The organism is Coprococcus sp. RTP21204st1_G4_RTP21204_210225 (genome assembly GCF_040915385.1).
In the GTDB taxonomy this organism is placed as follows: domain Bacteria; phylum Bacillota; class Clostridia; order Lachnospirales; family Lachnospiraceae; genus Allocoprococcus; species Allocoprococcus comes.
Genome location: NZ_JBCPDP010000006.1, coordinates 170,469 through 225,496, shown reverse-complemented (window position 1 = coordinate 225,496; position 55,028 = coordinate 170,469). Strand labels below are relative to the sequence as shown.

General features: G+C 42.6%; 50 protein-coding genes and 1 other annotated feature (1 of these 51 only partly in view). Of the genes, 5 read left to right on the top strand and 45 right to left on the bottom strand.

Annotated elements, in window-relative coordinates; genetic code table 11:
- Positions 1–592: 592 nt before the first annotated feature.
- The 6 genes from AB5213_RS08235 to AB5213_RS08210 form a co-directional block, all read right to left on the bottom strand.
- Complete coding sequence (locus tag AB5213_RS08235; RefSeq protein WP_215634703.1) at positions 593–1,585, bottom strand: glycosyltransferase; 993 nt, start codon at positions 1,583–1,585, stop codon at positions 593–595.
- A 19-nt stretch (positions 1,586–1,604) separates the two neighbouring features.
- The gene (locus AB5213_RS08230) at positions 1,605–2,210 is read right to left on the bottom strand and encodes a TVP38/TMEM64 family protein (RefSeq protein WP_008373028.1); all 606 of its coding nucleotides are present in this window, start codon (positions 2,208–2,210) and stop codon (positions 1,605–1,607) included.
- Positions 2,194–3,366: a glycosyltransferase family 4 protein gene (locus tag AB5213_RS08225; protein ID WP_215634702.1), complete on the bottom strand. Its 1,173-nt coding sequence runs from the start codon at positions 3,364–3,366 to the stop codon at positions 2,194–2,196. Before AB5213_RS08225 ends, AB5213_RS08230 begins: the two co-directional genes overlap by 17 nt.
- Before the next feature lie 174 nt (positions 3,367–3,540).
- The gene (locus tag AB5213_RS08220) at positions 3,541–4,680 is read right to left on the bottom strand and encodes a M20 family metallopeptidase (protein ID WP_368276586.1); all 1,140 of its coding nucleotides are present in this window, start codon (positions 4,678–4,680) and stop codon (positions 3,541–3,543) included.
- Positions 4,681–4,712: 32 nt separating this feature from the next.
- Entirely contained in the window at positions 4,713–5,204 is a 492-nt protein-coding gene (locus AB5213_RS08215) for a hypothetical protein (protein WP_022220956.1), read from the bottom strand.
- 1 nt (position 5,205) lies between these two features.
- Complete coding sequence (locus tag AB5213_RS08210) at positions 5,206–6,051, bottom strand: DUF3100 domain-containing protein (RefSeq protein ID WP_055248966.1); 846 nt, start codon at positions 6,049–6,051, stop codon at positions 5,206–5,208.
- 266 nt (positions 6,052–6,317) lie between these two features.
- Here AB5213_RS08210 and AB5213_RS08205 point away from each other — a divergent pair, with 266 nt between their 5' ends.
- Positions 6,318–7,259 carry a DUF1177 domain-containing protein gene (locus AB5213_RS08205; RefSeq protein ID WP_008373020.1) on the top strand — a complete coding sequence of 314 codons (942 nt, stop codon included), beginning with the start codon at positions 6,318–6,320 and terminating at the stop codon, positions 7,257–7,259.
- Positions 7,260–7,306: 47 nt separating this feature from the next.
- Here the strand turns inward: AB5213_RS08205 and AB5213_RS08200 are convergent, their stop codons facing one another.
- Positions 7,307–8,530: a PucR family transcriptional regulator ligand-binding domain-containing protein gene (locus AB5213_RS08200; RefSeq protein ID WP_215634700.1), complete on the bottom strand. Its 1,224-nt coding sequence runs from the start codon at positions 8,528–8,530 to the stop codon at positions 7,307–7,309.
- A gap of 204 nt (positions 8,531–8,734) precedes the next feature.
- Between AB5213_RS08200 and AB5213_RS08195 the strand changes: the two genes are divergently transcribed.
- Together AB5213_RS08195 and AB5213_RS08190 are read left to right on the top strand one after the other, a co-directional pair.
- Positions 8,735–11,275, top strand: coding sequence for a YhgE/Pip family protein (locus tag AB5213_RS08195; RefSeq protein ID WP_368276585.1), 2,541 nt, complete (start codon positions 8,735–8,737; stop codon positions 11,273–11,275).
- Positions 11,272–13,452 (top strand): YhgE/Pip domain-containing protein, encoded by a 2,181-nt coding sequence (locus tag AB5213_RS08190; RefSeq protein ID WP_215634698.1) that lies wholly within the window; start codon positions 11,272–11,274, stop codon positions 13,450–13,452. Before AB5213_RS08195 ends, AB5213_RS08190 begins: the two co-directional genes overlap by 4 nt.
- Before the next feature lie 129 nt (positions 13,453–13,581).
- Here the strand turns inward: AB5213_RS08190 and AB5213_RS08185 are convergent, their stop codons facing one another.
- From AB5213_RS08185 to AB5213_RS08155, 7 genes are all read right to left on the bottom strand, one after another.
- Complete coding sequence (locus AB5213_RS08185) at positions 13,582–14,241, bottom strand: hypothetical protein (protein WP_368276584.1); 660 nt, start codon at positions 14,239–14,241, stop codon at positions 13,582–13,584.
- Between the two features lie 124 nt (positions 14,242–14,365).
- Positions 14,366–15,586, bottom strand: coding sequence for a DUF401 family protein (locus tag AB5213_RS08180; RefSeq protein ID WP_195502495.1), 1,221 nt, complete (start codon positions 15,584–15,586; stop codon positions 14,366–14,368).
- A gap of 4 nt (positions 15,587–15,590) precedes the next feature.
- The gene (locus AB5213_RS08175; protein WP_117557805.1) at positions 15,591–16,265 is read right to left on the bottom strand and encodes an ABC transporter ATP-binding protein; all 675 of its coding nucleotides are present in this window, start codon (positions 16,263–16,265) and stop codon (positions 15,591–15,593) included.
- Positions 16,262–17,476: an ABC transporter permease gene (locus AB5213_RS08170; RefSeq protein WP_368276583.1), complete on the bottom strand. Its 1,215-nt coding sequence runs from the start codon at positions 17,474–17,476 to the stop codon at positions 16,262–16,264. The genes AB5213_RS08175 and AB5213_RS08170 overlap by 4 nt, the downstream gene beginning before the upstream one ends.
- A gap of 301 nt (positions 17,477–17,777) precedes the next feature.
- Complete coding sequence (locus AB5213_RS08165) at positions 17,778–18,878, bottom strand: ABC transporter substrate-binding protein (protein ID WP_243000011.1); 1,101 nt, start codon at positions 18,876–18,878, stop codon at positions 17,778–17,780.
- A gap of 66 nt (positions 18,879–18,944) precedes the next feature.
- Positions 18,945–19,733, bottom strand: coding sequence for an ABC transporter ATP-binding protein (locus AB5213_RS08160; RefSeq protein ID WP_117823543.1), 789 nt, complete (start codon positions 19,731–19,733; stop codon positions 18,945–18,947).
- 1 nt (position 19,734) lies between these two features.
- A complete protein-coding gene (locus AB5213_RS08155; protein ID WP_022220966.1) occupies positions 19,735–20,751 on the bottom strand; it encodes an ABC transporter permease in 1,017 nt (338 codons plus the stop codon).
- 207 nt (positions 20,752–20,958) lie between these two features.
- Between AB5213_RS08155 and AB5213_RS08150 the strand changes: the two genes are divergently transcribed.
- Entirely contained in the window at positions 20,959–21,378 is a 420-nt protein-coding gene (locus tag AB5213_RS08150; RefSeq protein WP_055261133.1) for a DUF4418 family protein, read from the top strand.
- A 171-nt stretch (positions 21,379–21,549) separates the two neighbouring features.
- Here the strand turns inward: AB5213_RS08150 and AB5213_RS08145 are convergent, their stop codons facing one another.
- The 11 genes from AB5213_RS08145 to AB5213_RS08095 form a co-directional block, all read right to left on the bottom strand.
- On the bottom strand, positions 21,550–22,317 hold the full coding sequence (locus tag AB5213_RS08145; protein WP_215633759.1) for a pseudouridine-5'-phosphate glycosidase: 768 nt from the start codon (positions 22,315–22,317) through the stop codon (positions 21,550–21,552).
- Between the two features lie 264 nt (positions 22,318–22,581).
- Positions 22,582–23,982, bottom strand: coding sequence for a zinc ribbon domain-containing protein (locus AB5213_RS08140; RefSeq protein ID WP_215633760.1), 1,401 nt, complete (start codon positions 23,980–23,982; stop codon positions 22,582–22,584).
- Between the two features lie 104 nt (positions 23,983–24,086).
- Complete coding sequence (locus AB5213_RS08135) at positions 24,087–25,619, bottom strand: sigma-70 family RNA polymerase sigma factor (RefSeq protein ID WP_215633761.1); 1,533 nt, start codon at positions 25,617–25,619, stop codon at positions 24,087–24,089.
- A 171-nt stretch (positions 25,620–25,790) separates the two neighbouring features.
- Entirely contained in the window at positions 25,791–26,279 is a 489-nt protein-coding gene (locus AB5213_RS08130) for a zinc ribbon domain-containing protein (protein ID WP_215633762.1), read from the bottom strand.
- Between the two features lie 98 nt (positions 26,280–26,377).
- Positions 26,378–27,352: an alpha/beta fold hydrolase gene (locus AB5213_RS08125; RefSeq protein ID WP_055248986.1), complete on the bottom strand. Its 975-nt coding sequence runs from the start codon at positions 27,350–27,352 to the stop codon at positions 26,378–26,380.
- A gap of 120 nt (positions 27,353–27,472) precedes the next feature.
- The gene (locus AB5213_RS08120; protein WP_082424237.1) at positions 27,473–27,577 is read right to left on the bottom strand and encodes a dockerin type I domain-containing protein; all 105 of its coding nucleotides are present in this window, start codon (positions 27,575–27,577) and stop codon (positions 27,473–27,475) included.
- A gap of 130 nt (positions 27,578–27,707) precedes the next feature.
- Entirely contained in the window at positions 27,708–28,664 is a 957-nt protein-coding gene (locus AB5213_RS08115) for a carbohydrate kinase (protein WP_215633763.1), read from the bottom strand.
- Positions 28,665–28,682: 18 nt separating this feature from the next.
- Positions 28,683–30,149 carry a glycoside hydrolase family 32 protein gene (locus tag AB5213_RS08110; protein WP_055156383.1) on the bottom strand — a complete coding sequence of 489 codons (1,467 nt, stop codon included), beginning with the start codon at positions 30,147–30,149 and terminating at the stop codon, positions 28,683–28,685.
- A 13-nt stretch (positions 30,150–30,162) separates the two neighbouring features.
- The gene (locus AB5213_RS08105) at positions 30,163–31,845 is read right to left on the bottom strand and encodes an ABC transporter substrate-binding protein (protein WP_349096132.1); all 1,683 of its coding nucleotides are present in this window, start codon (positions 31,843–31,845) and stop codon (positions 30,163–30,165) included.
- A 21-nt stretch (positions 31,846–31,866) separates the two neighbouring features.
- Positions 31,867–32,763 (bottom strand): carbohydrate ABC transporter permease, encoded by an 897-nt coding sequence (locus AB5213_RS08100; protein WP_215633766.1) that lies wholly within the window; start codon positions 32,761–32,763, stop codon positions 31,867–31,869.
- Positions 32,764–32,775: 12 nt separating this feature from the next.
- Positions 32,776–33,714 (bottom strand): sugar ABC transporter permease, encoded by a 939-nt coding sequence (locus AB5213_RS08095; RefSeq protein WP_008372969.1) that lies wholly within the window; start codon positions 33,712–33,714, stop codon positions 32,776–32,778.
- A gap of 213 nt (positions 33,715–33,927) precedes the next feature.
- Between AB5213_RS08095 and AB5213_RS08090 the strand changes: the two genes are divergently transcribed.
- Positions 33,928–34,953 (top strand): LacI family DNA-binding transcriptional regulator, encoded by a 1,026-nt coding sequence (locus AB5213_RS08090; RefSeq protein WP_368276582.1) that lies wholly within the window; start codon positions 33,928–33,930, stop codon positions 34,951–34,953.
- Between the two features lie 84 nt (positions 34,954–35,037).
- Here AB5213_RS08090 and AB5213_RS08085 read toward each other — a convergent pair whose 3' ends face one another.
- The 20 genes from AB5213_RS08085 to AB5213_RS07990 all read right to left on the bottom strand — a co-directional run.
- A complete protein-coding gene (locus AB5213_RS08085; RefSeq protein WP_055297488.1) occupies positions 35,038–36,672 on the bottom strand; it encodes a Na/Pi cotransporter family protein in 1,635 nt (544 codons plus the stop codon).
- Positions 36,673–36,820: 148 nt separating this feature from the next.
- Complete coding sequence (locus AB5213_RS08080) at positions 36,821–37,177, bottom strand: SpoVA/SpoVAEb family sporulation membrane protein (RefSeq protein WP_022220978.1); 357 nt, start codon at positions 37,175–37,177, stop codon at positions 36,821–36,823.
- A gap of 13 nt (positions 37,178–37,190) precedes the next feature.
- Positions 37,191–38,201, bottom strand: coding sequence for a stage V sporulation protein AD (gene spoVAD / locus AB5213_RS08075; RefSeq protein ID WP_022220979.1), 1,011 nt, complete (start codon positions 38,199–38,201; stop codon positions 37,191–37,193).
- Between the two features lie 16 nt (positions 38,202–38,217).
- Positions 38,218–38,676 (bottom strand): SpoVA/SpoVAEb family sporulation membrane protein, encoded by a 459-nt coding sequence (locus tag AB5213_RS08070; RefSeq protein WP_368276581.1) that lies wholly within the window; start codon positions 38,674–38,676, stop codon positions 38,218–38,220.
- A gap of 12 nt (positions 38,677–38,688) precedes the next feature.
- Entirely contained in the window at positions 38,689–39,105 is a 417-nt protein-coding gene (locus tag AB5213_RS08065; protein ID WP_022220980.1) for a stage V sporulation protein AB, read from the bottom strand.
- Positions 39,095–39,730 carry a stage V sporulation protein AA gene (locus AB5213_RS08060; protein ID WP_175305347.1) on the bottom strand — a complete coding sequence of 212 codons (636 nt, stop codon included), beginning with the start codon at positions 39,728–39,730 and terminating at the stop codon, positions 39,095–39,097. Before AB5213_RS08060 ends, AB5213_RS08065 begins: the two co-directional genes overlap by 11 nt.
- The gene (locus AB5213_RS08055) at positions 39,714–39,896 is read right to left on the bottom strand and encodes a hypothetical protein (protein WP_044999057.1); all 183 of its coding nucleotides are present in this window, start codon (positions 39,894–39,896) and stop codon (positions 39,714–39,716) included. Before AB5213_RS08055 ends, AB5213_RS08060 begins: the two co-directional genes overlap by 17 nt.
- Before the next feature lie 74 nt (positions 39,897–39,970).
- Positions 39,971–40,690 (bottom strand): RNA polymerase sporulation sigma factor SigF, encoded by a 720-nt coding sequence (gene sigF, locus AB5213_RS08050; RefSeq protein WP_008372953.1) that lies wholly within the window; start codon positions 40,688–40,690, stop codon positions 39,971–39,973.
- Positions 40,669–41,139 carry an anti-sigma F factor gene (gene spoIIAB, locus AB5213_RS08045; RefSeq protein WP_117557783.1) on the bottom strand — a complete coding sequence of 157 codons (471 nt, stop codon included), beginning with the start codon at positions 41,137–41,139 and terminating at the stop codon, positions 40,669–40,671. Before spoIIAB ends, sigF begins: the two co-directional genes overlap by 22 nt.
- Positions 41,139–41,453, bottom strand: coding sequence for an anti-sigma factor antagonist (locus tag AB5213_RS08040; protein WP_008372950.1), 315 nt, complete (start codon positions 41,451–41,453; stop codon positions 41,139–41,141). Before AB5213_RS08040 ends, spoIIAB begins: the two co-directional genes overlap by 1 nt.
- A gap of 193 nt (positions 41,454–41,646) precedes the next feature.
- Entirely contained in the window at positions 41,647–43,017 is a 1,371-nt protein-coding gene (locus AB5213_RS08035; protein WP_368276580.1) for a tetratricopeptide repeat protein, read from the bottom strand.
- Between the two features lie 11 nt (positions 43,018–43,028).
- The gene (locus AB5213_RS08030) at positions 43,029–43,163 is read right to left on the bottom strand and encodes a hypothetical protein (protein WP_022220983.1); all 135 of its coding nucleotides are present in this window, start codon (positions 43,161–43,163) and stop codon (positions 43,029–43,031) included.
- On the bottom strand, positions 43,156–44,463 hold the full coding sequence (locus tag AB5213_RS08025; RefSeq protein WP_118217691.1) for a folylpolyglutamate synthase/dihydrofolate synthase family protein: 1,308 nt from the start codon (positions 44,461–44,463) through the stop codon (positions 43,156–43,158). Before AB5213_RS08025 ends, AB5213_RS08030 begins: the two co-directional genes overlap by 8 nt.
- A gap of 29 nt (positions 44,464–44,492) precedes the next feature.
- The gene (locus AB5213_RS08020) at positions 44,493–46,700 is read right to left on the bottom strand and encodes an LTA synthase family protein (protein ID WP_368276587.1); all 2,208 of its coding nucleotides are present in this window, start codon (positions 46,698–46,700) and stop codon (positions 44,493–44,495) included.
- Positions 46,701–46,882: 182 nt separating this feature from the next.
- The gene (locus AB5213_RS08015; protein WP_055156372.1) at positions 46,883–49,537 is read right to left on the bottom strand and encodes a valine--tRNA ligase; all 2,655 of its coding nucleotides are present in this window, start codon (positions 49,535–49,537) and stop codon (positions 46,883–46,885) included.
- A gap of 74 nt (positions 49,538–49,611) precedes the next feature.
- Positions 49,612–49,843: a binding site (T-box leader), on the bottom strand.
- A 144-nt stretch (positions 49,844–49,987) separates the two neighbouring features.
- The gene (gene purD, locus AB5213_RS08010) at positions 49,988–51,259 is read right to left on the bottom strand and encodes a phosphoribosylamine--glycine ligase (RefSeq protein ID WP_022220987.1); all 1,272 of its coding nucleotides are present in this window, start codon (positions 51,257–51,259) and stop codon (positions 49,988–49,990) included.
- A gap of 16 nt (positions 51,260–51,275) precedes the next feature.
- Positions 51,276–51,902, bottom strand: coding sequence for a phosphoribosylglycinamide formyltransferase (gene purN, locus AB5213_RS08005; protein WP_022220988.1), 627 nt, complete (start codon positions 51,900–51,902; stop codon positions 51,276–51,278).
- Positions 51,896–52,921 (bottom strand): phosphoribosylformylglycinamidine cyclo-ligase, encoded by a 1,026-nt coding sequence (purM, locus tag AB5213_RS08000; RefSeq protein ID WP_055156423.1) that lies wholly within the window; start codon positions 52,919–52,921, stop codon positions 51,896–51,898. Before purM ends, purN begins: the two co-directional genes overlap by 7 nt.
- A gap of 43 nt (positions 52,922–52,964) precedes the next feature.
- Positions 52,965–53,477, bottom strand: a complete 513-nt coding sequence (gene purE, locus AB5213_RS07995; protein WP_008372927.1) for a 5-(carboxyamino)imidazole ribonucleotide mutase — start codon at positions 53,475–53,477, stop codon at positions 52,965–52,967.
- A gap of 153 nt (positions 53,478–53,630) precedes the next feature.
- Positions 53,631–55,028: the 3' portion of an aminopeptidase gene (locus AB5213_RS07990; RefSeq protein WP_368276579.1), read on the bottom strand. 639 nt of this gene lie beyond the right edge of the window; only the last 1,398 of its 2,037 coding nucleotides appear in the window; its start codon lies beyond the right edge, outside the window — the gene reads right to left on this strand; it ends in the stop codon at positions 53,631–53,633.

The window sequence follows — 55,028 nt, the reverse complement described above, 5'->3', positions numbered from 1 at the left end:
AGAATCGCTTGGCAATTCTGTTCCTGTTTACTGTTCTGGTTCGACATCTTTCGATGTCCGTTCTTGAAAAATCTCTTGTAAGAATTTTCAGGGTTTGTTGTCTATTGTTCAGTTATCAATGTTCTTTTTGTTGTTGCTGTTTCATGCGACAGCTTTTATATTATATCAAAGTGTTTCATGTTTGTCAACAACTTTTTTATTTCTTTTTTGCTGTTGTGAAGCAATCCCTCACGCGACAGCTTATTTAGAATAGCATATTCATCAAGGCTTGTCAACAGCTTTTTTATTTTTCATCCGCTCTGCCTCTGCATGCCACTCCTTAGTCTCTGTCTCGACCAGCGAACATATGGTATCTTACCACGCCTTTCCGGAATTGTCAATGTTGTTTTTATATTTTGCGCAATTCAGAATATTCTGACATCAGTTCAGCCATCCGTATAGTCAGACGGATTTCATGCTCGCATGAAAGGACGGCTGATTATACAATTATACATATACGGATGAGATGAGCGCCACTCTATGAGCAAAATAGCTGCGCAGCAGCGACAAGTGCCGCAGGCACGCTTTTGCGAATGGCGCGGCTGAACGTCCCTTATTCCATTTCAAAATATAGCCTCAGCAATCGTTCTCCAACTTTTCCAAGACTTTTATTACAAGCAATTTTCCGTTCTTCCTTTTTCATCAAACGAACATCCCGACTGAAAATCGCAGTTATCTTTTCCTGAAACTCTTTTATTGTCTCTGCTTTATATACCTGTTTTTCATCTTCAAGCCATCCTTCATACACAGGAATGTTTCTTACTATTGTCGGAATTTCACAGGCAAGAGCTTCTAAAACAACGATTCCTTCCGTTTCCTCATAACTCATAAACGAAAATACATCTGCCCCACAATATGCATCACGCAGTTCATCAGACTTTACGAATCCTGCAAACAATACATTATCCGGTTTCTTTGATATCGCCTCTTTGATTTCTGCTGTCACCAGGCTTTCATTACCGCCTCCAAACCAGATAAACTGTACTTTCGGCATCATTCTGGCCAGTTCAAGAAAATCCAGAATTCCTTTTCTTCCAATCAAATGTCCCACAGATATCACAACCTTCTGCTCTTCCGTTAGCTGATATTTTGCGCGGAAGCGTATTCTCCCCTCTGGATCAGGTTTGAAAAATTCTGTATCCACACCATTAGTAATCGAATAAATTTTTCGTTTCAATCCATACCCTTCCAACAATTTTCTGGAATACTCGGTTGGCGTCACAACAACATCCCCCAAATTATAACAAAAGCAGATCCATTTTTTAAAAATCGGCGCTGCAAGATTAGAACCAATAAAGGAATTTTTAAAATCTTCCATTGTAGAATGCCCATAATAAATCACTTTTTTCTTCTGCATTTTTGCTATAAAGGCCGCAATCACAGAATCTGGAAAAACTGTATTCATATGAACCACGGTTGCTTCTTTCCACCTGGCTGCACGCGGTGCCTGTACTGCATTCAGCATTTTCTCCTGATGCTCGATCGCTTTTCCGACACCACTTTTTTCTACAATCGGAAACCCACCTCTGTATATATATGTTTTCATAATCTTTACCCTATTCCTTTTATAATGAAAATAACATCTTAAATGCTGTCGTAAGCCCCAGACTGTAAAGTGCAATAGAAAATGGTTTTCCAAGTACAATCACTGCTGTAAACTGTTTCCACGTCATTTTTGTAGTTCCCGCAAGATAGCACAAGAAATCATCCGGTGCCACCGGGAAAAAGATTGCCAGCGCAAATAATTTCAAAAACTTACCGTCCTTCTGGGTCCATCCATCATATTTTTCTATCATTTTTTCAGAAAACATTTTGTATAAAACCGGCCTTCCTATTGTCTTTGAAATTCCAAACACTGCAATTGATCCTATACAGATACCAATATAATTATAAAGAAATCCTAGCCACGGCCCAAAAAAGATCACACCCCCCAGGCAACTGACTCCACCCGGTAGGATTGGAATAATAACCTGCACAACCTGGATCAGAATAAAAACGAGCATTCCAGTATAACCGAATTTCCAGATAAATGTCTGCAAAGAATCTACCGAATTTAAAATGCCGTTCTTATATGCCAAGATTGCAAGAAGCGCACATCCGGCCAGTCCGGCTATCGAAAGCAGATTGAAAAATCCAGTCAGATTTCTCTGTTTCTTAGGCTGCATTTTCATATCGGTATTTTCGTATTTGCTGTTCATAGATTTTTTCCACTCTTTCGGCAAAATTTCCAGAAGAAAATTTTTCTGCTGAAATAGCAGCCTTGTTTTGCATCCTACCTCTTGCATTTTCACCCATCCCCTTCCATTCTTGGATTCTCATAAGATAATCTTCTTTTTCATCATACTGCCATCCATTTTCCCCATCTGTCACAACTTGTTCCAGACATCCGTCTCTTCTGCAAAGGAGCGGAATACCACCTGCAAGCGCTTCTGCATAAGTCATTCCCTGTGTCTCGCTGGTAGAAGCACTGACAAAGAGATCTCCTGCCTGATAATAGCGTCCCACTTCTTCCGGTATGATCATTCCCGTAAAAATCACATTTTTAGCAAGCTTTAGCTCTTCGACCTTTTTTTTCAGCTCCGGAAGATATGGCCCATCCCCTACAAGGACTAAAATCACCCCGGATTTTCCTGCATCTTGCTGATATTCCAGAAGCTCTTCAATGTTTTTTTCCTTTGCCATTCTGCCTACATATACCAACACCAGTGCATCCTGTGATATACCAAGCTGCATACGGATTTTTTTACGCCAGTCTTCTTTTTTACATAGCTGATATTTTTCCAGATGGATTCCAGATGGAATAACTTCCACCGGACAAGACACCTGGTATCCTTCCAATATCTTACGGATCTTATCACTGGGTGCAATTAGGGTTTCTACCACATTTGCAAGTTTCTTTGTCATCAACTGCACAATATTTCTTCCCCATACTTTCTGCGGTGAAAAATAATGGGTATAGTCCTCGTAAACTGTATGGTACGTATGTACAATCGGAACGTGAAGTTCAGATGCGATCCTTTTCGCTAAGAAAAATGTGGAAAATTCACACTGTGAATGCACAATATCCGGTTTCCACTCAAGCAACATTTCCATATAGTCACCTGCTGCCTTTGGAATTTTTAATCTTGCCTGCGGATAAATGCATCCAAGTCCAATTGATCCTGCATAAACCACATCGCCTTCTATATAAGAATGAAATGTTCTTGATAATGTAAGAATTTTTACTTCATGTCCTCTTTCTCTTAGCTGTCTGGAAAGATTCATAACTGAAGTAACAACACCGTTTATAACCGGTTCGTACCAATCTGTTGTAATCAATACTCTCATTTATTAATTCCTCCCGTTATCTTTTTATGAGCATAGTTTAACAGGAGATTGTTAAGATATGGAAAAGACATTTCTAAAGAATTTTTAAACAAATGCGAAATATTCAGTCAAGACAATATTTCAAAAAAAGTGTATCACTTTTTAGAACTCTCTAAAAAATGATACACTTTCTATTTACTCACTTAATACATCCAATGCACTCATTGCCAAGAGCTGAACAGAAGCATGCAGATTTCTTTTTCCTTCTTCTCCGCCTGCTGCTACTGCAAACTCTTTTGTATGTGTCCCTACATGCTCTTTCAATTTCACATAAAACTGAATTGCCGGTATTTCATGGGTTACATTTCCAACATCAGTCGAACCGATTCCCTGAGTCAGGTCACGCTCTATATACTCTTCACCAATAAAGTCCATGTTCTTACGAACATACTGAACCAGTTTCTTATCATTACGCACATCTTTGACAACTTCATCCACTTGTCTTTCTTCAACTTCTGTCCTGGTTGCAATTGCCGCTCCTTTCGCACAATCACGAATAGCATCAACCATTTCCATCATATAATCATATTCCAGTGAACGAATATTAAATACTGCTTTCGCTTCATCTGTTATAGTATTATGAGCTACTCCGCCTTCTGTAATAATTCCGTGTACTCTGCTGTAATCTTTAAAATGTAAACGCATCATATCAACCGCATGGAACATTAACTGAACTCCACTCAGTGCATTTGCTCCCTTCCATGGGCAAGCTGCCGCATGGGCCGGTTTTCCTTTAAAGGTGAATTCCAATGTAATTGCTGCAAAAGAAATATCATCTGGCATAGATTCATCACACGGATGCATCAGAAGTGCAGCATCAATTCCTTCAAATACTCCATGGCGAACCATAATCGCTTTGCCACTGCCCTTTTCTTCGGCCAGAGTACCTAATACTTTTAACACGCCACCTATCTCATGCTTTTCCATAACTTCCTTTAATACAATTCCTGCACCGGCTGCTGATGTTCCGATCAGATTATGTCCACAACCATGTCCGATTTCTGGAAGACAATCATATTCTCCCATAAGTGCTACTGTTTTCCCTGGTTTTCCAGAATCAAAAACTGCTTCAAAAGACGTCGGCATTTCTGCAATTCCTCGTTTAACAATAAAGCCATGGCTTTCCAACAGTTTGCAAAGTGCTTCCTGTGATTTATATTCTTTAAATGCCAGTTCAGGGTTTGCAAAAATATAATCACTTACTTTTTCAAATTCTTCCTTTTTCTCTTTTGCAAGATTACTGATTTCCTGTTTCATTAATTCTAAATTATCCATATTCTTCACCTCTTAATTTTATCTGTATGGTTTTAGATCATTCCTTTTAAAGATAAGATAATATTTGAAATTGCTGCTGATCCAAAATAAGTAGATGCCATAACCACAAAGGATACAATTACGATTTTCCAGCTGAGTTTTTTGAAAACCTCAAGCTGGTCTCCTACAGCAATTCCAGCAAAAGCAAGTAGCGGAAGTCCTACAAGTCCAAAACTATATGCACTCATTGCATTTACGATAAAATCTGAAATCGGAGATATCGGCAATGTCAAAACAAAGGATACCAGTGTAGCCCACGCAAATCCTGGAAGATTAGGTTTTTTCACAACATTTTTCAAGGTAATCGCAATCACTACCATTACAAAGCTTACCACTGTCGACTTTGCTAAATCCGGGAGTTTGCTTCCAATAGAAACCATATGTATAATTATGACAATTCCATAAATCACCAATACTATTTTAATTTGTTCTAAAATATTACTTAATGTCGATTTTTCTTGTGGAGTTTGTTTTGTATTTTCCATCTTATGCCTCCTCAGATGCTTTTTTAAATAATTTAGCCCTTAATTTTTCAATACCTGGATTAACACGATTATAATACCAGTTCGCTAATGGCAATGCCAAAAACATTTCCACATACACACCTGTTACTGCAGTTAAAAGTCCACTGGTTGCAGAATATGCAAGAATTTGTTCTGCATACATAGGTGCCGCTGCATTTGTCAACGCTGCAGTAGCCGCATTCATCATAGATGCACTTCCCATACCTGATGCCATCGCAAGTGCATAAGGATGAAATCCGATTGCTAACCCGACCGGTGCCAGGAAAGAATAGAAGAGAGTACCAAATACACTTCCGCTAATATAAGTTCCAAGTGTTCCCATTCCTTCTCTGGATTCCAGACCATATTCATCTCCGATAATACCAAGTGCCGTATCTCTGCAAAGAGAGAACGTTCCACCCACAGCACTTCTTCCTAATCCAAGGAGTAAGCCAAGTGGTAATGCAATCAGCATCGTCATCATATTTCCCGCTTCCTGAAACAGTAAAGCAGGACCTGCCTGTAAAACAATTCCAACCTTTGGACCTGCATTGATACCAAACATAATTCCAAGCGGATATAATGTAAGCGACAACAAAAACGGTGCCCGTTTAATTTCTGCTTTACTAATAAATTTCTTCAGTGGGGGAATCACTTTTCCTAATAATGTTGGAGATAAAAGAATTCCCATGATGATAACCCAAATCATCGTCAATATCTTCACGTCAATCCCCATCACCTTAAATTGAAGTGGACCAATCAGCTCCGCAATAATGCAAATAATAATAGTTGCGATCATGCAATTTACAGTCCCTGTTCTTTCTTTCACATTTTATTCCTCCGTTTCTTCCGAATTCTTATTTGACTACAGTATAACATTGACTTCCTAAAGTGTCGACGCTCTCCATGCACCATAATGTCCCTGTTTTTTATGCACTTTGCACATTTATTATTCTTCCAAAAATATAGCATGTGCATTTCGCCCAACTATTTTCTTTCTTTTTAGGCACGCACAATATCGACTTTCCTATTTAGTAATGCTAAACTTTGCTTGTCAATTAAAAAACTATTTTAGTTAGAAAGAGAGGATTTAAGATGTTATTCAAACAATTAATAGAAGCTTTCGACATTATAGACAGTAAGAACGTAAACGGCAACTCTGTCGCATCTTATTTAAAATCCATAAAACAAGATGCGGATATTCAGGTTTATCCTTTAGTTGGACCAAAAGGTTCTACAGATATGTTAAAAATTCGCATCCCGGGTCTTCACGGAAAGACTTCCGGAGGCGATGCTCCGACAATTGGACTTCTTGGGAGATTAGGCGGACTTGGTGCTCGTCCTGAGCGAATCGGGTATGTATCTGACGGTGATGGTGCCCTCGTTGCAATTGCTCTTGCTGCCAAATTATTAGATATGCAGAATAAAGGGGATTTTTTGGAAGGTGACGTATTCATTTCTACACATATTTGTCCGGATGCACCGACCGCGCCACATGTTCCGGTTCCATTTATGGGATCACCTGTAGAAATGGCACAGGTAAATGCCGAAGAGCTCACACCGGAACTTGACGCAGTTCTCTCTGTAGATACTACTAAAGGAAATCGCGTGATCAATCACAATGGATTTGCAATCTCACCTACAGTAAAAGAAGGCTACATCCTTCGTACTTCCGAAGATCTTCTTGATTTAATGCAGATTACTACGGGAAAACTTCCAAAAGTATTTCCATTAACACAGCAGGATATCACTCCTTATGGCAATGATCTTCATCATCTAAACAGTATTCTGCAACCGGCAACTGCTACTAATGCACCTGTAGTCGGGATTGCCATCACAACAGAAACAACTGTTCCCGGTTGTGCAACCGGAGCCAGTCATATGACGGATCTTGATGAAGCTGCACGCTTTATGTTAGAAGTTGCCAAATCCTTTGGCCGTCGTTCTCTTAAATTATACGACGAAGAAGAATTCGAAAAATTACAAAGTTTATACGGTTCAATGAATCATTTTCAAAAACTGAATCCTTTCTCGTAATAGATACATACTATTTTGAAATAAAAGATGCCCTAAAAAGGCATCTTTTATTTCAAAAATTTCTTTATTCGAAGCGCAAGCGCTATCTCAAGAATACTATTCGGATCTGACAAATCATATCCTGTCTGGTTTTCAATTTTTTTAATTCTGTATATCAAAGTATTTCGATGCAAATGAAGTGCATTTGCTGTTACATTTCTTGCCCCTAAATTATTCACGAGAACTTCCAGCGTTTCTAAAAGTTCACTTTCATTTTCTTGATCATATTCAATAAATGCATTCAACTTGTCCTCCATAAACTCCTGACACATCTCATGCTTACTGATTTCTTTCATGATTCTCCAAAAGCCTGCATCTTCTATACAAAGTACTTTTGAATTGAATTCCTGGCACACTGCAATTTCTACTGCATCCCTTGCATCCTGATAAGCCTTTCCGAAACGTTGGTAGGAATTTTCTACTCTCGAAACACCTATCTCTGCAGTATATCCTGTCTTTTCCGAAATATTTTTCTGAATCTTCTCGAAATACTCTTTCGTTATAGTTTTCTCTTTTGTCCGTTTTAATATGCATTGAAAATTATCATTATTCGACAAAACAATTACTTTTTCCTCGCCAAAAGATTCTTTTATCATATTTTCGATTTTCTCAATTTTTTCATGAACAATCTCTTCCTGTAGTTCATGTAATTTTTGTTTAATTCCATCAATTTCAATATAAACGATCTGGTACGGAGGTGATGGCCATTTTTGTTCTTCGATCCGATAGTTTCCTTCTTCATTACATGTGATATTTCCTGTCAAAAGATCAATAAACAATCTTTTATCCATTTCCCGACGGTTATATTTTTCAATTCGAGAATAAATGGTATCCATCAAATTGTTCTGTGATTTTATCAATGCCTCCATCACAAGATAATTCATTTCTATGAAAGGCAAATCTTCCGGCCACAAAATGATTGGGAACTGTAATTCATTAGCCAGTTTGATCGCATCATCCAAAAAACAACCAATATATCTATATTTTGTCGCGAGCGCAGCTGCCTTTGCTTCATACAAATTTCTTATCAGATTCATTATTTCTTCCTTTGTGTCACTATATGCATATCCAGTTGTAATATACAAAACATTTGGGCGCATCCATGCTTTCATATCTGGTATTTCCATACAATCCACAAAGCGAACAATCCTATCCATTCCACCTTCTCCGGCTGCTAATGTACATCCTTTCGACTGTGCCAGCTCTAATACCTCTTTTACTTTTATTGACACTTTCTATTCCACCCTTTTTTATTTGTATTATAGATAAATATAGAATATCATAAAACACTGTTTTTTCAAATATCATCTTACGCTTAACTTTATCCAGATTGTGTTTCTGACCGAACGTCATTTTTTCTCATGGATTTTTTCCACACTTTTTGCTATACTATGCTCAATACTGGCACTATTAACGACATTACACAGGAGGTTCACATGAAGAAAGTGCTTCAAATATTTCAGAGAGATTTAAAGAGATTCTTACGTAGCCCTGCTGCTGCTCTCGTCATGGTGGGAGTCTGCATTCTCCCTTCTCTCTATGCATGGTTCAACATTGCCGCCAACATGGATCCCTACGGCAATACAAAAAATGTAAAAGTGGCGATTGCCAACTGTGACACCGGTGGTCATACAGACTCCATGGATCTGAATGCCGGAGACACCATCGTACAGAATCTGAAAAAAAATCACCAGCTTGGCTGGACCTTTGTTGATGAAAAGAAAGCCAAAAGCGGTGTCCGTTCCGGCAAATACTACGCTGCCATTGTAATCCCAGAGGATTTCAGCGAGTCTCTCCTCAGCATCCTTTCCGGGGATTTAAAACAGCCGCAGCTCGACTATTATATTAATGAAAAGAAAAACGCGATTGCTCCGAAGATCACCGCCACCGGCGCAAGCACGATCCAGCAGCAGATCAATGACACCTTTTCGTCCGTTGCCGCTGACTCCATTGCGAAGATCGTGCAGAAATCGGCCGGTACACTGACCGGCAAGCTTGACGGAACAAATTCTACGCTGATGCAGGCGCTTACCGATACCCGTAAGAATCTTGCTGACTATCAGAACGCCCTGAAGGATTTCCAGGCTACGGTAAAAGATTCCGGTTCTTTGATCGATGACACTCTGAAAACACTGGACTCTGTAAATGCTGTTGCCTCTTCCGGTTCTGCTGCCCTTGCAGATTCATCAGATCTGCTTGCCACCAGCCGGACAGCAATCGGAACCTTTTCCACAGAATTTTCTACCAGCCTGTCAGATGGCGAAACACTTTTAAATAATGTCTATACTTCCGCAGCCTTAAAGCTCGGAACTTTTGAGACAAAAGCCACACAGGTCAACACTGCGATCGGAGACAGTATTTCTTCTGCCAGCTCTTTAAATAAGAAAAATGCAGAAATTCTGGAAAAGCTTGCCGCCCTTCAGCAGCAGATTGGAAGTGATTCTTCCCTGTCCGGTATCGTCAGCGAAAAAATTGCAGAACTCCAGGCACAGAATGATTCTCTTCAGGAACTCATTGATTCTCTTGGGAACAGCAATTCCAGCATAGGAAATGCACTGACTACAGCAAGTAATACCAGAAGTTCTCTTGAGACACTCACTGCCCAGAACCGACAGTCTCTGCAGAATTACAGAAGCAGTCTGAACCAGTCGCTTCTGCCACAGCTGAACCAGTCACTTGACGGGCTTGCCACATTAAGCGGAAACCTTTCTTCTACTTTAACCGGGGTAAATCCGACGATCACACAGTTAAAGGTGATCCTTACCCAATTAAAGAGCAGTTTAAACGAAAGTGCAGACGCACTTGGTCAGACCGGAGGAACTCTTGAAAGCGTAGATACTGCTCTGGAAAATATTACCGCTGACCTAAAAGCTCTGCAGAGCTCCGAAACCTACCAGCATCTGATCTCACTGGAAGGCATCGACTCAGATTCCATTTCTGATTTTATGTCCTCACCGGTTTCGATCAATTCAAAGGTACTTTATGATGTGGAAAATTACGGTTCCGGAATGACTCCGTTCTACACTAATCTGGCACTCTGGGTTGGCGGACTGATCCTGGTATCCATCCTGAAACAGGAAGTAGACAAAGACGAAACCATTTCCCGTTTTACTCCGACAACTGCTTATTTCGGACGTTGGATGCTCTTTGTCGTGGTCGGACTGATCCAGGGATTTATTGTGTGCATAGGAGATCTGCTGCTTCTGAAAGTACAGTGTGTCCACCCGGTTGCATTTGTGTGCGCTGGTATGCTCTGCTCCTTTGTGTATGTCAATCTGATCTATGCAATGGCGCTGACCTTCAAGCACATTGGAAAAGCACTTGCCGTTGTCCTGGTCATCCTGCAGATCCCTGGTTCTTCCGGAACCTATCCGATCGAGATGACACCGGTCTTTTTCCAGAGACTGCATCCGCTTCTGCCGTTCTCTTACGGAATTGGCGCTATGCGTGAGTGTATTGCCGGATTTTACAAAAATAACTACGCAAAGGATCTGCTGACCCTGCTGCTTTTCCTTCTCCTTGCATTCTTCATCGGACTGCTACTGAGACCACTTCTGATGAATCTGAACCATCTGTTCGACAAACGTCTTGCCGAGACAGATCTGATGCTGGGAGAGACTGCAACCGGTGAGCTCTCCCGCCCACAGCTTACACTGATGATGAAAACCATGATGCAGGATGAAGACGGACGGGCTGATTTTATCCGACGTGCCAACCGCTTCGAAAAACGGTATCCAAAGCTGATCCGTACCGGTTTTATCCTGATCCTTGTAATTCCACTGATCTTTCTTCTTCTGATGTTCAGTCTGGAATCCAAGATCATATACCTGACACTGTGGATCATTTCCCTGATCGTACTCGCCGTCTATCTGATCTGTGTAGAATATATTCACGACAAGACCTCCAGACAGCTTTCCTATATCCATCTGTCTGAAGAAGAATTTCTTAAAAAAGTAAAGGAGGGAAAAGACGAATGAGAAATATATGGACCATCTTCACAAGAGATATCCGGAAAATAAGAACAAATGTCATTGCGCTGATCGTCGTTCTCGGCGTCACAGTGGTTCCCTGCCTTTATGCATGGTTCAACATTGCGGCAAGCTGGGATCCCTATGGGAATACGGGGAATCTGAAGGTTGCCGTGGCAAGCGTAGATGAAGGCTATACCGGAAACCTGATCCCGCTCCAGCTGAATCTTGGCGATCAGGTATTGTCTGCTCTTCGGGAGAATACACAGCTCAACTGGGTATTTACGACCAAAAGCAAAGCAATGAAGGGTGTAAAATCCGGAGAATATTACGCAGCAATCGTAATCCCGGAAGATTTCAGTACGAACCTGATGAGTGTATTTTCCAGTGATATTAAGAAACCAGAAATTACCTATTACTCCAATGCAAAAGAAAATGCCATTGCGCCGAAGGTAACAGACAAAGGAGCAACCGCAGTCCAGACACAGGTCAACGAAGTATTTATCGAAACCATTTCCGATACGGTGCTGACCGCGCTCCAGACTGTTGCAAATACCGCAGACTCCAGGGATTCGGATGAGCTTGCAGGCACACTAATCACAAATCTGAATAAAATCGGTTCTGATCTGTCTGCCTCTTCGACTACCCTGCATTCCTTCTCACAGATGACCGATTCTGCGCAGCAGCTTCTGGACACAACTGCCGAATTCTTAAAAGCAACGAAAGAACAGGCTTCTGCAAATGCAGATACGCTTTCCGGTACACAGCAGTCCTTCTCCGGGATTCAGGAAACTCTGGACGGAGCTACAGACGGAATCAATGCTGCACTGACCTCTACCAAAAGCTTTTACGAACAGATGTCACAGACGATCGATCAGGCATTCCAGTCGCAGTCACAGGATGCTTCTTCTGTTGCCAGCACCCTTGATCTTCTTGGAAACCGCGTCAATGCGATCGTACAGTCTTACCAGGGAATCCGTGACAGCATTGCACAGATTGCAGATGCACACCCGGAGCTGTCTGATCTTACCGCACCGATTCTTGCTAAATTAGACGATTCCATTGCTGTTCAGGAAGAACTTCGTGATAAACTCACGAACGCCGCTTCCTCTCTGCGGGATACAGCAGGCAATGTAACAACCTCTAAAAAAGAGCTGGATGATCTGATCAGCTCCAGTATTTCCGGAATTGCAGCTGTCAAATCCGACTATGAAACCAATGTATCTGCTTCTTTAAAACAGCTGTCCGTCTCTCTTGGTTCCACCAAAAAAGATCTGTCCGGACTGCTCTCCCAGCTCGGTGTAAGTGCAGATGGAATCTATACCCTTGCTTCTTCAGCTGGCTCTGATCTGTCGCAGATTCAGAAGGCTCTGGAAACCTCTTCTGAGCTTTTGAAAACGGCTGCCTCAAAGATCACAGATACCATCTCCAGACTTGGTCAAATGGAAGCAACCGGCGATTTCTCCGAACTGGAAGATCTGATTTCCGGCGATAAGGACAGTATCAGTTCTTTCCTCGCCGCACCGGTAGAGCTGAAAACCAACAAAGTGTACCCGATTGAAAATTACGGTTCTTCCATGGCCCCATTCTACTCTACACTTTCCATCTGGATCGGCGGAATTGTCCTGGTTGCCATGCTCAAGGTCACTGTATCCGAAAACGGCACCACCGGACTTAAACATCTGAAGCTCCATCAGATTTATCTTGGAAGATACCTTATCTTCCTGATCCTGGGGCTTTTGCAGAGCACCCTGATCTGCCTCGGTGATCTGTTCTATCTTGGCATCCAGTGCAAGCACCCGTTCCTCTTCCTCCTTGCCGGATGGGTATCCAGCATCGTATATGTCAACATCATTTACACGCTGACTGTCTCCTTCGGAGATATCGGAAAAGCGGTCAGTGTCGTACTTCTGGTTATGCAGGTAGCCGGAACCGGCGGAACTTTCCCGATCGAGGTTGCCCCGGGATTCTTCAAAGCGGTATATCCGCTACTGCCGTTTACCCACAGTATGGCAACCCTGCGTGAAGCTGTCGGTGGTCTTTACAGTATGGATTACTGGATCGATCTTGGAAAGCTTTGTATCTTCCTTATGGTGTCCCTGATCGTGGGACTGGTGCTTAGGAAGCCGATCATTAAGGTGAATGAAGCGTTCTCTGAGAAGCTGGAAGAGACGAAGATTATGTAATTTTCAATATTTTTTACCAGAATACGTTGGATTCTAATTTACGTTCAAAGCCCCCAATAAAAGGAGCCCGTCAGCACGATTTTCAAATCTGCCGACGGGCTTCTTGCAATTATACGCTTCTCTCTTTTGCTACCTGAACATATCCAGTTTTACCGGCGTTCCATCATCATAAAATTCATACAACTTTTCTCCGTCCTTTACCCGAAATCCCTTTCTGTCCGTTCCGTCCGAACAAGGCTGCCATAGTTCCTCCGGAATATCTACATAAATAATCGTTCCTTCTGCCTTTGTACACGAAACATCATCAATTGTAAGCTGAAATTTTGTTCCGTCCGATTTATTCTGCCCCCAACCCAATGTACCTGTTCCTTTTTCAAATACATTATCTCTGGACTCCATATCATCATTTACAATATCAAATACCATGCAGAAATCCTTTTTCTGGTGTACCTTATAGATTCCAAGATGATACAGATCTCCTTCTGACTGATATTCATTATATTCTAAATGTTCTTCTCTAATGCTGAAAAATTCCTTCCAGTTCTCTTTCGTAAACTTCTCTTTCTTTATGTATGAACGGAATTTATCGCCTGATAATTCATAAAATTCTGTATTTACAATTTCATTCTCCTGTATCGTTACCGGTTCATTGTCATCATCATATACTTCTATCTCCTTTATACGATCTTTTTCAGACGCCGTATCCTTTCCACCACAGGCAATGGTTCCTGCTACGATCAAAATAATTCCCAAAAATATAGCATATTTTCTCTTTTTTATCTCATCCACCTCCCGTTTTGAATAGTCTGCCTTTTTCTTTTATTCTATCATATATTCAGTCATTTTATCCACCCAAAGAAAAATGATGCCGATAGAATTTTTCTATTTCTATCAGCATCATATAACATATTTTCTATATTCCAAATCCACTCAGCAATACATAATATCCTGTCAAGATCACTACAAACACCACAATAACCGGGATTGTCTTCTTCATCAGCTGCCCCCAGGATACCCGGAAATATTCCGTAATGATCGCAAGGCAGATGTGCGTCGGCGAAATCTGCATTGCCGCATAAGAAAGTGCCATCAGGTACACCAGAAGTCCGGCTCCTGCATGCGGTATGCTTGCAAATGCCAGCGGAATCAATAGCACAATCATAGAATTTGCTCCACTGATAATCGTTCCAAGAAACATAATGATTCCAAATGCCGCAAACTGTGGAATTGCAGATCCTGCAAACAAATCCGGAAGTTTTCCGATTGCCCCTGTATAGGTAAGAATGTTCTTGAACATCATCAGAATGATCGTATTGAAGATGATTCTCCACTCTACCGATGTCTTTGCAAAATCCAGCACTTCCTTCAGACTTAACCGATATACAATAATCGAAAGCACAATAATAAACGGCAGTACCTTGATCACAGAAAGATTCAGTGCGATCACAAGCACAATACAAAGCACCAGTGGCCAGAAACAGTACAGAAGTTGTTTGAATTCTTCTTTTTTGTTAATGTTTTCATCCGCGCCTGTTTCATATCCTTTCGACAGCTTCCGCAGATAAAATACATATCCCAGTACCAGAAGCACCACAACCATCGGCGCCATAAAAAGTACAAATTGCCCGGTTGATACCGCTGTAATGGAAAGTGCCAGCAGAATTGCATTATAAGTCGGCGAAAAGCTTTCTGAAATATGGCGGTAGTAACTGGTCACAAACGTCTTTTCTTCCACATCCAGATCTTTTCCTGTCGCCTTATCTACGATCGCCCCACAGATATTGACAGCTCCTGCAGACGGAAGAAATCCAATGATCACCGGCGCAATTACACACACCATACGCCTGTCTCCGCTGAGCCTCTGCAGTGCCATCTCCGCTCTTTCCAGAAGTTTCCGATTCTCCATGATCCGCTGCAAAAAGGTTACAAGAATAAAGCTTCCGACCACCAGCAGCGTATCCTTTTCATAAACCGACTGTATCATCAATTTTGCTGCATCCCCAAGCGGAATTCCAAACAGGATCACAGTCAGCAAAATAGCAGCGATCATCGCATCACGCAGTTTTAATTTTGCCAGGACCATCACCATAATGACAATAAAAATCACTGCAAGCTTTATAAATTCGGTCTGCATCTCTTTACTCCAATTCTCTTTTTTCTAATTTCCCTTTTTTCATCCACAGACACCGGTCCGCATAATTTGCAAATTCTCTGTCGTGGGTACTGACCAGGATTGTCGTTCCTTCTTTTGCCATTTTTTGAAAATATTTCATAATGATCTCTGAATTTTCCATATCCAGACTGCTTGTCGGTTCATCTGCGACTACCAGTTTCGGGTTCTGCGCAAATGTCCTTGCGATCGACACACGCCTTTGCTCTCCGCCGGACAGATTTGCCGGATATTCGGAAAGCATATTCTGGATTCCAAGAAGCTCCGTCAGATACGTGATCCTTTCTTTATCCGGTTTCCGGTTTTTCCCCAGCGAAAGTGGCAGCAGGATATTTTCCATGACCGTCAGATTCTGGAGAAGATTTTGTCCCTGCATGATATAACCAAGGTCGCCTCCCCGCAGAACCGATAACTGTCTGTCATTCATTTTTTCAATCTCATGATCCAGTACTGTGATCTTTCCTTCTGTCGGTTTCAAGATCCCGGTCAGCATATGGAAGAGGGTGGATTTTCCACTTCCTGACTGTCCCATGATCGCAACCAGCTCTTTTTCTTCCACTTCCAGATTCACGTGGTCTACTGCGTAAAACTGATTCTTTCCACGTACAAATTCCCGACTCAGATTTTCTGTCTTTACAATCATGATTCCACCTCCTGGATCAGTTTATATAGTTCCATACGATTCGCTCTGACTGCCGCATATAAGGTGGCAAGAAGGCTGACACCAACCGCAAGCCCCAGGCTCTGCAATGCAAGAATCACATATTGGGAAACATTTACATTCAGATATGGCATATTCATACTTTCCATGATCACGTCTTTAAATAACAGGATTCCGCCTCCGGAGAACACCATTCCAAGAAATCCTCCAAGCACACCGATCATTCCTGCTTCCAGAAGAAGCATCTGGAAAATCTGGCTTTTTCGTGCACCAACAGAAAGTAGTACCCCAAACTCCTTCAAACGTTCATTCACAGTAATGTTAAAAATGCAGATCAGTGCCAGGACTGCCATTAAAAACAACAGTCCGATCAGAAGCGCGCTGTAAGACTGCATCTGTTCCAGTGTATCTGAAACTTTTCCGGACATTGCTTTTGCCGTATAAGCTTTCAGTCCGGAACCTCTCATCTTTGTGTTGATCGTGTTCGCCACTTCTTTCGGATCTGCTCCGTCTTTCGTCCGGATCGTCAGAAGGGAAACATATTTCTGCGGTTCTGTAAGATCCGTCACATACTTGATCTGAAAACTGTCAAATAATGTATATGCCGTCTCAAAATTCATGAATGCGCAGTTATCATAACTGGTTCCTGTTTCTTCGAGTTTTCCTGCAACCTCGTATTCCTGTCCAAAGAAAGAAATTTTATCTCCTGCTTTTGCCGTAATCTTGCTTCCAACAACAGTCTGACCCTTTTTCAATTCACTCACATTGCTTCCAGACATCCACGGCTGTACAATAAAATCACTTTCCGGTTCAAAAGCAACAATCTGTACCGGAACTGAACAGCATGCCGCATCCAGTGATGCAATGTAGAGCTGCGGAGAAATTTTGTCAATTCCATCCGTCTTTTTCACCTGATCCATCAAAGACTTTTCAAAATAGAAACTACACAACCCTCCCGAAAACAGAGAATCGCTTAAATCTGATTCATATTCTCCCGGTGCTACGATCACATCCGCCCCAATCCGATCTACTGTCTTATCAATACAAGTTTTCATACTTTCTGTCAATACTCTACTGGTAAACAGCGCTGCCGATAAAATCAGCACCAGTGCTGCCAGAAACATCGTCCTGACTCTTCGATGCCGCAGATTTCTGACTGCAAGTCCAGGTACAGTCAACATTTTCTGTTCCATTTTTCTTTCCTTCCTTTTTTAACATTTTGTCCGGAAAACCCCCGTAATTTTCCAATTATAAGAAAGAATGTGCCACGGCACATTCTCGCGCCGAGCGCAGTCGCTTGCGACATTCTTCATCTTCGTGCGAGTGCGCAACTCCGGCACGCAGTGCCTTTTGTTTCATAGGAAGTTCCTTCGGAATTTCCTATGAAACAATAAAGAATGTGCCTTGGCACTTTTCTAATATATAAGACAAAAGAGGAGCTTCCACTCATCCCAGAGTTCAAAGCTCCTCCACCTCATTCATTTATGTGTCTGATTATTTTGTGCTTACTTTTTCAGCAAGTGGATGCCATGCTGTCTCTACGACTTTATCTACAGTCCAGTCAGAGGTAATGATTCCTGCCTCAATGTAGTCCTTTGCAACAGCTTTAATTGTTTCCTTTGTATCTGCATTGGATACTGCCCAGTTCTGCTGATCAAGCATGTATTTTGTAAGCTCGATGTCACCAGATACCATACCCTCATCAAGCATGATCTGTGCAGCTTCGTCTTTGTTTTCTGCAATGTACATATATGCATCCATTACACATTTTGTAAGTACCTGAGAGATTACCGGATTTTCTTTTACGAATTTTCCGCTCATAGCCATTACGCAGCATGTTTCATCTTTGAAATCATCATCCCATGTGATAGAACGAAGAACTTTTAATGTTCCGTCATCTACGAATTTCTTTGCAAAACGGTCACTCAGAAGGCAAGCTTTGATGTCACCTGACTGAAGAGACTGGATTGCTGCACTTGATTCAACCTGTACACATGTTGCTGCATCCTGTTTCAATCCATCTGCAAGGAAGAAACGGATGATCATGTTGTGTGAAGATCCACCGATCGGGCTATCCATACCAACAGTTGTGCCTTCCAGGTCTTTTGTTGATTCGATTCCTGAATCAGCAAGTACATATAATGATTTGCATCCTGTCTGCGCACTTCCTGTAAATACGATGTCCATTCCATTTGTGATCGGAACTAACATATGTGCAATATGATGTACTCCAAACTGTGCTTTTCCGGTTCCAAGTGCTTCTGTGATTTCAGTACCAGCTGCGATCTGAACATCTAATCCCCAATTATCATAGTATCCAAGTGCTTTTGCCATGCTAGGTCCTGATGTACAGTCACCGCCATCATATTCGGCTGTGATGGTTGTTCCCCATGCCGGCTCTTTTTTCATTGCTTCTTTAATTTCATCATCTGACATTTTTGTGATATCAGTCACTTCTTTCTCTGTAGAAGCTTCCTGTTTTTTGGAATCACTTGTGTCTTCCTTCTTTTCTGATGAGCTTGATGAACCGCCACATGCAACCAGTGATACGGTCATTGCGCATGCAAGTAACGTTGCAAACAATCTTTTTTTCATAATTCTTTTCTCCTCTTCGTGTTTTTACTTTGTTGCTTTTATATTTATCTTTCAATAAATATCCATTTAATGATCTGTATGATGCTTCAGATCAAGCATCTTCAGAATCCTGTTCCGATATGCCTGGAACTCTTCGCTGTCTCTCTGCTTTGGTTCAGCCAGTTCAATCGGTATATCTGCCTTTACACGTCCCGGTCTTGGCTCCATAACCAACACTCTTGTTCCCATATAAATTGCTTCTTCTACATCATGTGTAACCATGACGACCGTCTGTTTCTGTTCTCTCCAGATATTCAGGATCTCATCCTGCATATTCATTCTGGTAAATGCGTCCAGCGCGCCAAGAGGCTCGTCCAGAAGCAGAATATCCGGATGATTGATCAGCGATCTTACCAGCGCCACTCTCTGCGCCATACCTCCGGAGAGCTGATGTGGATAGTCTTTTCGGAAATCTTCAAGTCCTACCATTTTCAGCATATGCTCTACCAGTTCTTTATCCTGCTTTTTCTGCATACGCAAGCTGAAGGATACATTCTTCTCTACCGTAAGCCACGGAAACAATGTTGCTTTCTGGAATACCATTCCACGATCCGGTCCGGCTCCAACAATCGGTTTTCCGCCAAGTCTGATCTCACCGGTAGTCGGTCTGATCAGTCCTGCGATCAATCGCAAAATCGTTGATTTTCCACATCCACTTGTTCCAACAATACTGACAAACTCACCCGGCTGGATCGTCAGATTCACCTCTGCCAGCGCATGTGTGATCTCGTTACTGTCTGTCTTTGCAAAACTCTTTGTTACTTTGTCAAACTCCAGGACACGCCCGTGTCCCTGCTTCTCATCCACTGATGCCATCTTATTTCACAACTCCTTCCTGCCAGCGAAGCACTATTCTCTTGATCACATTCAGTATAAAGGTAACTGCTGTGAAAATAAGACAAATTAAAACGATAGCTGCATACATTTTAGAATAGATCGCCCATGATTTCTGCCACTGGATATACCATCCAAGACCTGCCTCGGCTCCCATCATCTCAGCAACCAGAAGTGCTGTACAGGCAGAACTCATTCCCTGTGTCATCCCCTGAAGAATGTTTGGCATTGCATGTGGGATTGCCACCCGGAATACCAGCTGGTGACCTTTGGCACCTAATGTTCTGGCCGCTTCCAGATATGCCTTGTCTACATTCTGGATACCGGTTGACGATGCGATCGTAAGTGCAAACCATACACCAAGAGCGATGATAAATACACTTCCTTTAAACAGTGAGGATACCAGAACCATGATGATCGGGATCCATGTTGTGGAAGGGATCGGTCCAAGCATCTTAATGATCGGTGAAACCCAGTAGTTAATCCTTTTGCTGTATCCACAGGCAACACCTGTGATCAGTCCAAGGATTGCTCCAATAAAATATCCCGTGAATAATAATCGCAGTGAGTACAATGTACTTTTCAATAACAGTGCCCGGTCATCAATGATCGCACACAAAATCGTATTCACACATGGGAAGAACGGCTGTTTTAAAATACCTGTCTTAACCGTCAGAAAATCATACAACATAATTACCAGTATGATCACAGAGTAAAGCGGTGCTTTATGACGTACTTTTGCAAAATAGCTTTTATTCAGTAATCCTCTCACTACCATGATCAGATATAATGCCAAAAAAAAGCAGACGACAATAGTAAACACATGCGGATTAAAATTCTGAACGGCATCCGGCATCAGATAATATACTAAAAACATAATTATCGCTGCAAAATACGGACAAAAACAAATTACCACATCCAACATATGTTGCATCTTCGTCTTCGGAGCACTTTCCATTTCTAGCAACTCTTCTCTCGTAAGCTGTCTTTTACTCTCCATTTTTCATTTGACTCCTTTGTAAATTTTTACCATTTCCTTTAAATGCTTTTTAACTATATCAGCATTTTGCACAAATGTAAAATTGTTATTTCTTATATGCAATTTGATTTATTACAATTTTCTATAGTTTTTATCTGGTAAAAGTAAACTTATTAACCATAAGTATGTTATACTAAATACAATAAATTTTTAAAGGAGATATGAATTATGAATTCACAAAAATTATCCGGAGCAGTTTCCTGTCTTGCAGCAATTCTTATTCTTGCAGCAGATAAGATCTTTGCCCCAGTATGCAAAGGAACCATGGAACTTGCAAACGGAGGAGAATGCATGATGCGGTGTCATTATTATGGAATTGCACTGTTTCTTTTCGGTCTGCTCCTGCTTGCAGAATCCGTTCTTCTTTTCTTCGGAACACACGATTTTAAATTACCGGTTGTCATCATTATCACTGCTGTTCTGATCCTGCTTCTTAGCAATACTTCAATTGGCATTGGTATTTGTGCCAAGGCAGGTATGATGTGCCACAAAACTGCCCTTTGGGGAAGAATTGGTGCTGTTCTGGCAATCATCGGTGCCGGAATCAGTCTCTTTGTACATAAATCACAGATGCCACAGGCGAATTAGGATTCACGCAACAACATTTCAAACAGAATATCTGATTACCTTTCCTGTAATCTATAATCAGGAGTCAAAACTTTCTGTGTACGCAAAGAAGCCGGAGTCTGACCGATAACACAACTGCCTATATCCAGGCTTTTCTGTTATCAGTCAGATCCCAGCTTCTTTTTTCGCTCTTTAAAGTGTTTCTGCCACTTTCATATTTGCAATCAGTCCCCGCAGCTGAATCAATGAAGAGTATCCATCAGTACAATCATCAATCTTTCCATTTGCCGCAGGATGGAAATAGCGTCCTTCCTTCTCCGCTCTCTTTCCCTCGGCAATTGCTTCTCTCAAAATCTCCCTGTCTTCTATCCGCCTTTCTTCCGGGATTTCATTGATGATGAGCATTGGTGGCTTTACCGTTTCTGTACCGTTTTCTGCCTTTCCCTGCAGTTCAACTTTTTCTCCACAAAATACATAGCCGGTACAGTAATTTCTTTCTGTTCCGATCACCTTCACTCCGTGCGATATCAGCCAATCGATCGTTGCTTTCCGGTCCAGCATATCTTTTGGTCCTGCCGAGATCAGGACCACCGGAATCTGCTGAAGAGCCGGAAGATCCGGGCAGAGTTCTTCTCCTTTGATGTCCCCGATTCCACCCATTCCACAGGTAATTGCAACCGGAATTCCCATTTTCACACAGACTGCCATTGTCCCGGAAGCGGTAAGTGCGCCTGATTGCTTTTCCACTAATGCCTTTTCCAGCAGATCACAGTCAATTCTTGGATAAGCGGCTGCCCGGCTTCTAAATTCAAGAAACTCATCGATATCCCCGATCCTGATTTCCCCATGATCAATCCAGGTGATCTTTTTTCCCGGATCTTGCCATTCTTTTTTTATTGTTTCATTTGATACCGATTTTAATCCATGTGTCAATAATGCTGATTCTACTAAATATTCCATCTGTTGTTATTCCACCTTTCTCCTTCTGGATATCAATCCCGTACTTTTTCTCATCATATCATACTTTTCCAGCTCAAATTAAAAAACCGGATAAAAATTTGCATTTCTACCCGGTTCCTGTATTATTTCAACAATTGCATCAGCTCTTCAAAAAAGCTTTTTGAGGTTTCTTCTGAAATCGTATAATCTGACGTTATCTCTTTAATGATCTTTTTCAGCCATTCATCCCATTTCATAGTCCACCTTCTTTTCCGCCAAAGGCTTCTATTTTGTATTGTCTACCGCATCCTCCACCAAAGAGTAATCGGCATTATCGCCCACAACATCTGCGTACAGATCATCCAGTGTCGGGTATCCATAATATTTCCATACCATGCTGGAAATACCGTCTGTCTTTGCATCAGTCTTGATCTTAAAGAAATTGCCAGGTGTTCCATAGTCAGACAGATCAATATCTGTATTTCCTTCCCCGTCTGTAAGAATTGTTCCATAATGCATATACCAGTAAACATCATTCACCTTGTCATAAGATCCATCATCATTACTGTACTGATCCCGTACTTTTACATGATAAATAAGATACAGTTCATTTCCATTGCCCACAACAGGCTCCAGCAGATAATCTCCCATATAAGTAAGGCTCTCCAGAGATTCGGAATCTACCCAGCTGCTCTCCACATGATCATTGTATTCCTGTTCCGCCCGGTCCTTCATTTGCTGCATTGTATCATCATCGATGTCACTGGCTGATGTGACATAATACCACAGTCCTTTTACGGTATATTCTTTTTCCCATTTTTCCGGCAGCTTTCCTATGTTGGCGGCATAGCTGTCTGCCATAGATTTATCCAGATATACTTTAATCTTGTCTCCGTTTGCCAATGTTCCATTTGATGCATCTGTCTGAAAATCGGCAGATGTAAGATCAGATCCTGTATAATCAAATGAAACGGCTCCTCCCGGGCTTATTCCGTTAAATGATACCTCCAGGTCTTTGAATGCATCAAATGTCTTAACCTCTTCCAGCCCTTTGACTTTATAGGTTTTATTTTTATATTTCAGGTTGCATTTCACATATTTTGCATAATCTTTATTGACATTCCAGTTGTATTTGACTTTATCTTTGTTGGAAAGATCACTGTCTGAATTCATTTCCACACTGACATAGGACTGCAGTACCGCTACCGGTGATATGGAATCTGTATTTTTTCCATACTGTTCTTCAAATTCTTTTGTAAACTTCAGTCTGGAATCATATTTTTTCTGAATCTTCTCCCAGTCGATCTGCGGATATACATTTCCATATCCGTTATATCCTGTTGTTTCAAAGGTGACATACTTGTTCAGATCGATTGTTCTTCTTGCACGCGATATCAAAAGCCCTGCTGCGATCACTACAACGACAACCGCACATGCCAGACCGATCAGGAACTTGTTCAGTCCTCTTGATTTTTTATGTGTGAGTGATTTTGTTTCTGCTGTACTTGTTAGCATCTCTTCTGTATTCTGGGCGACCTCTTCTTTCTGCTCTTCTGCATTCTGGACAGCCTCTTCTTTCTGTTCTGCTACATTTTTAGCAGGTTCTTCCTGTTCCAGTGGTTTTCCGCATGTTGCACAGAATCTTGAACCATCTGGATTCTCAGTTCCACAATTTTTGCACCTCATATCTCTTTTACATCCTTTCTGTATGCTATATTTTTCTCGTTTATATTATTAAGACGAGTCAAAATCTAGTTTGGTTTTAAAAACAAGAAAAAATTTTTATTTTTTTAATAATGACTGATCTGGTTGATGATCTCATGGTATGAAACAGCTTCATTGCCCAGTGCTTCCGGCTTTCTGTTTCCAAACAATTTCTTTAATTTCTTTTCATATTTCTTATTTGTGACTTCTTTTCCATCCCATTTATACCGGAAAACATAGTCTCCGTTTTCATCATACTCCGGATTCATATTATCTTCCATTCCATATTCGCCATCACCGATCTGTACCCATTTCCCATCTTTGATTTCAAAAACACGGTCATAAAAAACACCCATATTTCCGTCATTGTTGTCCAGTACATTGCCGCCCGGAATATACCACATCCCGATCCGGTAGATCTCTTCTTCCCGGATTCCATCCGGTGTACAGGTCGCTACGGTCGCACCATCCGCCATGCAGGATCCAACCCGCACGATCTCGGGTACATCATCTCCATTCATGTCAAAGAGTTCAAACCTTGTATCATCACTCCACTTTCCAACCCAGTCTTTGTAAGCCGCCTGCCATTCTTCTTTGGTAACCTTCTGCTCTTTTGCCTGGTGGATATGATATCCCGCAACAGCACCTCCGCCAATCACTGCCGCTCCTACAACTCCGGCAACAGCCTTTGTACCAATGATTTTCCCTGCTGCCTTTCCTGCCGCACTCTTTACAATCTTTCGTCCGGCTGCCTGCCCGTTCTTTACCGGATCTGTCTTCCTGATTCCACTTTTACCCGAACCGGTATTTCCGCTTGTGGGTGCACTTCCGCTTTTTACGATGCCGGCACCCTGTCTCACCAGTTCTTTCCCAAATGAACCAGGCACCGATATCGTCTGCTCGCCCTCTCTGAGCATCCAGAGTATAAACGGAAGCGGCGCTACGCTGTATAATTTTGTTCCTTTTCTTTCCAGTTCTTCTACATCATTTCTGATCTTTTTCCGGGCATAATTCAATCTGCTCTTTACTGTTCCGGTCGAACATCCAAGTGCATCTGCAATGTCTGAAACCGACAATTCCTCATAATAATACATCAGCACACACAACTTCTGATCTTCTGGCAGACCGTCCAGAATTTCTTTCATCAATCGCTTTGTCTCTGCATAATCCACGGACTCTTCCGGTGAAAATGTCAGATTCTCATCTGCAATTGTATCTTCAAATTCCCGGTCATCATCCCCTGTCGGTATATCAGAAAATAGCTGCGGCTTCTTCTTTTTCAGCCAGTCTTTACATTTGTTTGCCACAATGCAGTTGAACCAGCTTTTCAACCGCTTTGGATCCTCAATCTGCTTCAGATTACGGAATGCAGAAATATAGGCATCCTGCATGATATCCATTGCATCCTGCTCATTTTTCACCATCTGAAGTGCGATTGCAAACCCTTGCACATAAGTCAGATTGTAAATTTTCTCCAGAGCGTTCTCTTCTCCGGCGGCAGCTTTTTCTATCATCTCTTTCAGATCATTTTTTTCTTGATAATTGACATTCTTCGCTCCACAGTTTCCGCAGAATTTCTGATCACTCCTGATTTCTTTCCCACATCTGGTGCAATACATGTTTTCTGTCCTCCAACACATCAACCGGTCGTTCCTGTGTAAGCACAAATCTGTAACCGGCTCATCATATACCTAAAAGACCGGATAGAATAACTCCTATCCGGCTTTTTGCATATACTCTTTCATTTTTTTACATTCTGACCTGCGTTTCATCATTCGATGCTTTGCCTTCTAGTTTTCCTCAGTTGTCTTATCGTCTTCTATCTTTGTTCCACAGTTTGTACAGAATACAGCCCCCTCTTCCAGTGGCTTTCCACAGGCCTTGCACACTTTCACTTCTGCCTTTTCCTCCGGTTGTTCTGCCGGTGCTTCCAGTGCCGCTCCACAGTAAATACAGAATTTACTTCCAGGGTTCACTTTCTTTCCACACTGCGGGCAGATCTCTTCTGTCGATAATTTTTCAATCATCTCTTTGTTGACCGCGATCTCATCCTGCAGGGATTTGATCTGTACGGCAAGCTCCGGCATCTTTTCCATGCATTCGTCCCTGTAATTGGCATAATATGTACTGCCTATCTGATAAATAACTTTTTCAATTTCTTTTTCTTTCGTCTTATTTAAATTTGTCAGGCGGAAAATCTCTGTCGTATCCTTTGCCTTCTGTGATAAATCCTGACCGGTTTCTGCCAGGCTACTTTTCAGATTATCAAAAAATCCCATTTGTCTCATTCCTTTCTGTAAATTTTATCTTACCACTTTTCTTGCATTTATCAATAAGCAATTTGTATAATTTACAGCCTCTTTACAATCTTTAAAAATCATGATTCAAAAAAATCAAACACTTTCTTCCAATATTCTTCCGCAATCGTATTTTCCGCATTGAATATCTCATGCTTGGACTCTGGGAACTTCACAAGCTCGGCACTTTCCGGTCTGTTCTTGTTTAGTTTTCGCACAAAACGTTCCTGCGCTGCATTCGACACCAGATTATCCTTGCCTGCCGAAAAGAGCATGACAGGTGCTTCGATCTTCTTCCATCCGGTCTTTTCCAGATACCGGTTCAGACGCATTGCATTTCCGAGCCATCCATAAGACGGTGCGTTCAGATGATAATGGGCTTCCTTCGTCCTTTTTTCTTCATAATACTCAAATCTCGGACGGGAAAGGGAGCAGCTCTCTTCAAATTTTCCTGGCTCCTTGTATGGCTTCTGACCGACTACATATTTTTTGTTCCTTCCCACCTTACAGGATGTCTTTGCGATCGCCTTTGCCACATGCCACGGCACCCCTCCGGTCAGTGGGCGGATCATCGGTGACGACAGAATTACCTTCTCAAACATTTCCGGTGCTCTTGCCGCAACTGCTGCCGCAATTCCACCTCCCATAGAATGTCCGTACAGATAAATCTTCATCCCCGGATTGTCCTCTTTTGCCTTCTTGGTTACAAAGATAAAGTCCTCTACATAACGTTCAAAGCTGTCCAGATGCACCAGGGATTCATCTTCTGTCAGACGATAGCTGAAGCCATGTCCGCAGTGCTCCGGAAGATATACGCTAAAACCTTCTTTTGCAAAATAATAGGCGATCTCCTTATATTTTTCCGCGTTTTCAATAAATCCATGTGACAACATCACAACCGCATGTGGGTTCTCCGGAACATAATGCATACAGTGGATCTTCTGCCCTGCATGTCTTTCCAGATAGAATTCCGTTCCGATAGATACAAGATACGGTTCTACGATGGTCTGCATTTCTTCTTTGTAGTTACTTTCCTGTAAAATAGGTGTCTGCATGTGTGATAACCTCCCCGATAGATTTTGGTTCGTACTTTTTATTTTCTGATATGATTATAGCAGAGAGGGGAACTCTCTGCTATAGGATTTCTGTATACAGTTCTTTAAAGTTGTTTAAAATTATAAAGTTGCGCTTTTTCCACTTACATAATTCAGCAATCGCATTAAATCTGTAATCGTTACGTTTCCATCTCCATTGATATCCGCTGCATGACTTTCGAATATCCTTTGGCTTAAATATCGTATACATCACAAGTTAATTATAACAGAAAGAAAGACCTTGAGTTCATTATAAACTCTTGGCCTTTCTTTTTTGGGGAACTATTCTTTTTTCACAGCCCCTTTCTCTCCACATTTAGTGATGTCCTGCAATCAATGCCTCAATTTCTTCCGGTCGTGGCATCACCCGCAATGCTCCCTTACGTGTTGTGATAATTGATGCGGCAGCATTTGCATAAGTCAGCATTTCCTTTAAATTTTTCTCAGTCAGATTTTCTAGTCCATGTTTACATATGTAATGCAAAACACATGCACAAAATGTATCTCCGGCACCAGTTGTTTCTATTGTATTTTCGTTTATAAAAGGTGCTTTTTCAACCATCCTGTCCTGATAATAAGCTCTACTGCCTTCTTTTCCCATAGATACCAGGATAAGCGGGATATCATATTTCTCCCTGATCCATTTTACAGCCTCTGTATAGTCATTTTTTCCTGTCAGCCACTGAATTTCATTATCTGAAATTTTCAGGATATGACACTGTCCCAGACCATACAATACCTGCTCTCTTGCCTCATCCATTGAATTCCACAATGGCTCACGTATATTAGGATCAAATGAAATGATCGCACCAGCCTGTTTTGCAATTGCAACTGCTTTTTTTGTCGCTCTGCGTACTTTCTCATGTGTCATAGACAGGGTTCCAAAATGAAAAATCCGTGTCTCAAGAATTAATTCCTCTGGAATTTCCTCTTCTGTCAGCATCATATCCGCTCCCGGATTTCGATAAAAAGAGAAATCTCTGTCACCATCCGGATAAGTATGAACCAATGCCAATGTCGTATGTACTTTATCATCTTTTCTCAGACCGGTCACATTGATTCCAATTTCTTTAATTGCATCTTCCAATTGCTTTCCAAAAAAATCATTTCCTACTTTTCCAATAAAAGCCGTTTTGTGTCCCAACTTCGTTAACATTGCCAGAACATTGCATGGTGCCCCTCCCGGATTTGCCTCAAACAATGGGTTTCCCTGGCTACTAATACCATTTTCTGTAAAATCAATCAGCAATTCCCCTAAAGCTACTACGTCCATTTCTTATTCTCCTGCTTTTTACATTATAATATCATGCTTTTCAACACTCATTGTCATTTTTTTATCGCTGAAAAAATAAATATCTTTCGCATTCAGAGGCGTACAGATTGCAGTGGTCGCCGTCTGCTGTCCATCATTGATAAAAAGTTCGATCGAATGATAATCCAGGATAAAACGCATCTTTTTAAGCCCTGCCGGATCCTCAATTCTGAATTTTCGTACACATACCACATCTTTTGTAACACCGCAGTATGTACGGTCGATTTCCAGAAGTCTGGTTTCCTTATTATAGGTATAACTCGTTTCATACTCACTATCTGCTGCCAGTTTGATAGAAAAGATTGTATTTTCTCCATCTTCCAGTGTCACCGTAAGATCAATTGTGCGTCCCTCTACTCCTGCAAGCACTGTCTCGCCTTCGATTTCTGCGTGTTCATAGCAACATGGATTCTGATGATAATTTTCCAGTTCTTTCACCGGATTCTGCCAGATACGGTTTTCTTTTATCTCCAATTCTCTCGGAAATGTCATCATTCCCTGCCAGTCCTGCGAATTCGGTATCACACAGGCATCCCATGATTTCATCCATGCGATCATAATCCGTCTGCCATCCGGAAGTTCTGTTGTCTGTGGAGCATAGAAGTCCATACCATAGTCAAGTGTATGCGGCTGTTCTTTGCTGAATCTGCATCTGTTTGCATCGTAGTCTCCTAAAAAATACACCGAATTATGTCCATTGTGAAACTCATATTTCCGCGCCTTCATATCCTGTGGCGAACAGATCAGCACATGTTTGTCTTTTAAAGCAAAGAAATCCGGGCATTCCCACATCGTTCCTATATCACCATTTTCATTTGATGCCAGAATTGTCTCAAATTTCCAGTCTGTCAGATTTTTGCTCGAACAAAGCACAACTTGCCCAACCTGATTATCATTCTTATTTCCAACGATCAGATAATAGGTATCGTTTTCTTTCCAGATCTTCGGGTCGCGGAAATCAATCCGGCTGCATCCTTCTGGCAGCATCTCACCTGTCACAACCGGATTCTTTTCATACTTTACATAATCTTTTCCATCACCAAATGCGATACACTGATTCTGCCGTTCCTGCTCACTTCCATCTGCCTGCTTTACTCTGGTAACTCCGGTATATACAAGTACATGCTTTCCATCTGCTTCAATCGCACTTCCGGAAAAACATCCTGCCTTATCATATTCCTGATCCGGTGCAATCGCTGCCGGAAGCTGCTCCCAGCGGACCATATCATCAGTCACGCTATGTCCCCAATGCATTGGTCCCCACTCTCTCTGATATGGATTGTACTGATAGAACAAATGTATTTTCCCATCATATACGGAAAAACCATTCGGATCATTGATCCATCCGGTCGGTGCCGTAACATGGAACAGTGGTTTGGTCGTTTTCTTTACATACACTTGTTTTTCTGTCTCATAATTTCTTGCTTTTTCTAACATCTCACTCATGCATTTTCTCCTACTACTTATTCTCTTCTGAAAGCGATTTCTGGTACTGGTCGAAATATTTCTGTTTAATAGCCAGATAATCGGAAAGTCCGTACTTTTCCATTTTATCAAGGTAAGAATCCCACTCTTTTTCGATTCCACCATTTAAGATCCAGTCGGCTTTCTTCTGCTCTGCATATTTTTTGATGTCGGTATCATACTGTGACACTTTATTGGTATCTTCGATACTCATGAATACATTTGGATATACATATTTGCTGTTCATATCTTTCAGATAGGTTTCATGCATATTGTCCAGACGCCATTTTGCATCCTCCGGCTGTGTCACATATACACCATAATACTCATTGAGTACTGCAAGCGGTCCATTAACCGACTGTGCTTCACGGACTTCTACCGGTGACTGCTCTCCAAGATCAAGATGTTTCAACATCTTTTCTCCGTTTTCATTCGTAGACATCTCAAAAATATTAAAAGAATCTTTCTCTCCATAGCTTCCCCAGTTGTTCTGCGGTGACTGCAGCGGTGCATACATCTGATCGATCCAGGCAGCTGCAAGTGCTGTGTCTTTGCAGCTGGTCGTCAATACACATCGTCCCCGGTCAAATCCACTGGTCTCACTGTTATTCTGTCTCGTAATGTTTGTCACTCCGGTCGGCCCTGTCAGTGCCGGAAGCATTACATAATCCGTATTATTATCAATATTGGCAATGTCCCAGGTAAAACAGAGACCATATCTGTGATTTTTTCCTTTTGCCACATAGGTAGACCATTCCTGTGTAAATGCTTCCGGATCCACCAGATCCTCTGTTACCAGTTTATGTAGCCACTCAATGCCTTCTTTATAGCCCTCCTGAACGGTTGTATAGATAACCTCTCCATCATCCGTTACAGCAAAATGATCTCCTGTGTCTCCATATCCTTCCCCAAATCCATTGATCAGGATTGCCGGATCCTGATCTCCATTATTGATAATAAATGACATCGGAATCACATCACCATCAATCTGGAATTCTTTCTTCAGATCATCTGCATGGTCACGGAATGCGATCAGTACCTGTTCCAGTTCATCTGTTGTAGTTGGTACTTCCAATCCCAGATAATCAAGCCATTTCTTATTGATATATGGAATATCTCCAATCGCCTGAATTGCTTCCTTTCCAGCTCCAAGCTGCTCGATCCACGGGAATGAATAAATGTGACCATCCGGTGCGGTACACATCGTACGGTACTCCGGATATTTTTCAAATACAGCCTGCAGATTCGGCATATATTTATCGATCAGATTTTCAAGCGGGATAATGATTCCCTGCTTTGCATAACGAAGCAGATCATAATCACTCATTCCTGCATTAAACAGCCCATCCGGAAGATTTCCGAACTGAGCCAGCGCAAGGTTCTTCTTATCCGAGAACTGATCCGCCACAAAACAAGTCCAATCGATATGTACGTTTGTCTCTTTTTCAAGTCTCTTAAAAATGATACGCTCATTCGGATTCTGCGTTGATGTTGCAGGAGCATTTGTAATGAATGATAATTCAGCTTTTTCTTTCAGTGGAAACTGAACCTCTGATACCGGAGTATCCGGATTGGTTTCCGCCTTCATCTGCTCTTCTTTTCCACATCCTGCCATCCCAATTATAATCGAAAATGTCAAACCTAATGCTAACACTCTTTTTCTATTTTTTTTCCACATATCTGCATATTTCCTTTCTGACTATCCCTTCACAGAACCAACCATAATTCCTTTATCGAAGTATTTCTGGAAGAATGGATACATTACCAGCAATGGTAAACTTGACACAACGATAGTTGCATATTTCAGCTGTTCTGCTACTTTTGCCATCTCTGCTGTACTCTGGATATCTGCGATCATTCCCGGCTGAGGTGTATTCTGAACGAGGATCGATCTGAGAACCAGCTGCAGTGGCTGCAGGTTTGCATCATTTAAATATATCATCGCATCAAAGTAGCTGTTCCACATTCCAACAAATGACCACAGTGCCAGTACTGCGATAATCGGTTTGCATACCGGAAGCATAACCTTGAAAAAATGTTGGATTTCCGTTGCTCCGTCAATTGCGGATGCTTCACGCAGTTCTTTCGGAATAGACTGGTAATAGGTTCTTGCAAGAATCATATTCCAGACATTAAATGCACCAGGGATTAAAATTGCCCAAATCGTATTTACCATGTGCAGCTGATTGATCAAAATAAAAGTCGGAATCATTCCGCCACCAAAAAACATTGTGATCAGAAAGATTATATTAAAGAATTTTCTTCCTACAAATTCCTTTTTTGACATCGGATACGCTGCAAGTAAAGTTACAAAGACGGAGATCGCGGTAAATGCAATTGAATACAAAAAAGAATTCAAAAAGCCCCGCCAGATCATATCATTTTCCAGCACACGCCGGTATGCATCTAACGTCCAGTCTTTTATATGAAAACTTAATCCCTGGTTATTTAATACGGTCGGATCCATAAAGGATGCCAGAACTACATAGATCAGCGGAATTAAAATTGAAAGAACAAATACCCCAAGGAACACATATGCAATTCCCAAAATGATCCGATCTGTTCGTGAATATTTGATTTTCTTTGTTCCATTCATTTCACGTTCCTCCTATAATCCTTCACCATCATTCAGCTTCTTTACTACCCAGTTTACAAAAATAAGTAAAATCACATTGATTACGGAGTTGAACAGTCCAACTGCTGTCGAATATCCATAATCTCCGTTTAATAGTCCGATCCGGTATACATAAGTCGATAATATTTCAGATGCCGGTAAGTTCATATCTGTCTGCAGCGCATATGCTTTTTCAAAACCAATACTCATAATATTTCCTGCCTGTAAGATAAACTGGATCACAATAATGTCTTTGATCGCCGGAAGTTCTACATACCAGATCTGCTGCAGCAGATTTGCTCCATCCATACGTGCTGCTTCTTCCAGTTCTTTGCTCGCATTCGATAGTGCTGCAGTATACATGATCGAAGCCCACCCGGCTCCCTGCCAGATTCCACTTGCAATATAGATTGTTCGAAATGCAGCAGGCATCGTCATCCAGTTCGTGCTGATTCCCAAAAGTTTATTCATAGGTCCAACCGGTGACAAAAACATACGGACCATTCCGCAAAGTACAATAACAGACACAAAGTTTGGAGCATAGATCAAAAGCTGGATCTTCTTTTTGATCCCCTGTTTGCGGATCTGGTTAAGTAAAAGAGCTAAAATGATCGGAACCGGAAATCCCCAAAGTAATCCATAAATGCTCAGTTTCAATGTATTAAGCAGGTAATTCATAAAATCCGGTGAAGATAAAAACCGCTTAAAATACTCAAGTCCTACCCATGTACTTCCAAATACGCCCTTGATAACGTTATAATCTTCAAACGCAATCAGCAGTCCCCCCATTGGAAGATACTTGAATATAATGGTTAATATAAGTGCCGGCATCAGGAAAAACACATATAACTGCCAATTTTTCTTTACATAAGCCAGCTTACTTGCCATCGTTCGTTTTCCCATTGCCCTGGTTTGTTTCTGCATCCTTTTCATGCAACTATTCCTCCATTCCCTTTGTCCTTCTCGCTGTATAACCGGTAAAGTAACCGGTTACTTTATAACTGAATAGTACCATATAATAATCTCTCTGTCAATGCTTTTGTTTGTAAAAGTTACCGGTTACATAACTAGTTATTTTATAGTTGCCTTTTCGACTTTTAGTTGCTATACTATGAATAAGAATTTTTAAAGGAGTCTATTGATTTTATGACCAAGAAACAAGTTACATTTGCTGACATTGCCGAATATACCAATTTTTCAAAAACAACAATTTCCAGATATTTTAATCACCCTGATTCTCTGACACTTGAGAATCAGGAAAAAATATCACAGGCACTTGATGCTTTGGGATATAAAAAGAATAAACTGGCAAAAGTTTTAGCAAATGGAAAAAGTGAATTTGTCGGTATTATTGTACCAAATCTCTATCTGCACTATTATTCTGAGATGCTTACGCAGTTACTTTCCAGTTATTCAGACTATCATTATAAGTTTCTTGTTTTTGTCAGCGATCGTGGTCCGGAAGAAGAAGAACAGTATATTGATGAACTTATGGCATATCAGATTGAAGGACTTATTGTATTGAGTCATACACTTTCTTCTGAGAAGCTGGCATCTTATCAGATACCAGTCATTGCCATCGAAAGAGAAGCTAAGTATATCTGTAGTGTAACAACCGACAACTATATGGGTGCACTACAGGCAACAAATCTCCTGATCCGCGATAAATGTGATATCCTGGTTCATATCAATGCCAATGTTCCCGATTTTGTACCGGCATATAGCCGAATTCTAGCATTTAAAGAAACCTGTCAGGAACATAACGTTCCTTATGAACTGAATCTGAATGTAACTGGAGATTCTTATCAGGATATTTTTGCACAAATGCATCGTATTTTTACGGACATCGATGAAAAATATGCTGATAAAAAGAAAGGTATCTTTCTTTCAAATGATACCTATGCCAATATGTTTCTTAATCTTATTTTTCAAAAATATGGTTATTTCCCTGACACATACGAATTGGTAGGGTTTGACAATTCTCCGATTGCAAGTGAAGCTATCCTTCCAATCACAACCGTTGGACAGCAAATCGATCTGATCGCCAAAACCTCCATGGAACTGCTTGTACAGCAAATGGAAGAACGTAAAAAGCGAAAACCTGTACCACTTGCCGAACCCATTCATAAACAAATTACCCCCATACTTATTCGTAGAAAAACAACAAGTTAATACGGCATTACTCCCAATTCTTAACGATTCGAAAAAAGTGCATGCAGCCGTCAGGCCACATGCACTTTTGCATTTTCCTATCTTCTATTCCGCCAGCACTTCTTCCGCAATATTTCTGGCATGGTCGGAAATTCTTTCCAGGCATACCAGAGAATCAAGGAATACCACTCCAGCTTCTGTGTTACACTGCTGGTTGGTAAGACGCTTGATATGCTTTGCACGGAGGGAAATCTCCAGCCCGTCTGCCTCTGTTTCTTTCTCGATGGTCTTTAACGCACTTTCGCGGTCATTGGACTCAAAGGCTTCCAACGCATACAGATAACTTGCAATGCAGACATCCAGCATCTTGTTCAGATGTTCCACTCCAACCTCAGAGAAATCCACCTGCTTTTCCAGCAGTGATTCCGCGAACTCAGAAATGTTTTCGCAGTAATCACTGATACGTTCCATATCCGACACGATCTGGAGCATATGCGCCACCTCTTCATGCTCACGTTCATTGATCTGCAGAGTCGACAGCTTGATCGCATAGGATGTGATACCGGCACTTAACCGGTCTACCTTGCTTTCTTCTTCCTTCAGGAACGTAATCTGTTCTTCTTTTCGTTCGAACATAACTTTTCTTGCAACCTCCAGAGAATCTGCAACCACATGTCCCATTCGGACAAGCTCGGAAACGGTTGACTGAATCGCGATACCAGGGGTCTCCAGCATACGGTCATCCAGAAGGACTACACTTTCATCCTGTACCTCTTCTTCCACATGTCCGATCTTCTTGGCAAGCTTGATGATCCAGTCAGAAACCGGGAACAGCAGAACGGTTGTCACAATATTGAATACCGTATGCACCATACTGATCTGTGTCTGGGTGATATTTCCATGCGCCCATGCCGGATTCACAATACTCAGATATGCAATCGCAATAATACTGAAAATGATCGTTCCGATGATATTAAAGATCAGATGCATCAGCGCTGCGGTTTTCGCATTTTTCTTTGCACCCACACTGGACAGGATTGCAGTTACGCAGGTACCGATATTCTGTCCCATGATAATATAGATTGCTGCGCCAAACGGTACAAGACCTGCTGCTGCAAGGCTCTGCAGGATTCCAACCGATGCAGATGAACTCTGGATGATCGCCGTAACTGCTGCACCCGCCACAATTCCAAGCAACGGATTGTGTCCCAGTGATACGAAAATATTGCAGAATGCTGCATTATCTTTCAGTGGTTCCACCGCTGAGGACATGGATGAAATCCCGACAAATAAAAGTCCGAAACCAACCACAATACTTGCGATATCTTTTGTCGAACGCCTCTTTCCGGTCAGCATAATGATCACACCGATCATGATCGCAACCGGTGCCAGATTGGACGGACTTAAAAATTTGGCCCATTCCACACTAGATACCAGCCATCCGGTAACTGTTGTACCGATGTTCGCACCCATGATAACTCCCATCGCCTGCTGAAGGTTCATGATACCGGCATTTACAAAACCAACTACCATGACGGTCGTTGCAGATGAGCTCTGGATCACTGCGGTAATGAACGCTCCAAGCAATACGCCGAAGAACTTATTCTTTGTAAGTGCTTCAAGCAATGACTTCATCCGGTTGCCGGCAGCATTTTCCAGCCCCTGTGCCATGATCTGCATTCCATAAATGAACATACCAAGGCCTCCGACAAACGGAATAATGATACTTGTGTACTTCATAGTCGTGTTATCTCCTCTTATGTACTTTTTCTTTTTCACTCTGATTCTTATTTTACAGGCCATTTACACAGCCACGATTTCATCTTAACATCATTTTTCTCCCTGTACAATAAATTTTCTTTCGTAGTTCTGACGAAAATTATTCCCATTACCCCTTCATCTTTGGTTCAAATATCCATGATGCAATGTACCCAAAAATCAATGCGCCGCTGATTCCTGCCGCACTTGCCTTGAATCCTCCAAGAAAAATTCCGATAAATCCTTCCTTGTCGACTGCCTCTTTTACCCCGTTCCATAAAGTATTTCCAAAACCGAGCAGTGGCACGCTCACGCCCGCCCCCGCATACTCCTGCAGTGGTTTAAATATCTGTACAAAACCAAGAATACAGCCAAGTACCACCAGGCTTACCATGACTCTTCCCGGCATCATTTTCGTCCGGTCAAGCAGGATCTGCGCCAGTGCACAGATGAGTCCTCCTACCCAGAATGCATTGATATAGTCCATTTTCTTTCCTCCTTTAACAATGTTCCAGCACAATTCCATGTGCAATTCCCGGAACGCTTTCTCCTTCATTGAAGCTGACCGTCGACATCAGCGCCCCCGTTGGTACAAAAAGGATCCTTTTCCACTCCCCCGATATCAGCTGTGGCATAATATATGCTGCAAGAGTGATCGCCGCGCAGCCACAGCCGCTTCCACCGGAATTGGTATGCTGTGTCTGCTGATCGAAGATCGTCATTCCGCAGTCCATATGATTTTCTTTGATATCCAGCCCTTTCTTACGAAGCAGGTCAAATAAAATCGATTGTCCCACATAGCCCAGGTCTCCGGTAATGATCCGGTCGTAATCCTTTTCACCCCTTCCAAAATCCATAAGATTCTGCAGAATCGTATCACACGCTGCCGGTGCCATACACGCTCCCATATTCTGTGAATCCTTCAGCCCATAATCCACAATTTTCCCAATCGTCACTCCACTGATCCGCACCCGGCTTTTCTTTTTTCCTACCAGAAAGGCTCCGCTTCCTGTCACTGTCCAGGTAGAAGAAAGTGGTCTCTGATTCGCATAGCCAAGTGGAAAACGGAATTCTTTTTCTGCACTTCCAAAATGACTCGATGTTGCAGCAAGCACCAGATCTCCATAGCCTGCCGCCACAGTCATTGCAGCAAGGGCAAGTGCCTCTCCGGATGTGGAACATGCGCCGAAAAGACCAAACACCGGGATCTGAAGTTCTTCCGCCCCCATCGATGTAGCAATTCCCTGTCTTAAAAGATCACCGCCAAAGAGATAGCGTACCTCCTCCGGCTGTACTCCCGCATTTTTCAATGCCAGCTTACACGCAAGCTTCTGCATTGTTCCTTCTGCAAGCTCCCAGGTTTTCTCTCCGAAAAGGTCATCCTCCGATGCAATATCAAAATATTTTCCAAGTGGCCCTTCTCCTTCTTTTTTTCCGGCAACCGATCCGGCGCTTACCAGATACGGACTTTCCGAAAATGCAATACTCTGCGTTCCTTTCATCGCATTCATGTCCATCCCTCCTTGCTCACACAATTCCGATCATCGTCCCAATCCAATAGAACAGTCCCAGAACCCAGCTGGTGAAAACTCCGTACAGGATCACAGGTCCTGCGATCGTAAATATCTTGCAGCCAATTCCGAAAACCTGCCCCTCTTTTTTGTATTCAATTGCCGGCGCCGCAACGGAATTGGCAAATCCGGTGATCGGCACCAGTGCTCCCGCTCCTCCCCAGTTCGCGATCTTCGGATAGATTCCAAATCCGGTCAGCACCACACTTGCCAGGATCAGGATCAATGAACACCAGCTTGCAGAAATATCCTTTGACATTCCCGCCTTTTCGCACGCATTTAAGATCGTCTGTCCAATCGTACAGATGATCCCGCCGGTCACGAATGCTTTTGCCATCGCAGGTCCAGGCTTCCTGACCGGTGTTTTCTCTTTTACATATGTTTCATACTCTTTTTCTTTCTCTTGTTGCTTCATTTTCTCCTCCAGTTACCATCTTTTATAGAAAAACAGAAGTGCTCCAAGGCTTTTCCCAAGCGCCATCCCAAAAATCAGCCATGGCACACATTTCAGAATTTTGATCCTCCGGATAAAAATCGGAAAAATATTCAGGATTTCCGCAAGTGCCATTGACCAGCAACCAACAAAAATTCCGGAAAAAAGTCCAAACACCGGAACGATCCATTTGCCGCCAGGCATCGCGAGCCCGTATACCCAGAAAATATTTCCAAGGATCCCACCTGCCATAATGCAGTTTTCATACAGCATGACATGCTTCCCGGTATGTGTCCGGTCTGCAAAATCTGACACTACGCCAAGTCCGATAATAAATGAAAACAGTCCTGCCGCGACTGCAAATCCGGATGCAAGACCAACCACCGCCACCAGAATCTGCCTAATCCACATCGACTTCTTTTTCCTTTCTCGCATAAACTTCGATCAAAGTTTCCTGAATATCATTTTCATACAAACGCATTTCCACTTCCATCGGCGTCGGATCTGCTGTAAATTTCTTTCTTCCTAAATGATTGAAGAAAATCAGGATCCCTACGATCAACCCGATGCAGTAAGTCAGCTCTATCAGGGTAAATCCATTCGATTCTTCTCCGGTAAGAAGCAGATAAATCCGGGAAAACATCTTTGTCACCGACACATCATTATTAAATGCCATGATGGAAAATGCTGCTCCGATAAATGTGATTCCCGCAACTACAACCACTTTAATTCCCTGCCAGATAGCATTTCGTTTTTTCTCCCCTTCATAGGTAATGATCAGGTCACTTTCTCCTTCGTTTTGAATCTGTAGTCCGGGAATTTCCCGATGGATACATTCTATGATTTTCAGAACAGACACCACATATCTGTGCTGTTCTTTTTTCGGGATTTTCAGGATCCGCAGTGGTTTAATCCTGTTCATGATGGAAGAATTGCTGCATTCCATTGTCAGGATATCTCCCAATGTCACATTTGGTTCTTTCACCTCGGTATTCTTTTCCCCTTTGATATAAAGTATTTCATTTCCCGAAGACATCTGTATCCGTCCTTTCTTTTACCGGTAGCGCCTGCCAGATCAGCGTTCCTTCACTTACCTGGTCTGTCCCCCGGACGTCATTATAATAGTAGATCATTCCGATCAGAACAGCTGTCAGCAGGGCACAAAGAACACAGCCCCAGATATATTTTTTTCTTCTTTCCAATCGCATCCGCCTCCTTTGTGATCTGTTTCAGATAGGAAATAGTATCCCTGTTTTTCCAGAAAACATACATCCTTTTATTCTTTTGCGTGTTCCCGCATGGTTTTCAGGATCTTTTTCTCCATCCGCGATACCTGCACCTGGGAAATTCCAAGCTCTTCGCCGATTTCTGTCTGCGTCTTATCTGCAAAATAGCGCAGATACAGAAGCTTTCTCTCGTCTTTTTTTAATTCTTTTATCAGCTCTGTAAGCAGAAGATGATCCAGGATCTTTTCTTCTGCACCGCCTGTATCTGCAATCTTTTCCAACAGCATTACTTCATTTCCATCTTTCATACCGACCGGTCTGTGAAGCGATTCCACTTCTCCTGCTGCCTCCATCGCCATCACCAGCTCTTCTTTTTCCACACCCGTTTCTTCCGCAATTTCTTCCAGCAGCGGTTCTCTTCCAAGCTTTTCCGTGAGCGCCTCCTTTGCCTGATATGCTTTATATGCAATCTCTTTTAAGGAACGGCTGACCTTCAACATCCCGTCATCACGCAGAAAACGCTTTATTTCTCCTGTGATCATCGGAACTGCATAGGTAGAAAATTTCACATCATAGCCCAGATCAAACTTATCGATCGCTTTTAAAAGCCCGATGCTTCCGATCTGAAATAAATCCTCTGCCTCTGTGCCCCGTCCGTAAAATCTTTTCACCACACACCAGATCAGACCGGTGTTTTCCTCCACAAGCTGTGCCCTCGCATTTTCATCCCCTTCGTGAGCCCGTCTGATCAATGCGATTGTGTGGTCCATACAGCTTCCTTCTTTTCCCCTCCTGTCGTTTTCTTCATCCAAACCGTAGTCCCTTTTCCAGGCACAGATTCCACCTGTACTTCATCCATAAATGCCTCCATAAATGCAAATCCCATCCCGGACCGATCCATATCCGGCCTGGTCGTATAGAGTGGCTCCATCGCCTGCTCCACGTTTTCGATACCGATGCCGTGATCCTTCACTGTGACTAGAATGGTCTTCTTATCTTTTTCAATCCCGCACCAGACCGTGATCTTTCCGGACGTCCGTCCCTCATATCCATGTATAATGCTGTTCGTCACTGCTTCGGAGACCGCTGTCTTCACGTCTGCCACTTCCTCCAGAACCGGATCCATCTGCGTCATAAACGCAGCCACTGCCACCCTTGCAAATCCCTCATTCTCCGATCTGCTGTCAAAAACTACTTCCATCTCGTTAAAATATTCCATTACATCATTCCCTCCTCATAAATCTGTATGATCTTCGTCACGCCGGACATATTCAGAATCTGCCGCATCCGTTCACTTGTATGTATCGCCCATACTTCCCCGCCAAGAAGAAAGATATGCCGGTACCGTCCCATGATCACTCCAATCCCGGAACTGTCCATAAAATTCGTTCTTCCAAAATCAAAGATCACATATTTGATATGTTGTTCCTCGATCACCTTATCCGCCTCCCGTTTGATCTCCTCCGCATTGTGATGATCCACCTCCGCCGGAAGAAAAATCGTAAGACAATTTTCTTTGATCTGATACTGCATTTTTGCTTAAACCCCTTTCTGTCTTTTTTATTTATACAAATACGCCAACAGCCTTGATGGATTTATAAAAAGAGTGCGCATTTACGGCACGTAGTGCCTTTTGTTTTATAGGAAGTTCCTTCGGAATTTCCTATAAAACAAAAGAGAAAGTAACGCCTTTTTTCGCTACTTTCTCTTTTGTGCCTTTTATATTTTATTGTCCCTGGGTGCCTGTTCCACCGGAAGTATTCTCCGAAGTTCCATCTGATCCCATTGCATCCAGTGCGCTCTGTGCCGAATATGCTGCCTGTGTTCCCGGATAATCGGTCGCTGCTTTTTCGTAATTGCTCTTTGCATTGTCTTTATCACCTTTACCGGCATACGCGTCTCCAAGAAGCTTGTACACACCACCATCACTATAAGAGTCATCCATCTTCTTGATCTTTTCAAGATCCGAAATGGCATCATCATAATTTCCACTCTGCACTTCATACTGCGCGGTCGAATACAGGCTCACACATACTCGTGGGAACACGGAACCGGAGATCGAATCGTAGATTTTCTGTCCCTCTTCTCCCAACGAATCCCTGTTCAGTCCAAGCAACGTATCTGCCATATCCGCATTGCTCGTTGTTCCGCCATAATACTGCTGATATACCTTGATCAGGGCATCATAGCTGTCCTGTGTGGATGCGGCGGTCTGCTTTGCCGATTCTACCTCATCACTGCTGTTACGGTATCCCTCCAGTTCATCCTTAAGCGTCTGGATCTGTGTCTTCTGTGAAGCTATCTGCTCGCTTAGTGCAATGACATTCCGGTTTTTTGTAGACGACTTTGTCTGGTTTACCGCCGGAGCGATCAGGAACCACACCACTGCCGCTCCAACCACCATACCGATCAGAATATTGACAACTGTCATCACTGCCGCATTGTCTCGCAGTGTTGCTGCAGGCTGGATGATCGTCTCATTTCCCAGATTGTATGTGACAACCGACTGTCTGCCATGCTTTTCCTCTTTAATATGTGCAACCTGCCGATTCCGCTGACGGTTCATCTCATGCATATACCGGAGCGTAATATCATTCGTCACATCCAGCTTGAGTGCCGTCTTCAGGCTCTGTCTTGCTTTGGAATACTGTCCGGAATGCATATAAAGAAGTGCCAGAAGCTGATATGCCTTCAGGAAAGACGGATGTGCCACAACCACCTTTTTCAGCTGGATGATCGCAAGATCTTCTCCATTCTGTCTGCAGTATCCAAGACACTGGTTGTATTTGTGAACTGCCTGATTCACCTTCTCCAGCTCACTTGGATTATCCTGAACCTTACTGATATAGTAGCTGGCAATATTCTCTGAAGCCCTGAAGTTTTTACTGATGATCCACTCTACAAGAGCCTCCGCTACTTCTCCACGTCCATAATAGACAAGTCCGAGAAGATTCCTCGCTGTGATATTTTCTCTGTTAAACTGCAAACTTCTTTTTAACGACACAATTGCCCCGGACAGATCCCGGATCTGCGCTTTCTTCAGTCCATCATTGTACCAGTAGTTCGACTGGTACTCGAGTTTCTGCTTATAGTCCATCAAAATCTCCCCTATTTTTTCTGATCCATCATCTCTCTTAAGATATCTGTCATATCAGACAGATCCTCCTGATATACTGCATTCTCGATATCTTCTACTTCCAGACTTGGTTTGAACTTCTTAAGTTCTTCTTCAAAATTAAGCATCTTCTCCTCCTATCAGTTCTTTTAACTCCCCTACCAGATAGAGCGACCCCAGACAGTAAAGTTTCCCTTCGCTGCCCTTTTCATTCAATGCACGTGTAAATGCATCAGCAAGCGTGTCCTCCCGATAGACCGGTCTGTCTGTATACTTCCGGAACAACGCGGCAAGTGTATCTGCCTGCGCTCCCCTTTTATTGTCTACTTTGGCAATGACATAAGCATCTGCTTTCGATTCTCTGCATAAAAGCTCGATCATATGACTGTAATCCTTATCTGCAACGGCTGAAAAAAGGATTATCAGTGGATGGATTTCCCCTTCCGCCTCTCTTTGCAGCCGGATACTCTTTGTAAATTCACGGATTGCCGCAAGATTATGTGCCCCGTCAAAGATAACTCCGGGAAGAACCTCTTCCATTCTTCCCTGCCATTTAACAGATGCAACCACCTTCTGCCATTTGCAGATTTCTGCCTTGTCGCCAAATGTATATCTCATCGCCCGGATTGCAAGTGCTGCGTTCATCACCTGATAGATTCCGGTGCTGGCCACCTGCCACACGGTATTATTATCATACTCATCCAAAATAGAAAAAGCAATATGTTTGTCTGTAATTTCTTGAATTTTCAACGCATCTTTTTCCATTTTATACCACGGTGCTTCTACATTTTCGGCAGTTTCTTCTATAACCCGACTACTTCTTTCATCAGAGCCGTCAAAAAATACCGGTACGCCTTTTTTGATGATTCCGGCTTTTTCTCCCGCGATCTTTTCAATCGTATCTCCAAGGATCTCTGTGTGATCCAGTCCGATCGATGTGATCACGCTCAGGAACGGATGCTCGAAGGAATTAGTCGCATCCAGCCTTCCGCCAAGTCCTGTCTCCAGTACAATATACTCTGCATCATTCTCTTCAAATGCAAGCATACCCATTCCATACAGGAATTCAAAATAAGAAGGATGTTCCAGCCCTTCCTTTTCCAGTTCTTCTGCCACCTGCCGCACCTTTGCAAAAATCCGGCAGAAGGTATCATCGTCAATATCTTTTCCATTGATCCGGATCCGCTCGTTGAGCTTCACCAGATGTGGTGATGTAAAAAATCCGACACGCTTTCCCTCAAAAAGAAGAATCGCCTGCATATATGCGCAGACGCTTCCCTTTCCGTTCGTCCCTGCCACATGAAGAACCTTTCTTCCCTGGCAGGGATTCCCCAATCTTCTCATAAATTCACGGGTATGCAAAAGCGTATGCTTCTTTGTAAATTTTGGTATGTCCTCTATATATCGGACTACTTCTTCATACTTCACAATCTTTCCCGTCTTTCTTAAGCGGAACTCTACTGCTGCCCGCTCTTTTCTTCTTTATTATTCTGATCCTGCTGTTCTCCGGACTGTCCGGCATTTTCTGTCTTCTGCTGATCGCCGTCCGTCTTTGCAGAATTCTTCTGTTCTTTTACTTCATCTGTATATTCCAGGATTTTTCCATCCATGTAAATATATTCTCTTGAAGTCCTGAAGATGGTATTGCTTGATCCGACCTGGCTGACCGTAATGATGTCTCCATCCTTCAGCTTACTGTCCGGAAGTTCGATCCTTGTATTATTGAGGAAAGTAGATTCCTGCTTTTCATCATTGATGTAAACCTTGCTCCATTTAGTAAAGTTTGTTCCGTAGAGGCTGTAGGTCTCATCCAGATTTTCTACAAGATCCGTGAGCGTAACCTCCTTGATCCCCATCTGCATATGGCCTTCTGTGATCGGCGGCTTACCATTGTATACATACTGGTCTCCATACAGAATATCATACTGTAACAGCTCCAGATCCTTCAGATAATCCTTTGTCTGGCGTCTCTGCTGGTGATAGTTGAATACCGTACCGGAATGTAATCCCAGGCGGTCCATCACATCCGCCATGATCTGGTAGGACGGAATGTTCCGGTCCTCTTTCTGAAGTCCAAGATTGTCCCAGATCACATAATTTGTATTGTACAGATAACGGTTCTTCATATCCTTTGCTTCCAGTCCCATTGTCGGCAGATGGTCACCATAGAATACGACCACAGTCGGCTCACCGCGTTCTTCCATCATTTTTACCAGATTACCGGCAAACTGATCCATCTCATATACCTGGTTCACATAGTATTCCCAGGCATTGTTCTTCTCTTCTGTCGGTGCTCCTGTTACGGTGATCTTCGGGTTCTCAATCACCTTTTCTGTCGGATAATTTCCATGTCCCTGTACACTGACTGTAAATACAAAATCCTCCTGCTCGGTAGAGTCCAGAGCGTCTTTGATGTGCGTCAGAAGAATATCATCCTTCGACCATCCATTCTCTGTTGTCTGGAGAATATTCATAAACTCTTTACTTGTAAAGCTGTCAAAACCAATATTGTTAAATACCTTCGCACGGCTGTAGAAATTACCACCGTTGTTGTGAATCGCATGGGTTCCGTAACCGAATGCAGAAAATGCAGTTGCTGCACTTTCACATACCTGATTCTTAAGCTTTGTCTTATAAGGATACTCGCCCGGTCCGAAATAACGCAGGTTCATACCTGTCAGCACTTCAAATTCTGTATTGGCTGTTCCGGCTCCTACCGAAGGAACCTTAAAATATCCGGAAGAATAATTTTCAAACATCTTGCGCAGATTCGGAATCGGATCCTCTGACATCTGCAGATCTTCATATTCAATAGGATCAAAGAAAGATTCCAGCTGTACAAACAAGACATTCGGTCTCACACCATTGTCGGATGTGCTCTCTGTCATCTCTCTATTATCCGTGATCTTCTCGATCGTGTCTTTGTTATAATCATTCGGTTCTGAAATACCTGTATTAAAAAGGCTGGCCGAGAAACAATACGGAAGTCCGTAATCCTGATAAGCAAATGCGATATTTCCAAAGTAAGTAGAAATAATCCTCTTATCTACAGCAACATTTGTCAGTACAGAATATCCAAAAAACGCTGCAACAACAATAATCAGCATCGGGATCCTGTGCATCTTTCCTTCATACTGTCCGGCACGTCTCCACATGGCAACCAGCCAGATGAGCAGTGCCGGAACACCAATTCCCATCATCACAAGCTCTGCCACCGAGAAATAGTTTGTAAACAGTGACAGTCCTTCTGTAAATGTCTTTAGATCCTGTGCATTAAACGGCGTAACACGCTTTGCCAGCATCACTCCGTTGACAACACCCAGAAAGAGCCACAATGCACTGATGATCAGTCGTGTAAACACCCGGCGTCGCACCAGATAAGCGATTAAAAGTGTAACGAAAATCATTCCGGCATTGTACAAAAATACCAGCGGTGTTCCTGTCATATACTGCCAAGCTGCAATTGCAGAATGTCTGGACAGTGCTTCAATGATAAAGTTAATGATACAAGCCCACAGTGCCTGAAGCGGCAAAGAGAACCGGTTCATCATCTTATAGTACGGTGCCATCTTTTTTGCGAATTTGCTGTTTCGCCGCTTTTCAAGAATCTGCTGTCTTCGCTCATGCTGCTTTTTTAAATGCGCCTTTATATCTCCTGGCTTCATATTCTTCAGCTTCTGCCATTTTCCTTTCAGATCCGGTTTTTTCCACTGAATCTTTTTAAAATGAATTTCCTTCATCGTCTTTTAACCCCTTACGTGTTTCTGTACCGTCAGGCGCAGTTTATGCTGCGCCTGACGGTATATCCGGCTAAAAAAGAATATGCCTTAGTACTTTCCTGCAGTGATTATCTTCCTGCCTTTAAAGCCTCCAGACGTTCTTTCACCTGTTCCATCATCTGTGTATACTTTTCAAGCTTTGCTTTTTCTTCATCAACCTTTGCCTGTGGTGCTTTGCTGACGAATTTTTCATTTGAAAGCATTCCCTTTGCACGGTTGATTTCTTTTGTAAGCTTTTCTTCTTCTTTTGTCAGACGCTCGATTTCCTGTTCGAAGTCAATCAGCTCTTCCAGTGGTACATATACAGAAGCATCCGGTACTACGATCGATACGGCATCATCCGCAATACCTGCCTTATCAGCCTGGACAGCAAGTTCAGAAGCACTCATAAGCGGGCATGCGCATGTTGTCAGCTCTTCGAATCCTTCACAGAGCTTCTCATCTTCGCATACTACATAAACCTTTGCTTTACGGCTCGGCGGTACATTCATTTCTGCCCGCGCATTTCTGACACCACGGATAACTTCTTTCATATGATCTGTTATATTTTCAGCGTCTGCATAGCACCAGTCTTCGCTAAACTGCGGCCAGTCTGACATCATCAGAGATTTTTCCTCCGGTACCAGTGCGCTGTAGATTTCTTCTGTTACAAATGGCATAAATGGATGTAACATCTTCAGTGCATTACCAAGAACCGTCTTCAGTGTCCAAAGTGCTGCATTGGCGCTCTTATAATTTTCATCAGAATGGTAGATCCTGTATTTTACAAGCTCGATGTACCAGTCACAGAATTCATCCCAGATAAAGTCATATACTTTCTGTACTGCAATACCCAGTTCAAATTTATCCATGTTCTCAGTTACATCTTTTGCAAGTGTATTTACCTTGGATAAAATCCATTTATCGGTTACTTCAAAGTCTGCCTCATCCGGTTTGGAAATTACCTTATCTTCCATGTTCATCATGATAAATCTGGATGCATTCCATACCTTATTGGCAAAGTTACGGCTGGATTCTACACGTTCGTTGTAGAAACGCATATCATTTCCGGGTGCATTTCCTGTGATCAGAGTCAGACGGAGTGCATCTGCACCGTACTCATCAATGACCTCCAGTGGATCGATACCATTTCCAAGAGATTTACTCATCTTACGTCCCTGGGAATCCCTTACCAGTCCATGGATCAGAACAGTATGGAACGGTGCTTTTCCAGTATGTGCATATCCGGAGAATACCATACGGATTACCCAGAAGAAAATAATATCATAACCGGTTACCAGTACATCTGTCGGATAGAAATACTTGAAATCCTCTGTCTCTTCCGGCCATCCAAGTGTTGAGAACGGCCACAGTGCTGAACTGAACCAGGTATCCAGTGTATCTTCATCCTGTGTCAGATGTGTGCATCCGCAATGCGGGCATTTTTCCGGCATCTCACGTGCAACAACCACTTCTCCACATTCATCACAATAGTAGGCCGGAATTCTGTGTCCCCACCAGATCTGACGTGAAATACACCAGTCACGGATATTTTCCAGCCAGTTCAGGTAGATCTTACCAAAACGTTCCGGTACGAATTTTAATTCACCGGTCTTGATCGCATTGATCGCCGGTTTGGCAAGCTCATCCATCTTAACAAACCACTGTGGTTTGATCATCGGTTCAACGGTTGTCTTACATCTGTCATGTGTTCCAACGTTGTGTACATGTTCTTCGATGCTTACAAGGTATCCTTCTTTTTCCAGATCTTCTACGATTGCTTTTCTTGCTTCGTAGCGATCCATTCCGGAATATCTTCCGTATCCTTCTACGATGGTAGCATCATCATTCAGGATGTTGATTTCCGGAAGATTATGTCTCTTTCCTACTTCAAAGTCATTCGGGTCATGTGCCGGTGTGATCTTAACCGCACCTGTTCCGAATTCTTTATCAACGTAAGCGTCTGCCACGATCGGGATTTCTCTTCCAACTAACGGAAGGATGACATTCTTTCCTACGATATCTTTGTACCTGTCATCGTCCGGGTGTACGGCGATCGCTGTATCTCCAAGCAGAGTTTCCGGACGTGTAGTTGCGATCTCAAGGAAACGTTCTGTTCCTACGATCGGGTACTTGATGTGCCAGAAATGTCCTGCCTGTTCCTCATGCTCAACTTCTGCGTCAGAAAGGGAAGTCTTACATACCGGACACCAGTTGATGATTCTGGAACCTTTGTAGATAAATCCTTTTTCGTGAAGACGAAGGAATACTTCTTTGACCGCATTCGAGCATCCTTCATCCATGGTGAAACGTTCTCTGTCCCAGTCACAGGATACACCAAGCTTTTTCAGCTGACCTTCGATGGTTCCTGCGTACTCTTCTTTCCACTGCCAGGTTCTCTTAAGGAATCCTTCTCTTCCGAGTTCTTTCTTATCAATTCCCTCTGCCTTTAACTGGTTTGTAACCTTTACTTCTGTTGAAATTGCAGCGTGGTCTGTTCCCGGGATCCACAGTGCATTATATCCCTGCATTCTCTTGTAACGGATCAGGATATCCTGAAGTGTATTATCAAGAGCATGTCCCATATGCAGCTTACCGGTGATATTCGGTGGCGGCATTACCGTTGTAAATGGTTTCTTACTTCTGTCAACTTCAGCGTGAAAATACTTTTCTTCACACCATTTTTCATAAAGTTTCGCTTCAATCTCTTTCGGATTGTAGGTCTTTTCAAGATTCTTACTCATTGTTTCCTCCTCTTATAAGTCCACCGCGCACTTTTGCTCTCTCTATAAAAAATAAAAAAAGCCCTTTACAATATGTAAAGGGCGTGTATAAACGCGGTACCACCTTTGTTCCACGAAATAAATCCATCTCGTATCTCTCACAGTTCTATAACGGAAACCACCCCGTGATATCCTACTCGCCCTTTTTCAGATACCCGGCTCCAAAGCTACCTTCTGCAACCACTTCCCGTAAACCGTCTCTCAGCCTGTGAACGGTTCTCTCTTCTTCGGACCAGTCTGCATACTCCTCTTTCTCATTGCCTTTTCCCATAACTATTGATAATCATAGTATTCAAAGTCCGATTTGTCAAGAAGTTCATGAAATCTTTAGAACTTCTTAAAGATTAAATTTTTCACTTAACTCAAAAAAGGCGAAATCCCTCTGAATAAGAAAGATCCCGCCCTAACTTCCTAAGCCTCGTCAATCGCTTTTCCGATATCGTGGCGCATATATTTGTTATCAAATTTAACCCATTCGGTTGCTTTGTAAGCATTGGCACGGGCCTCTTTGAGCGTTGCTCCCTTGGCTGTCACACCGAGGACACGTCCTCCGTTTGTCACGATCTGGTCTCCGTCGAATTTGGTTCCGGCATGGAAGCAATAGTATCCTTCATGCTTCTTGAACTCGTCAAGACCTGTGATCGGAAGTCCTTTTTCATAAGCGACCGGATAACCGTCAGATGCAAGTACCACACAGACTGCTGCATTGTCTTCAAACTGAAGATCTACCTGATCCAGTGTTCCGTCGATACAGGCTTCGATCACATCGATCAGATCATTTTTCATACGCGGAAGAACAACCTGTGCCTCAGGATCTCCGAATCTGGCATTGTATTCCAGAACCTTCGGTCCGTCTTCGGTAAGCATCAGTCCGAAGAAGATGATCCCCTTGAACTCTCTTCCCTCTGCTGCCATTGCATCTACCGTCTTCTGGTACACATATTTCCGGCAGAATTCGTCAACTTCTTTTGTATAGAAAGGACTCGGTGAGAAAGTTCCCATACCACCGGTATTCAATCCCTGGTCTCCGTCTTTGGCTCTCTTGTGATCCTGCGCGCTTGTCATAGTCTTGATGGTCTTTCCATCTACAAAGGAAAGAACAGAAACCTCACGTCCTGTCATGAATTCTTCTACAACCATGGTATTACCGGATGCACCGAATTTCTTGTCCAGCATGATCTCTTTCACGCCGGCTTTTGCTTCTTCCAACGTATTACAGATCAGTACACCTTTTCCAAGTGCCAGACCATCTGCCTTCAGAACGATCGGAAATTTGGCTGTCTCCAGATAAGCCAGCGCTTCGTCTGCATTGTCAAAGTTCTCATATGCTGCGGTCGGGATGTCATATTTTTTCATCAGATCTTTTGAAAATGCCTTGCTTCCCTCCAGGATTGCTGCATTTTTTCTTGGTCCGAATGCGCGGATCCCGGCTTTTTCAAATTCATCTATAAGGCCGCCAACCAGCGGATCATCCATTCCTACGATTGCCAGATCAATCTCTTTTTCCTTTGCAAATGTAACCAGCTTGTCAAATTCCATCGCACCAATCGGTACACATTCTGCAAGCTCTGCAATCCCGGCATTTCCCGGTGCACAGTACATCTTCTCTACCTTGCTGCTCTTTGCTACACAATATGCAATTGCGTGTTCTCTTCCGCCACCGCCTACGATCAATACTTTCATTGGTGCTCCTCCTTCTCTAACGTGCAATTGACACTCTGCCATCTTTTACTGTTACTTTTCCATTTGCGATCAGGTCGATCGCATGTGGAAGGATCTTCCACTCCGCCTGCTCCATCACTCGTCTCTGCAGAACCTCCGGTGTATCGCCTTCTTCTACTTCAACAGCCTTCTGGAGAATGATCGGACCGGTATCCGTTCCTTCGTCTACAAAATGTACGGTTGCTCCAACCACCTTTACCCCTCTGGCAAGTGCTGCCTCATGAACCTTCAGTCCATAATATCCCGTTCCGCAGAACGACGGAATCAGAGATGGATGGATATTGATGATCTTATTTCGGTATCTGCTGATCATTTCTTCCGGAATCACAACCAAAAATCCCGCCAGAACGATCAGATCCGGTTTCAGTTCGTCTACCTTTTCAAGAAAAACTTTGTTAAACTCTTCTCTTGTCTCAAAATCCTTCGGCGAAACGCACTGTGCCGGGATCTGATGATTCCCGGCTCTTGTGAGTGCATATGCGTTCTTATTATTGCTGATGACACCGACCAGCTCTGTATTGGTGATCGTGCCATTTTCCACTGCATCAATGATTGCCTGCAGATTGGTTCCGCCTCCGGATACAAGTACAGCAACTCTTAACATAAAGTAACTCCTTTTTCTCCTGCTTCTACATAACCAACCACAAATGCTTCATCTCCAGCTTCTTTCATTGCCTTAATTGTAGCATCTACATCCTTTTCATCGACAGCGACAACCATACCGATACCCATATTGAAGGTATTGTACATCATCTCTTCTGCAATGTTGCCAGTCTTTGCGATCAGGTTGAAGATTGCAGGGATTTCATAGCTGTCCTTCTTTACCACTGCACGGATTCCTTCCGGAAGCATTCTCGGAATATTTTCATAGAATCCACCGCCTGTGATATGGCTGCATCCTTTGACTCTTACACCGGCTTCTTTTACGTTCTTCAGTGCTTTTACATAAATTCTGGTCGGAGCAAGAAGTGCTTCGCCAAGTGTCTTTCCTAATTCATCATAGTATGTATTTAAGGATTCTTCTGTAATGTCGAATACCTTACGAACCAGTGAAAATCCATTGCTGTGAACCCCTGTAGACGGCATTGCAACAAGTACATCACCTGGCTTAATATCAGAACCGTCGATAATGTCTTTCTTATCTACAACTCCGACTGCAAAACCTGCAAGGTCGTAATCATTCTCTGGCATCAGTCCCGGATGTTCTGCTGTCTCTCCACCTACAAGTGCACATCCTGACTGCTTACAGCCCTCTGCCACACCGCTTACGATCGTAGCGATCTTTTCCGGGTAATTCTTGCCACAGGCAATATAATCCAGGAAGAATAACGGTTCTCCACCAGAGCATGCGATATCATTCACACACATGGCAACAGCATCAATACCGATCGTATCATGCTTGTCCATTACAAATGCAAGCTTCACCTTTGTTCCACATCCATCTGTTCCGGAAAGAAGTACTGGTTCTTCCATATTCTTGATTCCACTTAAATCAAATGCACCTGCAAAACCGCCAAGCCCTCCTAACACTTCCGGTCTCATGGTTTCTTTTACATGCTTTTTCATAAGTTCTACTGATTTATATCCTGCCTCGATATCTACGCCGGCTGTCTTATAATCCAACATTTTCTATATCCTCCTGGTATTTTCACTGACATCTGTATGCCTACATCTGCTTGATATATTCTTTGTGTCCGATTTTTTCAAGCTTTTCTGCTTTTTTCTGGACGGTTTCTTTCATTTCTGCAGTGTAATCCTTCAATTTCTGAAGAAGCTCAGGATCTGAGGTTGCAAGAATCTTTGCAGCCAGAATAGCTGCGTTTGCTCCGCCATCGATCGCAACTGTGGCAACCGGGATTCCAGGCGGCATCTGAACGATTGAATAGAGTGCGTCGACACCCTCCAGATTCTTCCCTGACATTGGGATTCCGATAACCGGCATCGGGAAAATTGCTGCACACATTCCTGGAAGATGTGCTGCCATACCTGCACCTGCAATAATTACTTTGAAGTCTTTTGCTTCTGCAGACTTCGCATATTCATAGAATACATCAGGCTCACGGTGTGCCGAGATGATCGTCATCTCATAATCGATTCCAAACTTTTCCAGCATGTCGGCAGCTTTTCCCATTACTTTCATATCTGAGTCGCTGCCCATTACGATTCCAACTTTTGGCATAATGATCTCCTTTTCTTTTATCTATAAGTATTTTAATAAATAGCTAACCACTTATAAGTTATTTTACTAAGTCTGTTGCGGTATGTCAACCGTTACTTATCTGACCATTATTTAATTTTACTTATTGGTATTATTGAAAATCCATAACTAATACTAATTCAGAGGTTCATTGAGGATCTCTGTTCCCGGAAGAACAAACCGTCCATCACGGATAATTTCTGTCTCTGTTCCGTCTTTCGCCACTACAACAATGCTTCCCAGCTCATCATAAGGGATGGTGATATCGGTATGGCACTGGAAATATGCTTTCGACGGATCCTCTTTTCTCAAGATCGATATGCTGTTGTCTCTTGCAATAATCTCTTTTCCATCCGGATTGTAAACCTTTACATCCTCTGCCCAGCTGTAGCAGGTATCCCCTACTGCAAAATGCGGTCCCGTCTTTTCAGCGATCAGAATCGTATATTTATCTGCAATATCATATTTCTTCGCAACCGCATAAGCTGTGGTATTGGTTCCGATCGCAAACTCGCCGATCGGAAGTGTCTGATGATTGTGCAGAATGTTATCGAAAATATATTTTTTATTTTCTTCTTCTGAATCAAAATTGGTGCAGGTATACTCTGTGATCTTTCCTTCTTTAAAACTGATCTTCAGATTGTAATACGGAAGTCCGTGAAGAAATACCTTGCTCACAAAAAGGGTACCTTCTGTTCCTTCCAGTACCGGGGAAGTGAACACCTCACCTACCGGGATATTGACATCGGCAACACAGTTTTCAAAGATCGTCTCTTTTGCCGGATCGGCAAGCGGATGAAGCATCACTTTCAGATCCGTCTGGTTTTCGCCTGAGCCTGTTACTTTTACATACTCTCCTTTATCCAGTGCATCGATCATTGTCTGCTGCACCTTCTGGTAAAGCTTGTAATCCAGAGTATTGATCTTGATCGTTTCATCAAAGATCTCATGATACTGCTCTCCGATTTCCGGAACCGGCCAGGAAATGATCGTAAAGCTTCTCTCATCTCCCGGAAGATATTCATTGGTCAGACGTCCGGCTCTTCCATTCATCGCAACCAGAAGTTCTTCCTGCTTTTCGCTTAATTTAACTGCCTCTGGTTTAGCCTGCGGAACAAAAGTCTTTTCTCCGAAAATGTCGATCACTGCCGGTCCTGCATAGCCTGCTGCAATCTCTTTATTCTGCTCGTAAGTGGTACGCATCACTTCCAGCTTTCGCTCTACATACTGTTTATCCATCACAAGCCCGATATCATCTCTGTGGTCATAGACATACTGCTTGTTGCCGGAAATATTGAAAAATCCGATCTGGCTGTTACGTCCTCTTGTGATCACGCTGTGACTTGTTCGGAAAATACTCGGCTTTAATCCCATTTTGGCAAAATTCTCAATGGCTTTTTTTACGATCCGTTCAAATCCCATTGCATAGTAAATGTTGACTACAGATTTTTTTGACAGGTCTTTTCCGGTATTTACAAAACCAATCCTGTATCCTTCACTGAAGGTATCTGCCATCTTATCAATCTTCTCCTG

Bases quoted from the DNA above. Each gene is read 5' to 3' on its own strand.
- AB5213_RS08235 (WP_215634703.1), bottom strand. From the start codon at position 1,585: ATGAAAACATATATATACAGAGGTGGGTTTCCGATTGTAGAAAAAAGT.
- AB5213_RS08230 (WP_008373028.1), bottom strand. From the start codon at position 2,210: ATGAAAATGCAGCCTAAGAAACAGAGAAATCTGACTGGATTTTTCAAT.
- AB5213_RS08225 (WP_215634702.1), bottom strand. From the start codon at position 3,366: ATGAGAGTATTGATTACAACAGATTGGTACGAACCGGTTATAAACGGT.
- AB5213_RS08220 (WP_368276586.1), bottom strand. From the start codon at position 4,680: ATGGATAATTTAGAATTAATGAAACAGGAAATCAGTAATCTTGCAAAA.
- AB5213_RS08215 (WP_022220956.1), bottom strand. From the start codon at position 5,204: ATGGAAAATACAAAACAAACTCCACAAGAAAAATCGACATTAAGTAAT.
- AB5213_RS08205 (WP_008373020.1), top strand. From the start codon at position 6,318: ATGTTATTCAAACAATTAATAGAAGCTTTCGACATTATAGACAGTAAG.
- AB5213_RS08195 (WP_368276585.1), top strand. From the start codon at position 8,735: ATGAAGAAAGTGCTTCAAATATTTCAGAGAGATTTAAAGAGATTCTTA.
- AB5213_RS08190 (WP_215634698.1), top strand. From the start codon at position 11,272: ATGAGAAATATATGGACCATCTTCACAAGAGATATCCGGAAAATAAGA.
- AB5213_RS08180 (WP_195502495.1), bottom strand. From the start codon at position 15,586: ATGCAGACCGAATTTATAAAGCTTGCAGTGATTTTTATTGTCATTATG.
- AB5213_RS08175 (WP_117557805.1), bottom strand. From the start codon at position 16,265: ATGATTGTAAAGACAGAAAATCTGAGTCGGGAATTTGTACGTGGAAAG.
- AB5213_RS08170 (WP_368276583.1), bottom strand. From the start codon at position 17,476: ATGGAACAGAAAATGTTGACTGTACCTGGACTTGCAGTCAGAAATCTG.
- AB5213_RS08165 (WP_243000011.1), bottom strand. From the start codon at position 18,878: ATGAAAAAAAGATTGTTTGCAACGTTACTTGCATGCGCAATGACCGTA.
- AB5213_RS08160 (WP_117823543.1), bottom strand. From the start codon at position 19,733: ATGGCATCAGTGGATGAGAAGCAGGGACACGGGCGTGTCCTGGAGTTT.
- AB5213_RS08155 (WP_022220966.1), bottom strand. From the start codon at position 20,751: ATGGAGAGTAAAAGACAGCTTACGAGAGAAGAGTTGCTAGAAATGGAA.
- AB5213_RS08150 (WP_055261133.1), top strand. From the start codon at position 20,959: ATGAATTCACAAAAATTATCCGGAGCAGTTTCCTGTCTTGCAGCAATT.
- AB5213_RS08145 (WP_215633759.1), bottom strand. From the start codon at position 22,317: ATGGAATATTTAGTAGAATCAGCATTATTGACACATGGATTAAAATCG.
- AB5213_RS08140 (WP_215633760.1), bottom strand. From the start codon at position 23,982: ATGAGGTGCAAAAATTGTGGAACTGAGAATCCAGATGGTTCAAGATTC.
- AB5213_RS08135 (WP_215633761.1), bottom strand. From the start codon at position 25,619: ATGTATTGCACCAGATGTGGGAAAGAAATCAGGAGTGATCAGAAATTC.
- AB5213_RS08130 (WP_215633762.1), bottom strand. From the start codon at position 26,279: ATGGGATTTTTTGATAATCTGAAAAGTAGCCTGGCAGAAACCGGTCAG.
- AB5213_RS08125 (WP_055248986.1), bottom strand. From the start codon at position 27,352: ATGCAGACACCTATTTTACAGGAAAGTAACTACAAAGAAGAAATGCAG.
- AB5213_RS08115 (WP_215633763.1), bottom strand. From the start codon at position 28,664: ATGGACGTAGTAGCTTTAGGGGAATTGCTGATTGATTTTACAGAAAAT.
- AB5213_RS08110 (WP_055156383.1), bottom strand. From the start codon at position 30,149: ATGAGTGAGATGTTAGAAAAAGCAAGAAATTATGAGACAGAAAAACAA.
- AB5213_RS08105 (WP_349096132.1), bottom strand. From the start codon at position 31,845: ATGTGGAAAAAAAATAGAAAAAGAGTGTTAGCATTAGGTTTGACATTT.
- AB5213_RS08100 (WP_215633766.1), bottom strand. From the start codon at position 32,763: ATGAATGGAACAAAGAAAATCAAATATTCACGAACAGATCGGATCATT.
- AB5213_RS08095 (WP_008372969.1), bottom strand. From the start codon at position 33,714: ATGAAAAGGATGCAGAAACAAACCAGGGCAATGGGAAAACGAACGATG.
- AB5213_RS08090 (WP_368276582.1), top strand. From the start codon at position 33,928: ATGACCAAGAAACAAGTTACATTTGCTGACATTGCCGAATATACCAAT.
- AB5213_RS08085 (WP_055297488.1), bottom strand. From the start codon at position 36,672: ATGAAGTACACAAGTATCATTATTCCGTTTGTCGGAGGCCTTGGTATG.
- AB5213_RS08080 (WP_022220978.1), bottom strand. From the start codon at position 37,177: ATGGACTATATCAATGCATTCTGGGTAGGAGGACTCATCTGTGCACTG.
- spoVAD (WP_022220979.1), bottom strand. From the start codon at position 38,201: ATGAATGCGATGAAAGGAACGCAGAGTATTGCATTTTCGGAAAGTCCG.
- AB5213_RS08070 (WP_368276581.1), bottom strand. From the start codon at position 38,676: ATGAAGCAACAAGAGAAAGAAAAAGAGTATGAAACATATGTAAAAGAG.
- AB5213_RS08065 (WP_022220980.1), bottom strand. From the start codon at position 39,105: ATGTGGATTAGGCAGATTCTGGTGGCGGTGGTTGGTCTTGCATCCGGA.
- AB5213_RS08060 (WP_175305347.1), bottom strand. From the start codon at position 39,730: ATGTCTTCGGGAAATGAAATACTTTATATCAAAGGGGAAAAGAATACC.
- sigF (WP_008372953.1), bottom strand. From the start codon at position 40,690: ATGGACCACACAATCGCATTGATCAGACGGGCTCACGAAGGGGATGAA.
- spoIIAB (WP_117557783.1), bottom strand. From the start codon at position 41,139: ATGGAATATTTTAACGAGATGGAAGTAGTTTTTGACAGCAGATCGGAG.
- AB5213_RS08040 (WP_008372950.1), bottom strand. From the start codon at position 41,453: ATGCAGTATCAGATCAAAGAAAATTGTCTTACGATTTTTCTTCCGGCG.
- AB5213_RS08035 (WP_368276580.1), bottom strand. From the start codon at position 43,017: ATGGACTATAAGCAGAAACTCGAGTACCAGTCGAACTACTGGTACAAT.
- AB5213_RS08030 (WP_022220983.1), bottom strand. From the start codon at position 43,163: ATGCTTAATTTTGAAGAAGAACTTAAGAAGTTCAAACCAAGTCTGGAA.
- AB5213_RS08020 (WP_368276587.1), bottom strand. From the start codon at position 46,700: ATGAAGCCAGGAGATATAAAGGCGCATTTAAAAAAGCAGCATGAGCGA.
- AB5213_RS08015 (WP_055156372.1), bottom strand. From the start codon at position 49,537: ATGAGTAAGAATCTTGAAAAGACCTACAATCCGAAAGAGATTGAAGCG.
- purD (WP_022220987.1), bottom strand. From the start codon at position 51,259: ATGAAAGTATTGATCGTAGGCGGTGGCGGAAGAGAACACGCAATTGCA.
- purN (WP_022220988.1), bottom strand. From the start codon at position 51,902: ATGTTAAGAGTTGCTGTACTTGTATCCGGAGGCGGAACCAATCTGCAG.
- purE (WP_008372927.1), bottom strand. From the start codon at position 53,477: ATGCCAAAAGTTGGAATCGTAATGGGCAGCGACTCAGATATGAAAGTA.